The following is a 55,024-nucleotide window of genomic DNA, read 5'->3' as shown; positions in this document are numbered from 1 at the left end:
AGATCGCGGAGGAATATTCTCCTGCAGTGTTTCAATACATGAATTTGTATATTGTTTCGCCCACTCACTCCCAGTGTCGGGGCTAGTATCAAGGGGCACATCCTTAGTCCCAAGGTGGAAAATTCTTGAAATAACATCCCATCCCCATTCTTGTCTCTTAAAGGGCTGGTCGGAAACAATGTTCGCCTTACAGAAATCAGCATCGACAACATTTAATTCAGTATTAAACTCGTGATTTTCAGCGATCCAAAGAAGGCGGCTGACATATTCGGGCTTTAATTGATATTGGCTGTGCGACTCAAAATCCCACAAAACCACCTGATCAGAGAGAAAAAACAAGAAAATGTTTGGATTAAGGAAAGCATTCATAAGCAGCCCAATAAATAAAAAAGCATCCCGTAGGATGCTTTTTCTTACTTATTTAATAGGAGCACCGATTTGTGTCCAGTTGGCGATTTTTGTCGACTCGAGTTGAATTTTTTGCATGATCGTTCCTTAGAAGTTAAGTGAAATCAAACACCCATCTGAATGGTGACAGGCAACTGCACGATAACAACCAACGGCTTTTTGGCACATAGAATAATTCCTATTTTTCAATCCTCAATTACCATCCTACGAAGAAGCAGCTAATTTGCATCTAACCCATTGCTGATAGATTTTCTCTACGCATATATACATATGAGTCACTTCCACAACTCCCTCGTCTGGTTCCGTCGCGATCTGCGCATCAGCGATCACGCTGCGCTGTATTACGCGCTCAAACAAAGCAAACAGGTCCATTGCGTCTTCGTCTATGACCGCGACATCCTCGACGCGCTGATTGCCGATGGCCTGCAAGCAGATCGCCGCATTGACTTCATCATGGCCTGCATTGCCGAACTCGATGCCGCCTTGCGTGAAGCCGGTGGCGCACTGATCGTGCGCCATGCCTCTGCGCTGCAAGACATCCCGGCGCTGGCGTCAGAGCTTGGCGTCGACGCCGTCTTCACCAATCATGATTACGAACCACAGGCGATCAAGCGCGATGCTGCGGTCAAGAAACAATTGGAAAAAGACGGCCGTCAGTTGCTGACCTACAAAGATCAGGTCATCTTTGAAAAGGACGAAGTACTGTCGCTGGCGGGTCGTCCCTTCTCCGTCTTCACGCCCTACAAGAATGCGTGGATGAACAAGCTCTCCGGTCCTGGCGGCGACTTCTATCTCAAGCCTTATCCGGTGGATGCCTATTTCGCGCAACTCGCACCACCTTCAAAGAAATACCACAAGGCCTTGCCGACGCTGGAAGACCTCGGCTTCCTGCCGACCAATCTGAAAGACTTGCGTATCCCGACCGGCATGTCTGGTGCAGCACAATTGCTGGAGGACTTCCTGCCGCGTTTAGGCAAGTACGGCGACACGCGCGACTTCCCTGCGATCAAAGGGCCATCGTATCTGTCAGTGCATCTGCGTTTCGGCACGATCTCCATCCGCACGCTGGCACGTACTGCCGTCGACGCCATGCGCATCGGCGAAGGCCGCCGAGGTGCGCCGGTGTGGTTGTCCGAGTTGGTGTGGCGCGATTTCTATTTCATGATCCTGTTCCACCATCCACGCGTTGTTGAGCGCTCTTTCAAGGTGGATTACGACGCGATTCAATGGGAAGGCGGCAAGCACGCGCGTGAGAGTTTTGCGGCCTGGTGTGAGGGGCGCACAGGTTATCCGCTGGTGGATGCAGCGATGCTGCAACTGAACCAGACCGGCTATATGCATAACCGTCTGCGCATGGTGGTAGCGAGCTTTCTGACCAAGGACCTGGGGATCGACTGGCGTTGGGGTGAGAAGTATTTTGCGGATCTGCTGAATGACTTTGATCTGTCGGCCAATAACGGCGGGTGGCAGTGGGCATCTTCGTCCGGATGCGATGCGCAACCGTATTTCCGTATTTTCAATCCGATTACACAGTCGGAAAGGTTTGATGCGGAAGGAAAATTTATCCGGCGCTATTTGCCGCAGCTGGCTGGTTTGCCGGACAAATATATTCATGCGCCGTGGCTGTGTCCAGCGGACTTGCTGAAATCTGCCGGGGTGAAGTTGGGGAAGGATTATCCGGAGCCGATGGTGGATCATGCCGAGGCGCGGAAGAGGACGTTGTTGCGGTATGCGGTGGTGAAGAAGGATTTGGGGGATGAGGATTGATTTTGTTCCGACCTTCTTCCCTGGTAGCTGATTCTTTTCACTCTTCGATCAGCCCTGCCGGGGGTAGCCCGGCGGCTACTCACTTTTCTTGTCTCGCCAAGAAAAGTGAGCGGCTGCCGGGCCGCCCCCGGCAAACCACGGTTGACCGGAGAAAGAAAAGATTCAGCTACCGAAGAACAAACAAAAAAGAGCAGCCAAAGCTGCTCTTCCCTCACACACAACAACAAAACCAATCAAACAAACTTACCGATACGACCAACCACAGCCTCCCGCACCGATCCACTGGTGATAAAGGAATGCGCCACCTGAATGTCGTTGTGGAACCAGCGATCGCCGTCCAGACACGCCGGGATTTGCTTGCGGATCTCTTCATACGCCGCCTGCGTGCCCTCGCCCAGCACGAAGTCCTTGAGCAGTTCCTCCGTCATGGTCAGACCTTGCGCTGCCAATAGCATTTCCACGCCGACGATGTATTGCGTGTTGGCGACAACGGTGGCAGCCTTGCGCGCGCACCAGGTCGAGTTGGAGACGTGATCCTCGCTGTTGCCCTTGGCAGGGATACTGTCGACGCTGCCCGGCATGGACAACGTGCGGTTTTCCATCACGAGGGAACTCATCGAGCACTGCACCACCGGATAACCGGTGTTGACGCCACGTACACCGCTCATCAGATTGCGCGGCAAGCCCCATGACAGGGTCGGGTCGATCAGCCGTGCGATACGGCGTTCGCAGATGCTGCCCAGATCAGTGATGGTCATGGCGAGTAAGTCCATCGCCTGCGCCAGATACTGGCCGTGGAAGTTACCGCCTGAAATGATTTCAAAACCGCCGCCTTCTTTGTCAAAGATGAGCGGGTTGTCGGTGGCGGAATTGATTTCCTTGTCGACGATGGTGTCGATGTAGTCCAGCGCATCGAACACGGGGCCGTAGACTTGCGGTGCGCAGCGCAGCGAGTAGACGTCCTGAATACGCGACGAATACGGAATATCGGTACGACGCAGTTCGTCCGGCAGTTGCACGGAACGCGCTTCGTGCGTGGTACGGGTCGATCCTTTGAGCAAGGTGCGGACAACCGCGGCAGTCTTGATCTGGCCCGCATGCGGACGTGCTTGCTGAATGCGCGGATCGAAGGCGGACATCTCTGCACGCATGGCTTCCAGTGTCAGGCCCAGCGATACGCAGGCGTCGGTCAACAGGTTGCGTGAATCGTGTGCGGCCAGCACCGCCACGGCCAGCGAAGCGGTACAACCATTGATCAGCGCGGAAGCATCCTTGGCTTTGAGGTCAAACTTGACCGGGCCGATGTCTGCCTTGGTGATCGCTTCCGGCGCGCTCATGCGCTTGCCTTGGTACATCACTTCCGCTTCGTCGAAACCGACGATGGCAGCCGCCAGATAGGCCAAAGGTGCCAGATCGCCGGAAGCGCCGACGGAACCCTTCTGCGGCATGATCGGGTGAATACCAGCATTGATGAAGGCCAGCAGGCGATCGACCACTTCCACGCGCGGCGCGGAGTAATTGCTAGCGAAGGCATTGGCGCGCAACAGCATGGTGGCGCGGCTCACTTCTTCCGAGAACGGCTCGCCGATGCCGGCGCTGTGGGCCTTGATCAGTTGGGTCTGAAACAGCTCGATGTGTTCGACCTTGATACGGGTGTCTTTGAGCAAGCCGACGCCGGTGTTGAAGCTGTACATCATGGGCGCTTCATCGTGCATCCAGGTGGATTCGATGAAGTCGCGGCTTTGCTTCAGCGCGGCGCGGGAGGAATCCGCCAAGGCGACTTTGGCGTAGGTGCCGTTCTTTGCGCGCGAGACGCTGACAACTTGCTCCGCGTTGAGGTTGAAACCGTCGATGGTGATGGTGGTCATGGGATTTCCTTGTCTTTCTTTGTCAGTCAGGAACGCCTGCACAGAGGCAGGCGCGTCTCCTGTCGATACATGAACGCCGGATTACTTCGCGCCGGCTTCAAACCAGGCGCCGATCAGGGCGCGTTCTTCATCAGTCATGTGCGTCATGTTGGCCAGCGGCATGTCCTTGGTCTGGACCGCGCGCTGGTACACCTTGGCGGCGTGCTGGCGGATCAGCTCAGGCGTCTGCAACATCATGCCTGCCGGCGCGGTGGCGAAACCGGCTTGCGTCGGTTGCGCCGAGTGGCAGCTGGCGCAACGTTGTGTGATCACTTCCTGCACGCGGGCAAAGTCTACGCCGCTTGCCGCAGCGGCGACAGGTACAGTTGCGGAGGTAGTTGCCGTTACGCTTGCAGGGTCAGCAGAGGCGGCAGGAGCGACCTTAGGCAACGGCTTCGGCGCAATCGCAATCGCCACGGCCAAGAGCAATGCACAACCGGCGATCGGGAAGCCGATGGAGACCTTGCCGGCATGACGCAGGTTGAAGAAGTGACGGATCAGCACGCCGGCGGCCATGATCGCAGCCAGCACCAGCCAGCTGTACGCGTGGGTATAAGTCATCGCGTAGTGGTTGCTGATCATGATGAACAGAATCGGCAGCGTGAAGTAGTTGTTGTGCACGCTGCGTTGCTTGCCCTTCTTGCCGTAGATAGGATCAGGCGATTTGCCTTCCTTCATGGCTTCCACCAGCTTGCGCTGACCGGGAATGATGACCATCAGCACGTTGCCGACCATGATGGTGCCGATCATGGCGCCGACGTGGATGTAGGCAGCGCGGCCGCTCAGCAGATGCGTCAGCATGTAGGCTACGGCAACGATGAAGACGAACATCACCAGGCCGAGCAGGCCTTCACGTTTGCCCAGCGGAGATTTGCACAGCAGGTCGTAGACAATCCAGCCGACCAGCAAGGTGCCGAGGCCAACACCGACCGATTGCAGACCGGAGAGATCGGCGACCGACTTGTCGACCATCATGGCCGAGGCGTTGAAGTAGTAGACGATGAACAGCATCGCGAAACCGGTGATCCAGGTGGCATAAGCTTCCCACTTGAACCAGTGCAGTTCTTCCGGCAATTCGGAAGGCGCGACCAGGTACTTCTGCGGGTTATAGAACCCGCCGCCGTGCACGGCCCACAACTCGCCGGACACGCCCTTCTTGGCCAGGTCGCTGCCCGGCTTCGGAGGACGGATGGAATTGTCCAGCCAGACGAAATAAAACGATGCGCCGATCCACGCAATCCCGGTGATCAAGTGCAGCCAGCGCACCAGCAGATTGAGCCACTCCACGCCATACGATACGAACAATGCTTCCATGTCTTCCCCACGTTTGTTCCTCACCTGCCACTGCGGGCACTTCAGATGAGCGAGGCCGGGCCTCAAATCACAAAACGGTCGATCCGGGATGGATGTGCAAACATCTTCCCGGATAAATAAGAGGACTTGCGCAGAACGTCTCCTGCTCCTGCGTAAATCTTCGTTACCTGCTGCCGCGACGACCTCGGTGGCAATTGCCACCTGTTATTTTTTCTCAGTCGCGGCCTGCGCACACGGAAGGGGGCGACTGGGATGATGGAACGATAAACGTGTTGGGCTTTTAAAACATTGTCATCAGCTTATATTTGACATACGCATATTCATATACAACAATGGTCGTGTTATGTGGGAATCTCACTATTCTAAAAATATAACCAGAGACAACCAAAAACTAACAACATCAACAAGTGTGGCCACCCTCCACGGGTAAGAAGGCTGTTCAGCGCGCCCTGCGCAAACGCCCGCCTCGCATTACCAGTTACCCGGAGACAATGATGTCCAGGCTGCCAGACCATCTCGATATTCACCTGATTCGTATCCTCTATCTGTTGCTGTGCGAAAAGAACGTTTCACGCGTGGCGCTGAAACTTAACCAGCCGCAACCGTCGATCTCGGCGTCGCTGCGCAAACTGCGGGAGCTGACCGGCGATCCGCTATTAGTACGTGGCGCGCGCGGCATGGTGCCGACCCAGCACGGCGAAAGCCTGCTGAAACCGGCCAAGCGCATCCTTGAAGAAACCGAGCGCCTGTTCGTGCCCAAGACCGCCTTCGTCCCGCAGGAAGAAGCGCGCACCTTCCACATCGCCGCGCCGGACTACATGAACACGCCCTTCTTCACCGAAGTCATCGCCCGCCTGCGCCGCGAGTCGCCCAAGAGCCACATCGTCATCCATGCGCTTGGCCCGGAGACCGACTATGTGCGCCTGCTGTCGGACGGCGAACTCGACCTCGTCATTGCCAACTGGGATGAACCGCCGCCGCATCTGCATCTGTCCAAACTGTTCGACGATCCCATCGTGTGCCTGATGCGTTCCGATTGCGCCTACGCCAAGCGCACTGCCAAGGATGCGATGACGATAGAGGATTACCTGAGCCTGCCGCATGCAGCGCCGTCGCAGATTTTGCCCGGCTATCACGGCACCATTGACACTTTTCTGGAAAAGCAGAACCTGCATCGCAACGTCGTAGTCGAGTCGGCGCATTTCCGCATGTTGCCCTACATGGTGGCGCAGACCGACCTGGTGCTGACCGCCGGCCAGCAGTTCGCCAGCTTCTATGAAAAGACCTTGTCGCTGAAAAGTTATAGCGTGCCGATCAAGTTCCCGCCGCTGCGCTTTTATCAGCTGTGGCACGAGCGCGTGCACCAGGCGACCGAGCATAAATGGCTGCGCGCGCAGGTGAGCGCAGCGGCCAAGATGCTTGCCAATTAAGGCTTTTCGGCAATATTTGCATCACGATGCTTATATCCACATATAGAAAACGAGTATTGGCAGGCTTATATATTGGGCTGAACAATTTACTTTAGTATCGGCCCACAAGCCTGTACGAAGGATCTTGCTCAGAATCCGCACCCTTCTGCAAGGACTTGACGAGAGGCCGCAGCAAGCCGCATCCAACTTGCGACGGCCTCCATATAAAAACTTGGAGACAGCCATGACAACCCAAAGCCCTCAGGGTCACCCGGTGGACGAAAGACTACCGATACTCAAACTCGCCGCGCTGGGCATGCAACACGTACTCGTGATGTATGCCGGCGCTATCGCAGTACCGCTCATCGTCGGCGGTGCCCTAAACCTGCCAAAATCTGAAATTGCCTACCTGATCAGCGCCGACCTGTTCTGCTGCGGCCTGGTCACCATCATTCAAAGCCTCGGTATCTGGAAGTTCGGCATCCGCATGCCGGTCATGATGGGCGTCACCTTCGCCGCCGTCGGGCCGATGGTCGCCATGGCCAACAATCCATCACTGAGCATCCTTCACATCTATGGGGCCGTCATCGCGGCGGGGATATTCTGTATCCTGGCGTCGCCCTATATGAGCAAGCTCATGCGCTATTTCCCGCCGGTGGTCACCGGTACCGTGATCACGGTCATCGGTGTATCACTGATGGGCGTGGGCATCAACTGGGCCGCAGGCGGACAACCCATCATCGGCAAACTGGTCGACGGCGTCTTCGTCAAGATTCCCAACCCCGACTACGGCTCCCCGCTCAGCCTCTCCATCGCTGCCATCGTCCTCGTCTCCATCCTTCTCATCACCAAATACGTCAAAGGCTTCATCGCCAATATCTCGGTGCTGATGGGCATGATTGTCGGCTTCGTCATTGCATTGGCGCTGGGAAAGATCAGCTTCGACGGCCTCGGCGCGGCAGAATGGTTTGCAGTGATCAAGCCGTTCCACTACGGCTGGCCGCAGTTTGACGTCGGCTCCATCATCAGCATGTGCCTGGTCATGATCGTTACCATGATTGAATCGACCGGGATGTTCATGGCGCTGGGCGATATCGTCGAGAAAAAAGTCGACGACAAGACGCTGGCCCGCGGTCTGCGCGTGGACGGTCTGGGCACGGTAATTGGCGGGGTTTTCAACACCTTCCCCTATACCTCGTTCTCGCAAAACGTCGGTCTGGTGGGCGTTACCGGCATTCGCAGCCGCTATGTCTGCGTGGCCGCCGGCGTGATTCTGGCGGCGTTCGGCCTGTTCCCCAAAATGGCGCACGTGGCCGCTTCCATCCCGCAATTCGTGCTGGGCGGCGCAGGTATCGTGATGTTCGGCATGGTGGCCGCGACCGGGATCAAGATCCTGGCCAAGGTAGACTTCAACACCAACCGCAACAACCTCTTCATCGTCGCCATCAGCATCGGCGTCGGCATGATCCCGATTGTCGCGCCGACCTTCTTTGACAAGATGCCCGGCTTCTTGTCCACTATCTTCCATAGTGGCATATTGCTTGCATCAACCATGGCAGTGATCCTGAACGTGTTCTTCAACGGCCGTGGCAGCGACGAAGAAGTCGCCAACTATGCGCTGGCAGCCGCACAGAGTTCGGATCATTAGGATTTAAGCAGACAATGGCGAGTCCCGCTCGCCCGGCAGTATTCTTGCAGCATGACAGAACGGTGGGACCGTTCTGTCAACATAGTCAGAACAGAAGCGATCGTAAGCAAACTACGCAACAGGTATCAGGATGACCACACTAGAACAATTGAACAGCAGCGCCGCGCAAGACGTACCGGCTTTCGTCAAGACCTTGCACGGAATTTACGAACACTCGCCGTGGATTCCGGAACGGGCAGCCAAGCTCGGCCCTTTCGCCAACATCACGGCCCTGAAGCAAGCGCTGCAAGGCGTGGTCACCAGTGCTGAGCGTGCAGAACAGCTCGGCCTCATCCGCGCCCACCCGGAACTCGCAGGCAAAGCCGCCATCGCCGGCGAACTCACCGCCGAGTCCACCGGCGAACAAGCCAAGGCCGGCCTGAACCTGTGCACACCGGAAGAATTCGCCACGCTGCAGAAGCTCAACAGCGACTACAACGCCAAGTTCGGCTTCCCCTTCATCCTCGCGGTCAAGGGCGCCACGGGCAAAGGCCTGACGCGCCAGCAGATCATCGCCACCTTCACCCGTCGCCTGCGCAACCAGCCTGAAGACGAACTGCGCGAAGCGCTGCGTCAGATCGGCCGCATTGCAGAAATGCGCATCAACGACCTGCTAGCCTACACCCCGGCCATCGGCGCCACCATCATGGAATGGGCCGAAGAAATCGGCGCCTGGAGCGAAGATGAAGGCGCGCTGACCTGCACCTACATGACCGACGCCCATCGCCGCACCGCCGACCAGATCGCGCACTGGATGCGCGAAGCCGGCATGCACGCCCACATCGACGCAGTCGGCAACGTAGTCGGCCGCTACCTCTCGACAGACCCGCAAGCCAAGACATTGATGACCGGTTCGCACTACGACACGGTGCGCAACGGCGGCAAATACGACGGCCGCGAGGGCATCCTGCTGCCGATCGCCATCGTCAAACATATGCATGAAAAAGGCGAAACCCTGCCCTTCCATTTTGAAATTGTCGCGTTCTCGGAAGAAGAAGGCGTGCGCTTCAAAAGCACCTTCCTTGGCAGCAAAGCCATCATCGGCCAGTTCGACCTCAACCTGCTCGACCTCACCGACCGCGACGGCATCAGCATGCGAGAAGTACTCACCCAGGCCGGCCACGACGTCACCGCGATCCCGAAGATTGCACGCGACCCATCCGACCTGCTCGGCTACGTCGAAGTCCACATCGAGCAAGGCCCGGTCTTGCTCAACCGCGACCTGCCGGTCGGCATCGTCACCTCGATTGCCGGCAGCTCGCGCCACCTGGTGCATCTCAAAGGCGTCGCCAGCCACGCCGGCACCACACCGATGAACATGCGCAAAGATGCGGCAGCGACCGCCGCAGAAATCATCCTCTACGTCGAACAACGCTGCAGCCAGGACCAGCACGCCTCGCTGGTCGGCACCGTCGGCCAGTTGCAAGTGCCCAACGGCTCCACCAACGTCATCCCCGGTGCCTGCACCCTGTCGCTGGACATCCGTGCTGCGCGAGACGACGTACGCGATGCAGCCGTCGCCGACGTGATCAAGAAGATCGAAGAAATCTGCCAACGCCGCAGCGTCGACGTTACGTTGGAAAAAACCGTGGCAGCCCCCGCGGCACCGTGCGCCAACTGGCTCATGCACCAACTCGCCGCCGCCACCGAACGCGCCGGCGTCAAACCGTTTGAACTGGCATCCGGCGCAGGCCACGACGCCATGACCATTGCCAAGATGACCGACGTCGCCATGTTGTTCACACGTTGCGGCAACGGCGGCATCAGCCACAATCCGCTCGAAACAATGACGGCGGATGACGCCGAAGTGTCGGCGCAAATCCTGCTGGATTTCTTGCGGAATTTTAAGGCGAAGGTTTAAGCCAATAGAAGCAGAAAACGTCGTAACGACACTGGGTCCCAGCGTTCGCTGGGACGACGAAATAAGTGACGGCGGAAGATAGCAATCACGATGCCGAAGGCGAGCCGGTCTTGAAGTCCGCTTGAGAGTAGCCGGTGCCGGCAGGTGCAAATCGGAAAAAGAAGGGAAAAATGTCTGAGCGCAGCGAGTTGTTTTCCCTTCCCGATTTGCGCCTGACGGCACCGGGAACCCTCGAAGAGGGCTACGACCCAGCGGCCGCCTTCTTTTGCTTACTTTTCTTGGCGGAGCAAGAAAAGTGAGCGGCTGCCGGGCCGCCCCCGGCAAACCAAGGTTGATCGAAGAAAGAACAGACTTAGCAACAACTACATGCAACAAAGCACCAATCAACAAAACCAGGCAAAGCGTTAATAGGGTTTAAAAGGGACTCCACTATCACCGGCGCCGCATCAACACCCAACACCAAACACAATCCAGCGAGTCCCCAATGAGCAAAACCCTCTTAATCAAAAACGCCACCGTCGTCGTCACGATGAACGACACAAGAGAAGAAATCAAAACCGGCGCCATCTTCATCCGCGACAACGTCATCGAACAAGTCGGCAAGACAGAAGACCTGCCCCAGACCGCCGACGAAATCATCGATGCAAGCAACCACGTCGTGCTACCCGGCCTGATCAACACCCACCACCACATGTACCAAAGCCTCACGCGCGTGATCCCCGCCGCGCAAGACGGCGAACTGTTCAACTGGCTCACCAACCTCTACCCGATCTGGGCCGGCCTCACACCGGAAATGATCAAGGTATCCACGCTCACCGCGATGGCCGAACTGATCCTCTCCGGCTGCACCACCAGCAGCGACCACCTCTATATTTATCCGAACAAGACCCGCCTCGACGACAGCATCGAAGCCGCACAGCAAATCGGCATGCGTTTCCATGGCGCACGCGGTGCAATGAGCGTCGGCCAGTCCAAAGGCGGCCTGCCCCCGGACCGCGTGGTCGAAGACGAAAAAGACATCCTGCGCGATACGCAACGTCTGATCGAGACCTACCACGACCACAGCCGCCACGCCATGCAACGCATCGTGGTCGCGCCCTGCTCACCCTTCTCGGTCTCGCGCGACCTCATGCGCGAGGCGGCAAATATGGCGCGCAGCTACAAAGTCTCGCTGCATACGCACCTCGCTGAAAACCTTAACGACATCGCCTACAGCCGCGAAAAATTTAACATGACGCCGGCCGAATACGCCGAAGACTGCGGCTGGGTCGGCCACGACGTCTGGCACGCCCACTGCGTCCAGCTCGACGACCACGGCATTGATCTGTTCGCACGCACCGGCACCGGCGTGGCGCACTGCCCCTGTTCCAACATGCGCCTGGCGTCCGGCATCGCACCGATCCGCAAGATGATCGACGCTGGCGTGCCGGTCGGCCTGGGCGTCGACGGCAGCGCCTCCAACGACGGCGCCCACATGATGGGCGAAGTGCGCCAGGCCATGCTGCTGCAACGCGTCGGCTTCGGCCCGGACGCGATGACCGCACGGCAAGCACTGGAAATCGCCACCCTGGGCGGCGCCAAAGTGTTGAATCGTGACGACATCGGTGCACTGAAGCCGGGCATGTCGGCCGATGTGGTGATGTTCAAACTGGACCAGATTGGTTTTGCCGGCGCACTGCACGACCCCGTTGCTGCACTGGTGTTCTGCACGCCGCCCAACGTGTCCTACAGCATCATCAATGGCCGCGTGATCGTACGCGATGGTCAGTGCACAACAATCGATCTTGGAATGACAATTGAGCGCCACAATGCGCTAGCATTTGAACTGGCCGACGCAGCAAACTAACACTCTCCTACAACAAGAAAAAATGGCATTCCGGCCCGTCCGACAAGGACAGCCCGGAATGCTTTGCCGCGCCCCGGCGACACAATTGCACGGTGGAAACGCAACATAAACGAATCGAGCTCTTGGCACAAGAATTGCCTTTTGAGTAACAGCATCAGCAACGACGCTACGTTTTGCAGCCTACTGAACAGCAAAGGTATCTCCATGAAAATCGCCAACATGAAAATCGGCCAACGCCTGGCCATCGGCTTCGGCATTGTGATCATTCTGCTGGTCGCCATCACGGCGCTCAGCAACGTCCAATTGGGCAATCTCAACAGCAGCATCAACCTGATCACCAAAGACCGTTATCCCAAAACCGTGCTGGCCAACACCATCCAGATTCAGGTCAACAAGATCGCCATCGATATCCGCGACATCATGCTGACCAGCGACGCCGACAAGATTAAATATCTTGTCAATGACGCCACGGCTGCAGACAAAAAGATGAACGAAAGTCTCGTGCAAATGCAATCGATTGCAAAGACCGACGACGACAAGCGTTTCGTCAAAGACGCCATGACCGCGCGCGACGCCTACATCCCCGTCCGCGACGGCCTCATGAAGCTGGCGCTGGCCGGCCAGATTGATGAAGCCAAAGCCTACCTGCCGCAACAGTTCATGCCGCTGCAGATCAAATACTTCATCGCACTCGACGCCATGTTTGATTATCAGGGTGGCCTGATGGATGCCGCCGGCGATAAAGCCAGCAGCGAATCCGGCAGCGCCCGCATGATCATCAACACGCTTGCCGGCATCACATTATTGTTGTCCGCCGCCGTCGCCTGGCTGGTCTCTCGCAGTATCACGCGTCCGCTGACCGAAGCCGTCGACGTCGCCCGCCGCGTCGCCGACGGCGACCTCACCACCAAGGTTGAAGTCAAATCCACCGATGAAACCGGCCAGCTCATGTCCGCGCTGCAGACCATGAACGGCAACCTCTACAACATCGTCAGCCAGGTACGCCAGGGCACCGACACCATCGCCACGGCATCGAGTGAAATCGCCACCGGCAACATGGATCTCTCGGCGCGCACCGAACAGCAAGCCGGCTCGCTCGAAGAAACCGCATCGGCCATGGAAGAACTCACCTCCACCGTCAGGCAGAACGCCGACAACGCGCGCCAGGCCAACCAGCTCGCCGTATCAGCCTCCAGCGTCGCGGTGGACGGAGGTACTGTGGTCGGCAAGGTGGTCGACACCATGAGCTCGATCAACGACTCGTCCAAAAAGATCGTCGACATCATCGGCGTGATCGATGGGATTGCTTTCCAGACCAACATCCTCGCGCTGAACGCCGCCGTCGAAGCAGCCCGCGCCGGCGAACAGGGCCGCGGCTTCGCTGTCGTCGCCAGCGAAGTGCGCAGCCTCGCCCAGCGTAGCGCCGCCGCCGCCAAAGAAATCAAGATCCTCATCGACGACTCCGTCGCCAAGGTCGACACCGGTAGCAAGCTGGTCGAACAAGCCGGCACCACCATGACCGAAGTCGTCGCCAGCGTAAAACGGGTAACGGATATCGTCGGCGAAATCAGCGCCGCCAGCCAGGAACAAAGCCAGGGCATCGAAGAAGTCGGCCGTGCCATCACCAACATCGACGAAACCACGCAGCAAAATGCGGCGCTGGTCGAAGAGTCGGCAGCAGCGGCACAATCCCTGCAGGATCAGGCCGCGAAGCTGATGCAACTGGTCAGCGTGTTCAAGCTGGACCAGCAGATGACGAAGACTGCAGCAACAGCGAGAGCATCGACAGCCATCGCGAAGAAAGCCACCGTCAACATCACGCCGAAACCGGCACAGCTGAAACGAGCGCCGAAGCCTGTATCGACACCGGCGCTGGCATCGTCCTCAAAACCCGTCGCAGTTGCGACCGGCAAGGATGACGATTGGGAGCAGTTCTGAAGTACTGACCGCTCCCTGCGAGCGGCGAGGAAAAAAAGCGGCGCGCCAATCAGATTGACGCGCCGCTTTTTCATTCCATGACTACAATACGCCGGTCCCCCACCACACCATGGATCTGGCCGCGATGAATGTCACACAACTCAAAAAATTCTGCGAAGCGCTGCCCGCAGCAACATCACGCCTCGCCCTGCCGCCCTCCAACATCCTGGTCTACTCCGTGGGCGAAAAAAACTTCGCCTGGTTCAAAACCAGCGATCCGGAAAAATGGCGCTTCAGCTTCCGCGTCAGCCCCGACCGTTTCCTCGAACTGACCGGCATGCCCGGCATCAAGCCGGCGCGGTATATGTCGCGCTTTCATTGGATCACGATTGTGGATGTACGGATGATGCCGGAGGAGTATCTGAGGGAGCTGGTGCAGTGGGCTTATGAGAAGGCGTTGGCGAGCTTGAGTGTGAAGCGGCGCAAAGCCTTGTTTGACGGGACATGAATTCTTACCGAAACAGCATTGCTTGATGGGAGGCTATTCTTTTTCTCAACTTTGACTTAATATCTTCTCACTAAAAAATGAGCAGATTGGTTACGTAACCAACACTCGCTCGCAAGCTGCCAATAAAACATACATGCTTACTCCGGGGAAATTAAAGGGAAATGACATCGTCTTGATGTTGCCCTCCACCCTTTCAGCATCCTTCCCGGTATTTTCCAATTGCATTCACTTTCTCCCTCTGCGCGTCGGCGTCTTCGCCCTTGCTCGCTGCCTGCTGTCCCTTCGGATTTTTTCCTCTCCCGTACCGCAGCTAAATTGCCCGGACTCGCAATTAAAAGTCTTCCCACCACAAGAAAGCTTCACATGAAATTAGCGTCACTGTCCTTGATCGTCGCCGCCACCCTGCTCACAGGATGCGCATACAATGCCTCCCCCTACGGCGCTTCGGTGCAAAACGTGGATGCAATCAAATCAGCAGGCATCAAGCCTGTTGCCGTCGAAAAATTCCAATCGTCCAAACCCGGACTTGCATCGATCACCTGCCGTGCCGCTGGCCCTGTGACAGTGGTCCCGAGCTTCGAGACATACATCGAGAAAGCACTCATCGACGAGCTGAAGCTTGCCGGCGCATATGATGCGGCCTCCGCCCTCAAACTGTCCGGAAAACTGGAAGAAGTCGACTTCAGTTCCGGCATGTCTGACGGAAAGTGGCTGTTTACGCTGACGCTGTCGAACAACAAGAATGACAGTTTCACCACCAAGTCGACGATGAATTTCTCGGGCAGCTTCGTTGCCGATAAGGCTTGCCAGGAAGTCGCCCAGGCATTCGGCCCTGCCGTCCAACAACTGATCCGCGACGTGATCAAGAATCCGCAATTCAAGAAACTGGCAAACTGATCCGGCTAAAGCCGATGGTCGGCACTCCGGCCATCGGTGACGGCACGCCTGCTGCCAGGTCAGTGAACATTGGAGATAGATTGAAATGAAGAAACTGCTTTCCCGACTTGCACTGCTGAGCAGCGTCGTCGTATTGACGGCCTGCGCTCCGTTCAAGACCGCGATACCGGATGGTTATACCGGCCCGACGGCGGTATTGAAGGATTCAGCGAATGTCATGAGCACCAGCAAGGCCGACATGTATTACGCGCTCACCGTCGACGGCAACAACATCGACAACATGCGCTTCAAGACCCGGAGCCAGAATGAAGGCCGCGGCATGATGATGAACGTCGTGGGAGCAGAGCGAAAAATTCCGGCCAGACAAACGAAGGTGTCTGTCGTTGCCCGCACCATCTACGCCGCGCCGATTCTCGCCATGGCCGGCACGGTGTATCAGGTGACCGGAGACATCGTCTTCACGCCCGAACCGAACAAGGTCTATGTCGTGCGCGGCAATCTGGATGAATCCTATTCCACAGTCTGGATTGAGGAAGAATCAACAAAGACGGTCGTTGGGGAAAAAGTTGAAATCAAGGGTTCAGCCAAGCTGGGGTTCTTTGAGAAATAGAAAACTGTCGCTCTGATGTGGATGGGACCGGTGCACGCCATCCACGCGCCATTGATCTCCTATACATTTTACAATCAGAGGTGCCATTGTCCTCTAGAAGCAGCATATTTCAAAGCCACTAAAAATAGGGATCAATCATGCGTCTCGCAAGTCTCGTAGTGAAAAATTATCGACGAATTGGAGCAATGGAATGCCGTGTTCGGATTGATGAAATAGTCGTTTTAGTGGGCCCCAACAATGCAGGAAAATCAACCATTCTCGATGCCTATGAAGCCTTTGCCTCTGGCGGGAAAGAGTTAGATGAAAGCCATTTTCATAATGAAGACTCTACGACGCCAATTGAAATTACAGGAATTTTTGATTCTATCTCTGCTGAAGACGAAGACGTTGTCGGTAAAAAGTGGACTCACAATGACTCGGAATATGGCGACTGCTTAAAAGTCAGATGGAGATGGCAAAAACCTGGACAAAAAGGGCAAAAGCAATCTTTCAATCCAACTACAGGCGAATATGAGGATGGAGGATTAGGAGGATGGGACTCGTTGATACAGAGCAGAATTCCTCAGCCGGTTCGCATTCGCCCAACAGATCCGATAGAGACGACACAAACAAAAATTGTAGGAATGCTCAAAGAGCATGTGAAAAATAGTTTGAAAGCTGACTCCACGAGTACAAAAGCTGCTTTCGATGAGATTGATCGCCTTACGCACAAAATATTTGAAGAATCCAAAAGTGCATTCGAGGACGTAGCAAAGAAGATTACAGCTAACGTAGCTCACATTTTTCCGGGCGCGTCAATTGAGCTAGTCCCCAAATCCAAAGATGCTCTTGACGAAAAAATTATTGGCGCGGAGTCATATATTCGAGTGGGCACTACAAATGGGAATCAAACGCCGTTGGCACTGCAAGGGACTGGAATTCAAAGAACTCTTCTTTGGTCTGCATTATCAGTAATGTCTGACAGCAGTTCCTCGAAGAAGAAAAAAGACAGTGCAGAAGTTAGTCGGATCTTATTAATCGATGAGCCAGAGGCCTTTCTTCATCCCCCTACCATCCGTAGTGCTCGAGACTCCCTCTATGATTTCGCATTAAACAATCCATACTGGCAGGTAATTGCTACGACCCATTCGCCAATCTTCATCGATCTTTCAAAAGACCATACGACAATTGTGCGGGTCGATGCAAACTCATCCGAACAGCATTTTGTGTCAACCGACAAGATTTCATTTTCGACAGATGACCGCACGAGACTACAGATGATTCGTGCCTGCCACCCCGTCGTAAATGAATTTTTCTTTTACGACAACATTGTTCTCGTCGAAGGCCCAACCGAACATATCGTTGTAAAGCATATTGCGCAAAAAGAAAAAATGAATGTTCACGTTATTGATTGCCTAGGAAAGGCGAACATTCAACTTTTTGCACGAATACTAAATCAATTCAAAGCGTCGTATATAGCGATCCACGATGCGGACACGCCTAAGGTTAAGCGAAAGGAGAAAATGATTACAGGTGCAATGTGGACCGTCAATTCCTCAATACGCGCAGCCATCGCAGAGTCAAAGGCTGCTGTTATCTTTACTCAATTTCCTCACTTTGAAGGAGAGTTTCTTGACGATGAACTTTCAAACGGAAAAGTCGATCGAATATTAGCTGTTCTTGATGACGACGCTAGCTTAGAGTACAAAAAAATATATGAGACGTACCTTAAAGTTCTTACGAGAACTCCGTCAGTGCTGACAACCTCTGAAGTCGATTTCGATAAAAAAATGGCGGAATATATTTCTAGTAACAACTTATCAAACGATCCAAAATGGAAAAATTAATCGTACCGGTATATCTGAATCAGCGCCTAGTTTTCGACTTGCTCGCTATGCTGCAAAGTGGGATAAGTACTGTTACTGCAATAACCAAAGTGGAGTCAGAAAACTCGTCTGACAAACAAAAAATTGGAGCGTCTTTTGGGCTAAGCCAAGCGCTTTCCACCCTACTAAAGATAGATCTGTCTGGAGAAAAGAACAAATCACAAGAATCAAATAGTGAACGTAAATTATCTGAAGAACGAGTGCATACTCCAGCCTCATTGTTTTATCAGCTCCGGAATATTCTGATTAAAGAAAATATTCTTCAGATACTTTCTCCGGATGCAATGCCAAAGTCTGGAGATATTGTGGAAATGACCGCTACTTTAAAAAGAAATCCTATTGTGGAAACTATGGATTCATTGTCTGAAATGATGAATATGGCATCGTTATTTGCAGATAAACCTGAACATCAAAGAGGTCAGAAGAAACAAGAAAAAAACAGCGAAAATGTGATCTTTAAGCAGATTGCTGCTTTTTCTGAGAGTTTGAAAACTGGAAATACTATCGATTTAACCGCTAGTAGTTCCAGCATCAATCATGCGACGGTTGTGACATTGGAAACTGCTTTTTTAAACGACCCATTGATGTCGGATTTGGTGGACGGTGAATTTAGAGTCTTAGGAAAAGTCATTCGCAGCATAGCCACCTCCGATGACTCTATCAATCTAATGAGAAAAACTGCTCTTAGTAAAATGCCCTCTCATGTTCTGGAACCGCTCTTTGCCCATCTTTCGTCGTTGGGGAGCGAACAAGGCTTTGATATCCCAGAATTGTCTTGGCAGATTCTGGGGCCAGCGGTGCAGATTCTGCCGATCGCAATCTTTGCATAGCTAGAAAACTAGATACTTCCCCACACCTCCGCCAACCTCAACAAATTAGTACTCCCCGGCTGCCCGAACGGCATGCCGGCGGTGATGGCGATCTGATCGCCCTTCTTCGCAAATCCCTCCTTCAATGCCGTCTGGCATGCCGCGCTGACCATTTCGCTTTCGTTGTGGACTTGGTCGCTGATCGTTGAATGTACGCCCCAGACCAAGGCCAGTTTACGAGCGGTCGCGATCTTGGGCGTGATGCTCAGGATCGGCGCCATCGGGCGTTCGCGGGCGGCGCGCAGGCTGGTGTGGCCGGAGCTGGTGTAGGTCACGGTGGCGGTGGCGCCGACGATTTGCGTGACGTCGCGCAGGGCCGAGCAGATTGCATCCGCGCTGTTGGCTTGTGGCGTCTCTTGCTGGGCGTCGAGCATGTTGCGGTAGAGCGGGTCACGCTCTACTTCGCTGATGACGCGGTCCATCATGGCGACGGCTTGCAGCGGGTAGGCGCCGTTGGCGGATTCGGCCGATAGCATGACAGCGTCGGAACCGTCGTAGATGGCGCTGGCGACGTCGGAGACTTCGGCGCGGGTCGGCACGGGGCTGGTGATCATCGACTCCAGCATCTGCGTGGCGATGACGATGGGGCGACCGTGCTGGCGGCAGACGCGCAGGATGCGCTTTTGCGTGCCGGGTACGCGCTCCGGCGGCAGCTCGACGCCAAGGTCGCCGCGCGCGACCATGATGGCGTCGGAGGCCTGGACGATTTCATCGAGACGGTCGAGAGCGGCTGGCTTTTCCAACTTGGACAGGACGGCGGCGCGGCCGTTGATCAGGGCGCGTGCTTCGTGCACGTCTTCGGGACGCTGGACGAACGACAGCGCGATCCAGTCGACGCCGAGTTCCAGGGCGAAGGCCAGATCGCGTTTATCCTTCTCAGTCAGTGCGGGAATCGGCAGCACGGCGTCGGGCACGTTGACGCCCTTGCGGTCGGACAAGGCGCCGCCATTTATCACCTTGGTGCGAATGCGCTGACCGTCGCTGCTCTCCACTTGCAGGCGCAGCTTGCCGTCGTCGAGCAACAGCGACTGACCGGCGGCGATGACTTCAAACAATTCGGCATGCGGCAGGCAGACGCGCGTGTTGTCGCCGGGTGTAGTGTCGCGGTCGAGTACGAACTCCTGCCCTGCTTCCAATTGAACCTTGCCCTCGGCAAACTGGCCGACGCGCAGCTTGGGGCCTTGCAGGTCGGCGAGGATGGCGATCGGGCGGCCGACTTCGCGTTCGACAGCGCGCACGATTTCAAAACGGGCGTGATGGTCAGCATGCGTACCGTGGCTGAAGTTGAAGCGGAACACGTCGGCTCCGGCTTCGAACAGCGCCTTGATCATTTCTTTGGTGGCGCTGGCGGGGCCGAGTGTGGCTACGATTTTTGCCTGGCGTTGACGTCGCATGGACGGTCTCCTTGGTGGTGTTGGTTTGCTGCGCCATGCGTTTTATTTGATGAAACGCACGCCGCTGGGTCCCAGCGTTCGCTGGGACGACGGGGATATATTTTTTAGAGAATAAGAATGGCGCGGAAGTCGTTGACGTTGGTTCTGGTCGGGCCGCTGACGACGAGGTCGCCGAGCGCGCTGAAGAAGCCGTAGCCGTCGTTGTTCTCCAGCAGTGCTTTGGGATTGAGGCCGAGTTCTTCGGCGCGCTTCATGGAGTCCGGCTGATAGATCGCGCCGGCGTTGTCTTCCGAACCGTCGATGCCGTCGGTGTCGCAGGCGATGGCGTGCATGCCGGGCGCGCCGTTGAGGGCATTGGCGAGGCTGAGCAGGAATTCTGCATTGCGTCCGCCGCGACCGGTGCCGCGTACGGTGACGGTGGTTTCGCCGCCGGAAATCAGCACGCAAGGCTTCTTGAACGGCTGGTCGTATTGGGCGATTTGTCTGGCGATCGCTGCGTGTGCTAGGCCAATGTCGCGCGCCTCGCCTTCCATGTCGTCGGACAGGATGTAGGGCGTGATGCCGGCGGCGATGGCAGCGGCTGCAGCCGCTTGCAGGGCTTGCTGGGCGGTGGCGATAACGTGGTGTTCGTTGGCGACCAGGCGTGCATCGCCGGGCTTGGGTGTTTCGCCGATGCCGGAGTCGAGATGGGCTTGCACCGATGACGGGATCTCTATCTTGTATTTGCGCAGTACCGCCAGCGCGTCGGCACAGGTGGTGGCGTCGGGCAAGGTCGGGCCGCTGGCGATGATGCCGGGGTCGTCGCCGGGAATGTCGGAAATCATCAGCGTCACCACGCGTGCCGGTGCACAGGCTAGTGCAAGGCGGCCGCCTTTGATGGCGGAGAGGTGTTTGCGGACGCAGTTCATTTCAAAGATGTTGGCGCCGCTCTTCAGGAGCGCTTTGTTGATCGCCTGCTTTTGTTCGAGGGTGATGCCTTCGGCGGGGAGCGCCAGTAGTGCTGAGCCGCCGCCGGAGATCAGGCAGAGTACGAGGTCGTCTTTGGTGAGGCCTTTGACCATGGCCAGCATGCGTGCGGCGGCTTGGCGACCGGCTTCGTCGGGGACGGGGTGGGAGGCTTCGACGACTTCGATTTTTTTGCAGTCGGCGCCGTGGCCGTATCTTGTGACCACTAATCCGGAGAGGTCGCCGGGCCAGTGTTGCTCCACTGTTTTAGCCATGGCTGCTGCGCCTTTGCCTGCGCCTATTACCAGGGTTCTTCCCTGCTTTGGGGGTTGGGGCAGGAAGGATGGGAGGGATTTTTCTGCGCTTACTGCGGAGACGGCTGCGGTGTAGAGGTCGAGGAGAAATTGGCGGGGATTCGGCAGCATGGTTTTATTTCCTTTTGTTCCGACGACGGGCCGGATGACACTTGATATTTTTCTTGCTTCGGACAACCCTGCCGGGGGTAGCCCGGCGGCTACTCACTTTTCTTGTCTCGCCAAGAAAAGTAAGCAAAAGAAGCGACCGCTGGGTCGTAGCCCCCTTCGGGGGTTCCCGGCGTCGGCAGGCACAAATCGGGAAGGGAAAACAACTCGCTTCGCTCAGACATTTTTCCCTTCTTTTTCCGATTTATACCCGCCGCCACCGGCTACTCTCAAGCGGCCAAAGTGCCCCGCCTGCTCGCCTTCGGCATCGCGCTATCAACTGCCAGTTGTCGCCAATTAGTTCGTCGCCCCAGCGAACGCTGGGATCCACTAGCGTCAGCGCATCACTCAATCGTCTTCACGACGCTGGGTTCCAACTTTCGTTGGAACGACAAAGCAAAAGAGACCAACTATTTCCCACCACGCTCCCTCCCCTGGCGATGCGCAGCGAGCCCGTCTCGAAGTCCGCTTGAGAGTAGCCGGTGTCAGCGGGTGAAAATCGGAAAAAGAAGGGAAAAATGTCTGAGCGCAGCGAGTTGTTTTCCCTTCCCGATTTTCACCCGCTGGCGCCGGGAACCCCGAAGGGGCTACGACCCAGCGGTCGCCTTTCTTTGCTTACTTTCTTTGGCGAAGCAAAGAAAGTGAGCGGCTGCCGGGCCGCCCCCGGCTTGTTCGTCCGAAGAGCAAAAAGAATCAGCTACAGACGACCGCAGACTAAACCTTAGCCCTTGGCAATCTCATGATTCGACATCAACTCAATCGCCCGGCACAACGCCGAGTGATCCAACCCACTCATCCCATTGGCCGCACAAGCATTCATCAACTCCTGCGCCATCGCCGTGTTAGGCAAGCTGACCCCCAAAGCCTTAGCCCCCTGCAAAGCCAGATTCAAATCCTTCTGATGCAGCTCAATGCGGAAACCAGGATTGAAGGTACGCTTGACCATGCGCTCGCCATGCACTTCCAGAATGCGCGACGAAGCAAACCCGCCCATCAGCGCCTGACGCACGCGCGCAGGATCCGCACCTGCCTTGGAAGCAAACAACAAAGCTTCAGCAACCGCCTGAATATTCAGCGCGACGATGATCTGGTTCGCCACCTTGGTGGTCTGGCCGTCGCCATTGCCGCCAACCAGCGTGATGTTTTTGCCCATCAGTTCAAACAGCGGCTTGACGTCGTTGAACGCAGACTCGTTACCACCCACCATGATGGTCAGTGACGCAGCCTTGGCGCCGACTTCGCCGCCGGACACCGGTGCGTCCAGGTATTCGCAACCCAGTGCGTTGATCTTTTGCGCGAAGCCCTTGGTGGCGATTGGGGAGATCGAGCTCATGTCGACCACGATCTTGCCGGCAGTCAGGCCTTCGGCGACGCCGCCTTTGCTGAACAACACCGCTTCAACGTGCGGGGTGTCCGGCACCATCACGATGATGATGTCGGCGCGCTTGGCGACTTCTGCACCCGATGTACAGACGGTGGCACCGCCTTCGAGCAATGCTGCCGGTGGATTTTTTTGATCATGCAGGTAGAGCTTGTGGCCGCCCTTTTGCAGGTTGTCCGCCATGGGCGAACCCATGATGCCTAATCCGATGAATCCGACTTTTGCCATGATGTGTCTCCTCTAAGATAAATAAATGAATTCGCTTCCAGCCCGAGTTACAGGCCGACTTACAGGCCGTGTGCTGCACGCCAGCCGAGTCCTTCAACCGTGCCGGCCTTCGGCTTGTACTCACAGCCGATCCAGCCTGGATAGCCGATCTCGTCGAGGTACTTGAACAGGAAGCGGTAATTGATCTCGCCCGTACCCGGTTCGAAACGGCCTGGGTTGTCGGCCAGCTGCACATGGCGGATCAGCGAAAGATTGGCCTTGATGGTGTTGGCCAGTTCGCCTTCCATGCGTTGCATGTGATAGATGTCGTACTGGATGAACAGGTTGTTGGAACCGGTCGCGGCGATCAGTTCCGCCGCCTGCTTGGTGGTGTTGAGGAAGAAGCCGGGGATGTCGAAATAGTTGATCGGTTCGATCAGCAAGACGATGCCTTCGGCTTGCAGCTTGTCGGCGGCGAACTTGAGATTGGCGACCAGGGTTTCGCGTGCAGCAGCGGCGCTGACGCCTTGCGGCTGGATGCCGACCAGGCAGTTCAGTTGCTTGACGCCGAGTACCTTGGCATAGCGGATCGCGTCGTCGACACCCTGGCGGAATTCATTGACGCGGTCAGGATGACAGGCGATGCCGCGCTCACCGGCTTCCCAGTTGCCTGCCGGCAGATTGTGCAAGACCAGTTCGAGTTCGTTCTTGCGCAGTTGCTCAGCGATCTGCGCCGGTTCGAAGGCGTACGGGAACAGGAATTCCACGGCCTTGAAATTGGCTTGCGCAGCAGCGCGGAAACGCTCCAGAAACGGCAGCTCGGTGAAGAGCATGGTCAGGTTGGCGGCGAGTTTGGTCATGTGTGTGTCCTTGGTGGTCGTGGTGCTTGTTAATGCATCGTCAAACACACCACCGTCGTCCCAGCGAACGCTGGGACCCAGTGGCTTACTGCAATGTCGACGGCGGTTGTTGGCTCGGCACAGTGCAACATGTGTCGGCAAACGGGTTTAGTTTTCCGCTGTCGTTTCCGCTCATTCCTAACGCTGTCGATGCACTGACGACGCTGGATCCCGGCGTTCGCCGGGACGACGGAGAAGTGATGAAATTCCTCCGTCGTTGTCTCCTCTGGCGATCTTCCTTACTGCTGCTTTGCTGCTTGTTTCTTACGCTGATAAAACTTAATCCAGCAGGCTGATTGCCGTCGGCGCATGTTCGCGCTTGGTGGCCAGCTCTTCGAATTCGTTGACGGCGTTGATCTCGGTGCCCATGGCGATATTGGTGACGCGCTCCAGGATGATTTCCACCACCACCGGCACGCGGTACTCGGCCATCCAGCGCTGCGCCACGGCAAAGGCGTCCTGGATTTCGTTCGGGTTGGTGACGCGAATCGCCTTGCAGCCCAGGCCTTCCACCACGGCGACGTGGTCGACGCCGTAGCCGTTGAGTTCAGGCGCGTTGATGTTCTCGAACGCCAGCTGTACGCAGTAGTCCATCTCGAAGCCGCGTTGCGCCTGGCGGATCAGGCCGAGGTAGGAGTTGTTCACCACCACATGCAAATACGGCAGGTTGAATTGCGCGCCGACGGCGAGTTCTTCGATCATGAACTGGAAGTCGTAGTCGCCCGAGATCGCTACGACCTTGCGTTGCGGATCGGCGGCACACACGCCCAGTGCAGCGGAAATCGTCCAGCCCAGCGGACCGGCCTGGCCGCAGTTGATCCAGTGGCGATCTTTGTAGACGTGCAGAAATTGCGCGGCAGCGATCTGCGACAGACCGATAGTGCTGACGTAGCAGGTGTCACGGCCGAAGGCGCGGTTCATTTCTTCATAGACGCGTTGCGGCTTGATCGGCACTTCTTCGAAATGCGTGCGGCGATGCATGGTGCGCTTGCGCTCCTGGCATTCGGCAAGCCACGCGGAACGGTTCGGCAACTTGCCGGCCGCCTTCAGTTCTTTGGCGACTTCGATGAACAGCTTCAATGCTGCCTTGGCGTCGGAGACGATGCCGTAGTCCGGACCGAACACGCGGCCGATCTGGGTCGGTTCGATGTCGACGTGGACGAACTTGCGATCCTTGGTGAACACTTCGATGGAACCGGTGTGGCGATTGGCCCAGCGGTTGCCGATACCGAGCACGAGATCGGACGCCAACATGGTGGCGTTGCCGTAGCGGTGACTGGTCTGCAGACCGACCATACCGGCCATTTGCGGGTGATCATCCGGAATTGCGCCCCACGCCATCAGGGTCGGGATGACCGGCACGCCGGTGAGTTCGGCGAACTCGACCGCCAGCTCAGCCGCGTCGGCATTGACCACACCGCCGCCAATGGTCAGCAACGGACGCTCGGCTTCGTTGAGCATGGACAGCGCTTTTTCGATCTGGGCGCGCGTCGCCGACGGGCGATAGACCGGCAGCGGCTCGTAGGTGTCGGGGTCGAATTCGATCTCGGCCATTTGCACGTCGAACGGCAAGTCGATCAGCACCGGACCTGGACGGCCCGAGCGCATCAGGTGGAAAGCCTGCTGGAACACGCGTGGCACCAGCGCCGGTTCGCGCACGGTGACGGCCCACTTGGTGACCGGCTTGGCGATCGATTCGATGTCGACGGCCTGGAAGTCTTCTTTATATAAACGAGCACGCGGCGCCTGGCCGGTGATGCACAAGATAGGAATCGAGTCGGCTTGTGCGGAGTACAGGCCGGTGATCATGTCGGTGCCGGCAGGACCGGAGGTGCCGATGCAGATACCGATGTTGCCGGCCTTGGCGCGGGTGTAGCCTTCGGCCATGTGCGATGCGCCTTCGACGTGGCGCGCCAGGATGTGCTGAATTTTTCCACCTTCACCGCCACGGCGCTTCAGCGCCGAATAGAATGGATTGATCGCCGCGCCGGGCACGCCGAAGGCTTGCAGGCAGCCCTCTTTTTCCAGCACATATACTGCTGCGTCTACTGCCTTCATCTTTGCCATGTTGCCTCCTTGGTGTGCAATGTCTAATACGCCGGGAAGCAAACAGCGATGCCCCTCGACCAGTGAGATGCATCCTATAACCAACAATATTGTTTGATAAGAAGACTAAATATCTGTTTATTCCGTACTAAAAATATGGAAATATATAAAAAGTATCGAATAAGGAGGTTTTGTGGACAAACTCAAACAGATCGAAGCTTTTGTCTCGGTCGTCGAAAAAGGCAGCCTCGCCGCAGCGGCGCTGGAAGAAAACATCACCCCCGTGATGCTGGGCCGACGCATCGACGCCCTGGAAAAACGCCTCGGCACCAAGCTCATGCATCGCACCACGCGGCACTTGACGCTGACGGAACAAGGCAGCGTCTTCCTCGATCATTGCCGCAAGCTGCTGGGCGATATCGAGGTGGCGGAAAAGAGCATTGCCGAAGGCCGTCACAAGGCCACCGGCCATCTGGTGGTCTCGACGCCGGCGGCCTATGGAAGGCTGCATGTGGCGCCGCATGCGCCGGCTTTTCTTGCACATCATCCGGAGGTGCAGATCTCGTTCAACCTGACTGACCGCGTGGTGGATCTGGTGCGCGAAGGTTATGACCTGGGCATCCGCATCGGCGGCGCGATCGAGCCGAGTTTCGTGGCAGTGAAACTGGCCAGCAACCGCCGCGTGGTGTGCGCCGCGCCGGAGTATCTGCACCGCAACGGCATCCCCAAGACGCTGGACGACCTGGCCGATCACAATTGCCTGGCCTTCAACCTGCAGGGCGGGCAGCAGCGCGGCTGGTATTTTCAGCAAGGCGGCAAGCCGGTGATCATCCGCGCGCAAGGCAATCTGGATTGCAACGACGGCGAGCTGCTGCATCGCTGGGCTAGCGAAGGACTTGGGCTGGCATGGCGCTCCACCTGGGAGATCCAGGCGCAGCTGGCCTCGGGTGAGCTGATCACGGTGCTGGACGAGTACGCCCTGCCCCATTACGACATCATGGCTGTGTATCCGCAACAACGGCATCTGCCGGCGAAGACGCGCTTTTTCATCGATTACCTGAAGGAGGTCTATTCGCAGCCGGATTACTGGACCAAGGGTTAAACACCGCGTTGGCACAGCTTAATTTCGCGATTTATAGTGATTCGATACATTCCGATCAGGAATTCAACGATTGGAATGATGGCAAATCGTCATTATTCTATTAACGTATGAACATATACCCGTAACCTTATAGTTGATATTCCCTATGCCTTACTTTTTCACCAAATATTTCAACGACATTACATACGCTGCAATCAATCTGCTCACAGCCGGTTTCCGTGCCTGTCATCAGGACTGGGAAGCGGCACAAAACAAGATGCAAATCAGAACGCCCATTTTTTGCGGACCTGAGAAATCTGCAAGTTTTCTGGCGTATAAAAAAGAATCGCGCACTGTACACACTGCGTAAACGGAGACAATTCTCATGACTTTTCTAGATAACTATTTCAAATTGAGCGACAACGGCACGACCGTCCGTACCGAGTTGCTGGCCGGTCTCACGACCTTCCTGACGATGGCATACATCATCTTCGTCAACCCATCCATTCTCGGGGATGCGGGTATGCCAAAAGATTCCGTCTTCGTCGCCACCTGTGTGGCGGCGGCAATCGGCACACTGATCATGGGCCTGTACGCCAACTACCCGATCGGCCTCGCGCCGGGCATGGGGTTGAATGCCTACTTTGCCTATGCCGTCGTCAAGGGCATGGGCTTTCCGTGGCAAGCTGCGCTGGGTGCGGTGTTTATCTCGGGCTGCCTGTTCCTGCTGGTGAGCCTGTTCCGTATCCGTGAGCTGATCATCAACGCCATTCCGCATTCATTGCGTACGGCGATACCGGCGGGGATAGGACTTTTCCTCGCGCTGATCTCGCTCAAGAACGCCGGCATCGTGGCCGCCAGCCCTGCCACTTTCGTCACCATGGGTAATCTGCATGAGGCTGCGCCGGTACTGGCCATCATCGGCTTTCTGGTCATCGTTGCACTGGATCAGCTGAAGGTGCGTGGCGCGCTGCTGATCGGCATCCTGAGCGTGACGGTGCTGAGCTTCATCTTCGGCGGCAATCACTTTAACGGTGTGTTCTCCATCCCGCCATCGGTCTCGCCGACGCTGTTCCAGCTGGATCTGAAGGGTGCGATCTCGATGGGTCTGCTGAACGTGGTGCTGGTGTTCTTCCTGGTGGAATTGTTTGACGCCACCGGCACGCTGATGGGTGTGGCGCAACGCGCCGGTCTGGTGAAGAACGGCAAGATCGAACGCATCAACAAGGCTTTGCTGGCTGACAGCGGCGCGATTGTTGCCGGTTCGCTGCTTGGCACATCGAGCACCACTGCCTATATTGAAAGTGCAGCCGGCGTGCAAGCAGGCGGACGTACCGGCCTGACTGCGGTGGCTGTCGCCGTACTGTTCCTGCTGGCACTGTTCATTGCGCCATTGGCGGGCGTGGTACCGGCTTATGCGACGGCGCCGGCATTGTTCTTCGTAGCTTGCCTGATGCTGCGCGAACTGGCTGACATCGATTGGAACGACACGACGGAATGCGTGCCTGCCGTCATCACTGCACTGGTGATGCCGTTCACGTATTCGATCGCCAACGGTCTGGCGCTGGGCTTCATCAGCTATGCCGCACTGAAATTGCTGACCGGCCGCGTCAAGGACGTATCGGCGGTGATCTGGGTGATCGCAGCAATCTTCCTGTTCAAAATGGTGTATCTCGGCGGCTGATGGAAGGTAAAGATAAGTAGTAAGACAGCAGCATCCGTCCTCGGGCAGATGCTGCTGGCAAGAAAGGCAACAAGGATTTTTCAAAGAGAAAGCTTCAACAATCTGTCGCAACAATCGGCGGCAGCAAATAAGTCTTCTCTCTAAAAGGTCCCGGCACAGATCTTGAATCACGGTAAACAGTCAGTAATCGATAGCCAATTTTTTATAGCAAAGCACACCATGTCAGAACCGATTCGCTTCTATTTCCGCGGTGAGACCCATCAAGTCGATGGACTGCCCAATACCCGCACCGTTTTGCAGCATTTGCGCGAAGACCTGCATTGCACCGGCACCAAAGAGGGTTGCGCGGAAGGCGACTGCGGCGCCTGTACGGTAGTCGTGGGTGAACTGCGCGGCAACGAACTGGAACTGAAAACGGTCAACTCCTGCATTCAGTTCGTGCCGACGCTCGACGGCAAGGCGTTGTTCACTGTGGAAGACCTGAAGCAAAGCGACGGTTGCCTGCACCCTGCCCAGCAGGCGATGGTCGAGTGCCACGGCTCGCAATGCGGCTTCTGCACGCCCGGCTTCGTGATGTCGCTGTGGGGCCTGTACCTCAAGCATGAACAAGACAACGTCACGCCGACTTCGCGCGAAATCGACGATGCGCTGTCCGGCAACCTGTGTCGCTGCACCGGCTATCGTCCCATCATCGATGCGGCACGCCGCATGGGCGAATTGCCAAAAGTGAGCTTCGACCGTGCGCCGGTGATGGACGCCTTGCGCGCCATCCAGCGTGAGGAACCGCTGTCCGTCACGCACGCCGGCCAGACTTTCCACGCACCGCGTACGCTGGCGCAACTGGCGACGCTGCGCAGCGAACTGCCGAAGGCGCGCATCCTCGCCGGCTCGACCGACGTTGGTCTGTGGGTGACCAAGCACATGCGCGATCTGGGCGACATCATCTACATCGGCCAGGTGGAAGAACTGCGTCACATCGTCAACAAGGACGGCTGGCTGGAAATCGGTGCCGGCGTCACGCTGGAAAAAGCCTACGGCGCGCTGACCGAACACTATCCGCAAGAACTGACCGAACTGTGGCAACGTTTTGCCTCGCTGCCGGTGCGCAATTCCGGCACGCTGGGCGGCAACGTCGCCAACGGTTCGCCGATCGGCGACTCGATGCCGTGGCTGATCGCTCTCGGCACCGAGATCATGCTGTACGGCGTCGACGGCCAGCGCATCATGCCACTCGAAGATTTCTATATCGCATATCAGAAGTCGGCGATTCTGCCGAACGAGTTCGTGCAAGGCGTGCGCGTGCCGCTGCCACGCAAGGATGTGGCTTTCCGCGTGTACAAGCTGTCGAAGCGTTTCGACCAGGATATTTCGGCGGTCTGCGCGTCGTTTGCTTTCCGTCTTAATGGTGGCAAGGTGGAGGATGCCCGCATCGCCTTTGGCGGCATGGCGGCAACACCGAAGCGTGCTGCACTGGCCGAGGCCGAACTAAACGGCAAAGAATGGAGTGAGGCCAATGTCAAAGCGGCAATGCTTGCGCTGGCGCAAGATTACGCACCGCTTTCTGACATGCGCGCCTCTTCGGCGTATCGTATGAAGACGGCACAGAACCTGCTGTATCGCTATTGGCTGGAAACGCGCGCCGATGCGCCGTTGCAGGCGGCTTCCGTGAGCGCGTTTGTGCACGGCAAGAATGCGGCTGCAGCTTCTGCCGCTGCTGCCGCTACCTCTGCCACTGCCCCACAGATTGCTTAGGAAGGAAACGTAATGAACAAGCAAACTGAAGAATTCATGTCCATCAAGAATCCGCAAACCTTGTCCGCCTGGACCGAAGTCGGCAAACCGCATCCGCACGAATCCGCCATCCTGCACGTGACCGGCGAAGCCACCTACACCGACGACATCGTCGAGTTGCAAGGCACGCTGCACGCTGCACTCGGTCTGTCGACCAAGGCGCACGCAAAAATGCGTGCTATCGATCTGAGCAAGGTCAAGGCATCCGCCGGCGTCGTTGCGGTGTATACCGCTGACGATATCCCCGGTGAAAACCAATGCGGCGCCATCATCAAGGACGATCCGGTACTGGCCGATGGCCTGGTGCAATACGTCGGCCAGCCGATCTTTGTGGTTGTCGCCGACAGCCACGACAATGCCCGCCGCGCTGCGCGCCAGGCTGTGATCGATTACGAAGAACTGCCGTCCATCCTGACGCCGCGTGCTGCGCACGAAGCCGAATCCTATGTTCTGCCGCCAATGCACCTGTCGCGCGGTAATCCGGCTGAGGCCTTCGACAAGGCACCGCACAAGCTAAAGGGTCAGTTCGACGTTGGCGGGCAGGAACAGTTTTATCTGGAAGGCCAGATCTCTTACGCGATCCCCAAGGAAGGCCGTGGCATGCATGTGTATTGCTCGACGCAACATCCGAGCGAAATGCAGCATCACATCGCCCACGTGCTGCACGTCGCCTCGCATGACGTGCTGGTCGAATGCCGCCGCATGGGCGGTGGTTTCGGCGGCAAGGAATCGCAATCGGCCTTGTGGGCTTGCGCTGCGGCAGTCGCTGCGGTGCGCCTGCGCCGTCCGGTCAAGCTGCGCGCCGACCGCGACGACGACATGATCGTCACCGGCAAGCGCCACTGCTTTGCCTACGATTACGAAATCGGCTACGACGACAATGGCCGCATCGTTGCCGCGAAGATCGACATGATCTCGCGCGCCGGTTTCTCGGCAGACTTGTCGGGCCCGGTCGCAACACGCGCCGTGTGCCACTTCGACAATGCCTACTATCTCTCTGACGTGGAAATCCACGCCATGTGCGGCAAGACCAACACGCAATCGAACACTGCCTTCCGCGGCTTCGGCGGCCCGCAAGGCGCGATCGCCATCGAATACATCATCGACGAAATCGCCCGCAATCTCGGCAAGGATGCGCTGGAAGTGCGCCGCGCCAATTTCTACGGCAGCAGCGATGCGACAGGTCCGGATGCGCGCAATGTTACGCATTACGGCCAACACGTTGAGGACAACGTGATCCAGGCGCTGGTCAGCGAGCTTGAACGCACCAGCGAGTATCAGGAACGCCGCAAGGCCATCAACACCTTCAACGCCGAGAACACCATCCTCAAGCGCGGTCTGGCGCTGACGCCGGTGAAGTTCGGCATCTCGTTCAACGTGCCGCATCTGAACCAGGCCGGTTCGTTGGTGCACGTCTATACCGACGGCTCGGTGCTGGTCAATCACGGCGGTACGGAAATGGGCCAGGGCCTGAACACCAAGGTGGCGCAAGTCGTCGCCAACGCCCTCGGCCTGCCGCTGGATCAGGTGCGCTGCACTGCCACCGATACCAGCAAGATCGCCAATACTTCAGCCACCGCCGCCTCGACCGGCAGCGATCTGAACGGCAAGGCGGCGCAGGATGCGGCCTTGCAAATCCGCGCACGCCTGGCGCAGGTCGCGGCCGAACGCTTCAACACCGATGTCAGCGAAGTACGCTTTGCCGACGGCATGGTGACGACCGGTGCCCAGTCCGTGACCTTTGAAGAACTGGTGATGCAGGCGTATCTGAAGCGCGTGCAATTGTGGTCGGACGGCTTCTACTCGACACCAAAGGTGCATTGGAATTCCAAGACCATGAACGGCCATCCGTTCTTCTACTTCGCTTACGGCGCGGCAGTCGCTGAGGTCGTGATCGACACGCTGACCGGCGAGTGGCGCCTGATCCGTGCAGACTCACTGTATGACGCAGGCGAGAGCCTCAACCCGGCCATCGACGTCGGTCAGGTCGAAGGCGGCTTCATTCAGGGAATGGGTTGGCTGACCACGGAAGAATTGTGGTGGAACAAGGACGGCAAGTTGATGACGCATGCGCCATCGACGTACAAGATTCCGGCGGTGTCGGATTGCCCGACGGATTTCCGTACGCACTTGTTCAAGAACAGCAACGTCTCGGACACCATCCACCGCTCCAAGGCGACCGGCGAACCACCGCTGCTGCTGCCGTTCTCGGTGTTCCTGGCGATCCGGGATGCGGTGTCGGCGGTGGGCGAACATCACATTAATCCGCCGCTGCGCGCACCAGCGACCAGCGAGGCGATTCTGGATGCGATTGATGCGGTGAAGGCCGCCGTCGCGGTGCAATAAGGTTTCCGATTTACCTGGAGAATTCATGACTACTTGGCTTGCCGCACTCAAGGACTTGCACAGCACCGCCACCCCGGCAGTGCTGGTAACGGTAGCGACCATTCAAGGGTCGACGCCGCGCGAGGCGGGTGCGCGCATGGTGTTTACGGCCGACGGCCAGTACGACACCATCGGCGGCGGTCATCTGGAATGGCGTGCGGCGCAGATTGCACGTGACATGTTGAACGCTGATCCGGCGGCATTCTCCGGCACGCGTAAATTCGAACGCATCGCGCTTGGACCGAGTCTGGGCCAATGCTGCGGCGGTGTGGTTTTTCTCGCTTTTGAACGTATCGATCAACACAGCGATGCACGCACCGGCGCGATGCTGGGCGAACTCGAACACCACTGGCGCAATGGCGTCGACGTCTGGCGTGCAGTTGCGCTGGAAGCTGACGAGCCGACGCTGCTGTACGAACTGGAGGGCGAAGTCTGCGACCTGAGCGCGCCCGACAATGGCCTCGACGCAACGATGTTCCGCAACGCCGGCAATACTCACGTCGCGGAAGACCGTTACGGCCGCCGCTGGCTGCTGGACCGCTGCCGCGCACATCAGCCGCAGGTGGTCCTGTTTGGCGCCGGCCATGTCGGCGCGGCCATCGTGCGCGTGCTGGCGACGCTGCCCTGCCGCGTGCTGTGGGTGGATGAGCGCGAAGACATGTTCCCAGTCGATCTGCCGATGCAGGTAACGGTTGAGGCCACTGACGTGCCCAATGCTGTCGTTGATCTGGCTGAGCCGGGGGCGTACTTCCTCGTCATGACGCACAGCCACGCGCTGGACCAGCAATTGAGCGAACGCATCCTGAAACGTGCCGACATCGGCTGGTACGGCCTGATCGGCTCGCAGACCAAGCGCAAGCAATTCGAACATCGCCTGCTCGATCGCGGCATCACAGAAGAGCAGTTGAACAAGATGACCTGCCCGATCGGCATTCCGGGCATCTATGGCAAGGAACCCGCCAGCATCGCAATCGCGGTGGTGGCGCAACTGATGCAGTTATGGGAAATCCGCTTTCAACAGCCGGATCGCAAGTTCAAGGCGAAGCTGGCCACACAGATGCTGGACGGCCGGAGCTAAAAGGACAACCGGACCGTCGCCTCAGCAGTATCTGTTCCAGCACCCATAACGTTATCATTCAGTTGTCGCAGTTGCCGCTCGCGCCTATGCGGGGCAGCACGCAACTGAATAGCCTAAAAGGATCATCATGACTTCCCACGTGCAAGCCTATCGCGCCAGCCTGCTCCATTTCAGCAACGACCCCGCCTTCGATGAACATGCTACGCAATGGCATGGCGACGGCCTCCTGATCGTCGCCGACGGCAAGATCGTCGCGGCCGGCGATTACAGCAAGCTGTCCGCTTCCCTGCCCGCTGACTGTGAGCTGCATGACTACCGCGGCAAGATCATCACGCCCGGTTTTATCGATACCCACGTCCACTATCCGCAAACCGACATCATCGGCTCGCCCGCACCGGGCTTGCTGCCGTGGCTGAACACTTACACCTTCCCGGCCGAACGTCGCTTTGAGAGCGGCGAACACGCCAGCGAAGTGGCTGACTTCTTCCTTGCTGAGCTGCTGCGCAACGGCACCACTACGGCCGCGGTGTATTGCACCGTGCATCCGCAATCGGTCGATGCCTTCTTCACCCGCAGCAGCGAACTGAACCTGCGCATGGTGGCCGGCAAATGCCTGATGGATCGCAACGCGCCGGATTTCCTGCGCGATACCGCCGAAAGCGGCGCGCGCGAAACCGAAGAGCTGATCCATCGCTGGCACAACAAGGGCCGCCAGCATTACGCCATCACCGTGCGTTTTGCACCGACCTCGACACCGGCGCAATTGAAGCTGGCCGGCGAACTGGCGACGCAATACCGCGACACCTACATCCAGACACACGTTGCCGAAAACACCGATGAAGTGAAATGGGTCAAGGAGCTCTTCCCCGACAGCCGCAGCTATCTCGACGTCTACGACCAGTACGGCCTGATGCGCGAACGTGCGCTGTATGCCCACTGCATCTGGCTGGACGACGCCGACCGCGCGCGTATGGCGGCGACGCAATCAGTGGCGACGGTGTGCCCGACATCCAACCTGTTCCTCGGCAGCGGCCTGTTCGATTTTGCCAATGCCGACAAGCTGCGCATGCCGGTGTCGCTTGCAACCGATGTGGGCGGCGGCACCAGCTTCTCGATGCTGCAGACGATGAATGAGCTGTACAAGGTCGGCCGCATGGCCGGTACGCATCTGGCGGCGCAACGGATGTTCTACATGGCGACGCTGGGCGGTGCGCGCGCACTGCAACTGGAAGGAACGATCGGCAATTTTGCAGCCGGTTGCGACGCTGACTTCATCGTACTCGATCCGAAGGCGACGCCGCTGCTGGCACGCCGCAGCGCCACCACGGACAGCCTGGAAGAGCAACTGTTTGCACTGGCAATCCTGGCCGACGACCGCGCGATTGCGGCGACTTATTCAGCAGGCGCTTGCGTGCATACACGTTGAAGCGTTAATACGCTGACTTAGCAAAAGGTTTCTTTGAGGAGTTGGGGCGAATAGCGCAAGTTGTTCGCCCTTTTTTGTTCCCTGGACCAACATTGAATTGCATTTAAAACAACCCCACCTCAATTGCCTCGGCAAACCCAATCCAAGATGCGCCTCGTCTCGCGCTGCTGCTCGCGGTAAAATGGCAGATCGCCAAAACCTAATCGCAGGACGACGCCGGCACCGCTTCAACGATGCAGCGTCAGCAATTGACTGAATGACCAAACACCAAAAATCCAACGTTGAATCCGACCCGGGCAGCACCGGCGCCGAGAAGCACACTCCCATGATGGTTCAGTATCTGCGCATCAAGGCAGATCATCCGAACACACTGGTGTTCTACCGCATGGGCGACTTCTACGAACTGTTCTTCGATGACGCAGAAAAAGCTTCGCGCCTGATGGGTATCACGCTGACCCAACGTGGTTCGTCCAACGGTTCGCCGATCAAGATGGCAGGCATCCCGTTTCATTCGGCCGACCAATATCTGGTCAAGCTGATCAAGTTGGGCGAATCGGTGGCGATCTGCGAACAGATCGGCGACCCCGCAACCAGCAAAGGCCCGGTCGAACGCAAGGTGGTGCGCGTGATCACGCCGGGCACGCTGACCGATTCTGATCTGTTGCCAGAAAAATCCGAACGGCCGCTGCTGGCGATGAACGTCGCCTCCGGCAAGCAACGCAAAACCGTCACGGTCGGTCTGGCCTGGTTGTCAATGGCCAGCGGCGCGCTCAAGCTGATGGAGTTCAGCGTCGAACCGGCATTGCTGGAAGCGCGTCTGAAGCAGGAACTGGAACGCATCTCACCGGCTGAAACGCTGGTCGCGGATACGGAAGCGGCCTCTTATACCCACATTCTGAGCAGCAAGCCGACGACCGTGCCGGACTGGCATTTCGATTTGCCGAGCGGCGAAAAGGCGTTGCTGGATCAACTCTCGGTAGCCACATTGAATGGCTTCGGCGCAGAAGGCATGACGGCCGCCATCGGCGCCGGTGGCGCACTGCTGCGCTACGCCCAATCAACGCAAGGCAAGGGCCTGCAACACGTACGCGCCCTGACCGTGGAATCGGAAAACGAATTCATCGGCCTCGACGCCTCCACCCGCCGCAACCTGGAACTGACCGAAACCATCCGTGCGCAAGACGCCAACGCGCTGGCACCTACGCTGTTTTCGCTGCTCGACCATTGCCGTACGGCGATGGGTTCGCGCCTGCTGCGCCACTGGCTGCACCATGCGCGGCGCGATCAGAATATCGCTCGAGCACGCCATGCCGCCATCAATGCCTTGATGCGCACCGATGCCTGCTCGGGCTTGTCGGCAACGCTGGCCGCCGTGCCGGATATCGAACGCATCACCACCCGCATCGCTTTGCTGTCGGCGCGTCCGCGCGACCTGGCCGGCTTGCGCGCCGGTTTGCAGCAGCTCGGTTCGCTGCGCAATTACGTCGCCATGTGTAGCCGCGATGCGGATGCCCCTCTTCTGCTGGAATTGCACGAAGCGCTGGCAACACCGACCGAATGCGTCGACTTGCTAGAACGCGCCATCATGCTGGAACCAGCCGCCATGGTGCGCGACGGCGGTGTGATCGCACGGGGCTTCGATGCAGATCTCGATGAGCTGCGCGGCCTGTCGGAAAACGCCGGGCAGTTCCTGATCGATCTGGAAACCCGTGAACGTGCCCGTACCGGCATCGCCAATCTGCGCGTCGAATACAACAAGGTGCACGGCTTCTACATCGAAGTTACGCACGGACAGACCGACAAGGTGCCGGACGACTATCGCCGCCGTCAGACACTCAAGAACGCTGAACGCTACATCACGCCGGAACTGAAAGCCTTCGAAGACAAGGCCCTGTCGGCGCAGGAGCGCGCCCTGTCGCGCGAGAAATTCCTCTACGAACAACTGCTGCAGGATCTGGCGCCGCACATCGTTACGCTGCAAGCTATCGCGCATGCGCTGGCGCAGCTCGATACGCTGGTGGCGCTGGCCGATCATGCCGCGCGCAACAACTGGTGCGCGCCGCAACTGGTAACCGAGCCGACCATCCTGATCGAGCAAGGCCGCCATCCGGTGGTGGAAAACCAGATCGAGCGCTTCATCGCCAACGATTGCGCCTTCAGTGCCGACCGCAAGCTGTTGCTGATTACCGGCCCCAACATGGGCGGTAAATCGACCTTCATGCGCCAGGTGGCGCTGATCACGCTGCTGGCTTATATCGGCAGCTTCGTGCCGGCGACCAGCGCGACGATCGGCCCGATCGACCGTATCTTCACCCGTATCGGTGCCGCCGACGATCTGGCTGGCGGCCGTTCTACCTTCATGGTGGAAATGACGGAGTCGGCTTCCATCCTCAACAACGCGACCGAAAATTCGCTGGTGCTGATGGACGAAGTCGGCCGCGGGACATCAACCTTCGACGGCCTCGCGCTGGCATGGGCGATCGCCAAGCATCTTATCGATGTGACGCGCAGCTTCACGCTGTTCGCGACGCACTACTTCGAGCTGACGCAATTACCGGAAATACATCCGAGCGCTTCCAACGTGCATCTGTCGGCGGTGGAACACAAGGACAGCATCGTCTTCCTGCATGCGGTGCAAGCCGGCCCGGCTTCGCAAAGCTACGGCTTGCAGGTGGCGCAACTGGCCGGTGTACCGACGCCCGTGATCCGCGCTGCGCGCAAGCATCTGACTGCATTGGAAACGCAATCGGTGCAGACAACGCCGCAGTTCGATTTGTTCAGCACACAGTCCCATAATGCTGCAGATGACGACGCGGATGATGAGGTCTCGTCCGCAGCCGTCGATCCTGCTGCACTGGCAGTGGCTGAGGCATTGGCGGATATCGATCCGGATGCCATGACGCCGCGTCAGGCACTGGAAGCGCTGTACCGCCTCAAGCAACTGGGTAGTGCATGAAACTGAGGCTGAAGCCCTTGCGCGCATTCGCCTTTGCCACCGCTGTGCTCATCAGCACGGCGATGCAAGCGGCGACGGCGCAAGACAGCTTTCAGTTCGGCGTAGTCGGCCATTCTTTTTCCGGCAATCCGGATGGCGCAGTGCTCAGCAAGGCACTGAGCGAAAGCGATGCCGACAACCTCGCCTTCGTCGTCGTCAACGGCATCAAATCGGCGGCAGAGCCGTGCAGCGATACACTCTACAGCGAACGCCGCGATTTACTCAAGGAAGCAGAGAACGGCGTCATCGTTTCGCTCGCTGCCAGCGACTGGGTCGGTTGCCGCAACAAGAACGGTTCGATCGCCATCGAACGCCTTAACCGCGTACGCGACCTGTTCTTCCCCGATGAATTTTCATTCGGCGCGAGCAAGGTACCGCTATTCCGCCAGTCGGTGACACCGAAATTTCGCGGCTATACCGAGAACGCGCGCTGGGAGTTCGGCAACGTCCTGTTTGCGACGGTCAATCTGCCTTCCGCAAACAATCACTTCTTGCCCGATGGCGGCCGCAACAGCGAATTTGAAGACCGCCTGATCGCCAACAAAGACTGGCTGCAACGCCTGTTCACCTTCGCCACGCAAAGGAAGATGGCTGGCATCGTACTGTTCACCGACGGCAATCCACTGGCGCAACCAAGCCAGCGCCCCTTTCTGCTGCGCGGGCAACGCGATGGCTTCTCCGAAACACGCCAGCGCATCACGACGCTGGCTGGCGAATTCCGCGGCAAAGTCTTGCTGGTGCATGGAGAGAATCTGAAGAACGAATCCAACGCCGGCATACTCTGGCGCCGCAATCTGGGCAGCATCGGCGTAGCATCTGGATGGTCGAAATTTGCAGTCGACAATAGCAAGCCAAATCTCTTCACGCTGGCTAACGAGACGAAATCGGCGCCGGCTTCACAGTAGTCCGTGCGGACTCATGAGCATGCTCGTCAGATCGCTTTTTTCTTGCTTTCCCCGAACGCCGATACATCACTAGGCCCTGACTTTCGTCAGGACGACGGATGACGTGTTTGAGATTGAAACGCCTATAAAAAAACGCAGCCTGAGCTGCGTTTTTTATCCGATTTTTAGTGAATCGGCTGGCTGCGGAAGTGATCACCTTCGTCACCATCGTCACCACCGTGATCGTGACCGTGGTCATGATGGTGATGGCCGTGTGGGCCGTGCACGTGCTGGTGCTGGATTTCTTCTTCGGTCGCTTCGCGCACTTCGATGACGTTCAGATCGAAGCGCAGTGCGATACCGGCCAGCGGATGATTGCCGTCAAGGACAACCTTGTCGTCAGCGATTTCAGTCACGGTAAAGATCACCGCTGCCTGGTTCTCGTCGTCCGGCGAACCTTCAAACTGCATGCCGACTTCGATCGGCGACGGCAGACGATTCTTTGGCTCGATCTTGACCAGCTCTGCGTCGTATTCGCCGAAGGCATCTGCCGGCTCGACTTGAATAGTCACGTTATAGCCGTTTTCCTGGCCGTCCAGCGCTTCTTCGATCTTCGGCAGCGTGTTTTCGTAACCGCCGTGCAGATAGACCATCGGCTCCTGGCTTTCTTCGATCAGTTGGCCTTGCGCGTCGGACAGTTTGTACTTGACGGAAACGACGGTATTTTTGGCAATCTTCATGTATGCCCCTTCTCTTGGTTCTGGTTCATCGGTCATTGCAGGTCTGGTGAAGCGCCGGTTAAACCGGCGACAACCTGCTACGTTTTTGCTTATGCTGCGAGGGCCGTATTCTGGTGCAAGCCCGAGAAGGCATGACATGGGAATGTACTGCAATCTGCAAGCCGAATTATACCCTTTCGCCGCTATTGTCATTACCTGCGCCGGGCATGTGCGTCTGCTTTCGTTGACATGCAGGCAAGCTCGCCGAAACGGCGCCGGCTTCTACGTCCAAGGCTGCGTACGCTCAGGCATTGCGCTCTATAATGTCGCCATGAAAAATACCCTGACTCTGCTCGGCGACATCAGTCCCGCCACCTTCCTGCGCGATTACTGGCACAAGAAACCTTTACTGATCCGCCAGGCTATTCCCGGCTTCAAGCCGCTGCTGTCGCGCCAGGCGCTGTTCGACATGGCATCGCGTGATGATGTCGAGTCGCGCCTGATCCAGCAAAACGGCGACGATTGGAAAATGGAACACGGTCCGCTGACCAAACTGCCGGCGCTGAAACAAAAAGAATGGACCATGCTGGTACAAGGTGTGAATCTGCATGACGATGCGGCTGACGACTTGCTGCGCCAGTTCCGCTTCATCCCCGATGCGCGTCTCGATGACCTGATGATCAGCTACGCCAGCGATGGCGGCGGTGTTGGTCCGCATTTCGACTCCTACGACGTGTTTCTGCTGCAAGCGCATGGCCAGCGCCGCTGGCGCATCAGCGCGCAAAAAGACTTGTCGCTGGTGGATGGTAAGCCCTTGAAGATTCTGAAGAACTTCAAGTCGGAGCAGGAATTCGTGCTGGAACCGGGCGATATGTTGTATCTGCCACCGCAATATGCGCACGATGGCGTTGCCGTGGGCGAGTGCATGACCTATTCGATCGGTTTCCGCGCACCTGCCTTCCAGGAACTGGGCGAAGCCTTCCTGCAATTCATGGCTGACTCGATCGATTTGCCGGGACGCTATGCCGATCCTGCGCTGACACCGGCCAAGCATCCGGCGCAACTGCCTGAGGAATTGCTGTCGCAGGTGACCGATGAGATCAACAAAATGCGCTTCACCGACGACGACATCACGATCTTCCTCGGCGAGTATTTATCGGAGCCTAAGGCCACGGTTTTCTTTGAACCGGCCGAAAAATCGCTGACTCCGGCGCGCTTCGCACAAGCCGCAAACAAGCGCGGGCTCAAGCTCTCGCGCAAAACACAGATGCTGTATCGCGGCAAGCATGTGTTCATCAATGGCGAATCGTTTGGGGTCGGCCGCGCCGACAAAGCGGTGCTGAGCGTACTGGCCGATGAACGTCGCCTGGATAAAAGCACCTTGCAACATGCTTCTGCGGATGTGATGGAGGCCTTTCACAACTGGTATGAAGACGGCTGGCTTGAGCTGTCTTAACAAGCTTAAAAATTGATCGTTTTCTGTTTTTCGGGATAGACCAGAATCCCGGAAACCTGCATGAATAAAGGGCTGACGACAAGCTGACTGGATTTCCGACAATCTTACAAATTCTTACAGAAAAGAATAATTCGCATGTGATTTCTGGAAAAAGTGGCTATAATATCGGGCTGGAAAGCTTTCGTTGTTAAGCGAACGTGTGAGACGGCGAAAACATCCTATAGAGCGATAATTACCGGTAATTATTCATCGCAAAATTTTGATTATTATTGAAGGAATATTCATGACAAAGACTCTGTTGATCGCATCGTTGTTGGCTGTTGCCCTGGCTGCTTGCGGTAAAAAAGAAGAAGCTCCTGCACCTGCACCAGCTCCAGCAGCTGAAGCTCCAGCAGCAGCACCAGCAGCTCCTGCTGCTGATGCAAAGCCAGCTGACGCAGCTCCTGCAGCTCCAGCAGCTGATGCTAAGCCAGCTGACGCTGCTCCTGCAGCACCAGCAGCTGACGCTAAGCCAGCTGACGCAGCACCAGCAAAATAATCAACTGATTATTGAAAAAGCCGACCTAAGGGTCGGCTTTTTTTATGAGCATCGTCTTTGTGCCGACTTGTCGGATTTGCATGTCCTGACTTGCGTACCTGTATTACACGTTCTACGTTACGCGCTTATACAAGCAGCGGGATCGGCGCCGAAACATAGAATGTTTTCATTTCGACAGCATCGAATACCACCTTTATCCCCCCTCAGCACCTACTTCGCAGCTTGAGCGGACTTTAGCTGATGGCAATCCAGTCAAAACCCTCTTCCTGGCAGGCGATCATAATCTCGCCCGGATGCGCATCCAATGCACCGCACAGCGCTGCGCGCGCCAGCTCCGGCGTATTGTTTTTCAGGCTCAAATGAGCGCCAATCACGGTTTTCAATTTTTTCTTGTCGAGTGCGGCAAGAATTTCAGCGCTGGTGTCGTTGGCCAGATGGCCATACGCACCGCCGATACGACGCTTCAGCGACGGCGGATAGGCTGAGTCGGCCAGCATCTGGCGATCGTGATTACATTCCAGCACCAGCGCATCGCAACCGCCAAGCGCTTGCACCAGATGGGCAGTCGACTGCCCCGCATCGGTCAACACACCCAGCTTGTAGCGACCGTCATTCGCGACGTATTGGACCGGTTCGCGCGCATCGTGCGGCACCGTGTATGGTAAAAATGACAAGTCGCCGATGACGAGTTCTTCACTGTCGCGGCAAAAGTGCAGCTCGACACCTTTGCAGGCATCTTCACCAACTGCCTGGTAAGTGCCATACGTCAGCCAGACCGGAATGCCATGACGACGGGCGAACTTGAAGGCACCGCCGACATGATCCTGATGCTCATGCGTGACGATGATGCCGGAAATATCTTGAGGGAGTTTGCCGATGCGCGTCAGGCGACGCTCGGTTTCTTTGATACCGAAACCGCAATCCAGCATGACCGTGGTATTGGTCATGCCGGAATTGCTGCCGGCGATAATGAGGGCATTGCCTTCGCTGCCACTGCCGAGACTTGCAAATTTCAACAGTGGCCTCGCGAAGACATGTACTGCTTGCTACGAATTTACCTGAGACTTATTTCAGCTGATCGTTCAGCAGACCAAGGATCTTGTCCGCGGTTTGCGAAAGTTCAGGCTTGCCGTCGTTGTTCTGAACGGTGATGTTGCTGATGTCGCCGGTACCCTTGACCACAATGCGGTAACGCGCTGCCTTCTTGTCCTTGTCCTTGGAACTGAACAGGTTCGAGAAGAAGCCGCCGGATTCCTTGTCCTTGGCATCCTGATTCTGATCAACGTAACGCACGAAATAAACACCTTGCGAGCGATCACGGTCTTCTACAGTGAAGCCGACGCGATCCAGCGCCAGACCGACACGACGCCATGCGCGATCGAAGCTCTCATCGACTTGCACGCTAGAGCCGGTCGCAGCCTTCAACAGCTTGGAACGTGCTTGCAGGGTCGGTGCATTGGCGACAGCAGCCTTGGCCTTGGTTTCTTCTGCACCCAGACGCACCATCAGACGCGCCAGGAATTCAGCTTCCAGACCTGGATCGGAAGGACGTGCTGTCCATACCGAAGTTTCCTTGGCCGAGCCGGTCAGCACTTCTTCTGCGCCGCGATGGCTGATGAAGATTTCAGTGGTGCCGTTCGGGCCACGTTCCAGACGTGTACGGAACTTGTCGCGCTCACCTGTGGAGTACAACGAATCAAACACTTTACCCAGTGTGTTGCGGATGAAGTCTTGTGGAATCTTGGCGCGGTTTTCAGCCCAGTCGGTTTCCATCACGCCGGTGTCCGGCGATTCGACGTTGATCAGGAAGCCCGAGTCTTGCCAGAAGTCCTTGATCGGTGTCCACAGCTGTTCCGGTGTTTGCGAGACGACCAGCCAACGCTGGCTGCCATCGCGCTCGATGCGCAGATCGCCCTTGGCGGCCGGCGCCACGGCTGCCGCGTCGGCTGCAGGACGAGTCTTCTGTTCCAGACTGTAGCCGGAAGCGGTCGCTACACCCTTGTTTGCTTCAGGAATCGCATAGCGATTGTCGCGTTGCAGTTGTGTCAGATCCGGCGGTACTTCGAGTCGTGGACCCTTGGCTTTTTCTGCGCTCTTGTAGTCGATACGGTCCCCTTCCAGCATGTTGCTGACGGCGCTGCATCCTGCGAGGCTGGTGAAAGCCAGAGCAATCATAAGACCCGTGAGACCACGTTGTGGGAGAAGACGTGAAGCAGAGTGAACGTTCTTGCGAATTGTCATATCGTTGCAATGAAAAGCGGGTTCGGGTTCAAGGGAAAACGACACTGCCGTTTATGTTAATTAATTATTTTAATACACCGGACTCACGCAGCGCGCCACGCACGGTATCGTGATAGGCATCGCCCAGCGGAGCCAGCGGCAAACGCATGCCGGATTCGATAAGGCCCATCTCCATCATTGCCCACTTCAGCGGTACAGGATTTGGTTCGACAAACAGCTTGTTGTGCAAAGGCAGCAGCTTGTTGTTCAGTTCGATTGCGCGAGCGATATTGCCGCTCATGGCCGCAACGCACAACTCGTGCATATCGCGCGGCGCGACGTTGGCCGTCACCGAGATATTGCCATGGCCGCCGTACAGCATCAGCGCGATCGCCGTAGCGTCGTCGCCGGAATAAATGGAGAACGACTTCGGCGCCAGACGGATCAGATCCGTGCAGCGGCCGATGTTGCCGGTTGCATCCTTGACGCCGACGATACCTTTCACTTGCGCCAGGCGCAGGATGGTTTCGTTGCTCATATCGGCGACGGTGCGGCCCGGCACGTTATACAGAATCACCGGCAAGTCGACCGACTCGGCGATCTTCTTGAAGTGCAAATACATGCCTTCTTGCGTCGGGCGGTTGTAGTAAGGAACAACCTGCAGCGATGCATCGGCGCCAACCTTCTTGGCGAACTCGGTCAACTCGATTGCTTCCGAGGTCGAATTGCCGCCGGTGCCGGCGATGATGGGGATACGTTTGGCGGTGTGTTCTACCGCCACTTTGATCAGCTCGGAATGTTCTTCGACCGATACGGTCGGGGATTCGCCAGTAGTGCCGACGATAACGATGCCGTCGGTGCCTTCTGCGATATGCCAATCAATCAATTTGCGCAATCCCGGGAAATCGAGACTGCCATCCGGATGCATCGGCGTGACGATGGCGACTATGCTGCCCTTGATCATGATGTTCGTGCGTAGTGAGTAGAAAATAAAAGACCGATTGTAGCGGATAGCCACTGCTATCGGTCAATTTGTTCAGATTTGCTTACATAGTACCTATACCCTGCGGGATTTTGATGCAGGCGATCAATAACCCAATCCCATGGCTTCGCGGACGTCGCGCATGGTGTCCTGCGCCAGCTTGCGGGCGGTATCGCAGCCATCGGCAATGATGGCGCGCACCAGCGACGGATCGTCAATGTATTGCTGCGCGCGTTCGAGCATCGGTTGCTGCTCTTTCAGGATGGCGTCGATGACCGGTTGCTTGCACTCCAGACAACCAATCCCGGCCGAACGGCAACCCTTGTCGACCCATTGCCGCGCAGCATCATCGGAATAGACCAGATGGAATTGCCAAACCGGACATTTGGTCGGATCGCCGGCATCGGTGCGGCGCACGCGTTGCGGATCGGTCGGCATGGTGCGGATCTTCTTGGTCACGGAATCCTTGTCTTCCCGCAGCGCGATCGCGTTGCCGTAGCTCTTGGACATTTTCGCGCCATCCAGGCCGGGCAAGCGTGAAGCTTCCGTCAGCAAGGCTTGCGGCTCCGTCAGGATCAGCTTGCGGCTGCCTTCCAGATAGCCGAAAAGGCGCTCGCGGTCGATCATGGACAAATTCTGCGCGTCGTCGAGCATGGCTTTGGCCTGCTCCAACGCTTCTTCGTTGCCCTGCTCCTGAAATTGCGTACGCAGTTCCTGATACAGCTTGGAGCGCTTGCTGCCGAGCTTTTTGACGGCTTCGCGCGCTTTTTCCTCGAAGCCTTTTTCCTTGCCGTAGAGATGGTTAAAACGGCGCGAAATCTCTCGCATCATCTCGATATGGGGAATCTGGTCTTCGCCTACCGGCACCTGGCTGGCGCGGTAGATCAACACGTCGGCCGCCTGCAGCAGCGGATAACCGAGGAAACCGTAAGTCGCAAGGTCGCGATCAGCCAGTTTCTCCTGCTGATCCTTGTAGGTCGGCACGCGCTCCAGCCAACCCAGCGGTGTCGCCATCGACAGCAACAAATGCAGCTCGGCGTGCTCAGGCACGCGCGACTGGATGAACAAGGTGGATTGGGATGGATCGACGCCGGCAGCGAGCCAGTCGATCACCATTTCCCAGGTGCTGGTTTCAATGACGCTTGGGTCATCGTAGTGTGTCGTCAATGCATGCCAGTCAGCAACAAAAAACAGGCAAGGCAGTTCAGATTGCAGCTTGACCCAGTTCTTCAGGGCGCCGTGATAGTGGCCCAGATGCAGCGCACCCGTCGGGCGCATACCGGAGACAACGCGATCAGGATACATGGTGTGTTTTAGTTAAAAAGTAAAGACAACGGCGAAGTAATCAATTGCAGCAAGCTTCCTGCCAGGTACATGACCGGCGCCATCCACCAGGTGTAGATCACCTTGAGCAAGACCAGTGCCATGACGATAAAGAAACCGTAAGGCTCGATCTGGGCAAATTTATACGCATATTTGTTCGGTAGCAAACTGGTCAGAATGCGCCCGCCATCCAGCGGCGGGATCGGAAACAGGTTGAAGGCGAACATCACCAGATTGGTCAGCACGCCGGCTTTGGCCATCAGCATGAAGAATTCTTCTTCGACGCCACCGATTGCCAACGCGTAAATCATCAGCGTCCAGATCAATGCCATCAGGAAGTTGGCGGCTGGACCGGCAAGCGCTACCCACGCCATATCGCGCTTGGGCTTGCGCAGCTTGCCGAAATCCAGCGGCACCGGCTTGGCATAGCCGAACAGGAAAGCACCGCTGGTGGCGAAGTACAGCAGCACCGGGATCACGATGGTGCCGAAAGGATCGATGTGTTTGAGTGGATTGAGGCTCATGCGCCCCATCATGTAGGCGGTCGTATCGCCAAAGTACTTTGCAGCAAAGGCGTGAGCCGCCTCGTGCAGTGTAATCGCGAACAGTACCGGGAGCGCATACACTGCGACAGTCTGGATAAGATCATTCATGGGTGCGAATTTTAGCAGAGGGATCAGGCGGGGCTGCCGGAAAATCGGCAGATAGAGCAAGAAATACGGGAAGGCGCTCTTGAACGCCTCCCCAGACTGCAGATATTAACGACATGACAACGATTACATACGCGAATGCCCTGGCATCCGATGAATCATTCCCGCAGGCAATTTACAAACCGAACGGCGCAGCGTTGCCTCGCCCCTGCCGCACCAGCACAGGCTCGGAGTCATCGCTGAGATCGATGACCGTGGTCGGCTCCAGACTGCAGGCGCCGCTGTCGATGACAAGCTCAATCTGTTTTTCCAGACGATCGCGAATATCCTCGGCATCGGTCAGCGCGTCGTCCTGATCAGGCAGGATCAGGGTCGTGCCGATCAGCGGCTGGCCGAGTTCTGCCAGCAAGGCGTGGGCGATCTGGTTTTCCGGTACGCGCAGGCCGATGGTCTTGCGCGACGGATGACTCAGGCGGCGCGGCACTTCCTTGGTGGCTTCCAGGATGAAGGTGTACGGCCCCGGCGTTGCGGCCTTGAGCAAACGGTATTGGCGGTTGTCGACCTTGGCGTATTGCGCAATTTCGCTCAGATCGCGACAGAGCAAGGTGAGATGATGCTTTTCGTCGACGCCGCGGATACGGCGCAGGCGTTCCACCGCATTCTTGTCATCGAGCTGGCACACCAGCGCATAACAGGAATCGGTCGGCAAGGCGACGATGCCGCCGCCCTGGATAATCTGCGCGGCCTGCTTGATCAGGCGCAGTTGCGGATTGTCGGGATGGATCTGGAAAAACTGACTCATGAATCCTTCGTTTCAAAATCGAATACGGTTTTCAAAAAGGCAAAACGGCGGTCGCTACACTGCACCGCCGTTTGTTTGCCATTGACGACTTATCGCTGACCGCGCAATGCCGCGATGCGCTGTTCCATCGGCGGGTGGCTGGAAAACAATTCCATGAAACCCGGCTTGTCGTTGATACCCATTGCCGCCATTGATTCCGGCAAACCGCTGACCGGGATGCCGCCCAGACGCGCCAGCGCATTGATCATCGGCTGCGGACCACCAAGCAGCTTGGCAGAACCGGCGTCGGCGCGGAATTCGCGATGACGCGAAAACCAGGCCACGATCATCGACGCGCCGATACCGAACACAATCTGGCAAACCATGACTGTCACCATGTAGCCGATGCCAGGGCCCGAGTTATCATTGTTACGGCGTAGCGCCGAGTCAACGAAGTAACCAACCACGCGCGACAGAAACACCACGAAGGTATTCACAACGCCCTGAATCAACGTCATGGTCACCATGTCGCCGTTGGCGATATGCGCCACTTCATGGCCGAGCACGGCTTCGACTTCTTCTTTGGTCATGCCTTGCAGCAGACCAGTGGATACAGCAACCAGCGCAGAATCCTTGAACGCGCCGGTAGCAAAAGCATTCGGCTCGCCTTCATAGACAGCAACTTCGGGCATGCCGATGCCGGCGCGCTGCGCCAGTTTGCTGACGGTGTTGACCAGCCAGACTTCCGTGGAATTGACCGGCGTATCGATCACGCGCGCACCGGTGCTCCACTTCGCCATGGTCTTGCTCATCAGCAGCGAAATGATGGAACCGGTAAAACCGACGACGATGGAAAACACCAGCAGCATCGGCAGATTGAGCCCTGCGCGCGTCAGGAATCTGTCCACGCCGAGCAGGGACAAGATCACGCTCATCACCACCAGCACGGCAATATTGGTCGCGAGGAAGAGGAATATGCGTTTCATCCGGAAAACTCCTATCAGGAAAGTGGTTATTAGATAGGAACAATCAGGGAGAAATCAAGAGATGTGCCGTAAAGCATTGATCGTAGTCCTCTCGATCTACATGTCGAGTCGTTAACAGAGCGTCGCTGGCAAGGCGCGCCGACGCAGACAGTACGAATGTACGGCAAGGAGAAGCAACGCTGCCAGCGGCGCTCTGTTAGCGATTCGCCAACTTCCAGTCGTGCCAAACTGGTGTCAGATCCTTCGGCAATGGCGGCAATGTGCCCAGATCCACGCGCGATTCTCCCGGGCCATGAAAATCCGAGCCGATCGATGCGAGAAAGCCGTAGCGCTTGGCGACGCGGGCATATTCCTCGTATTGATCCGGCGTGTGGCTGCCGGTGGTAACTTCGATCGCTGCCCCGCCATGCTGCTTGAATTCATCGAACAAGGCGCCAAATTCGAGATCGCTGTACTGATAGCGTCCGGGATGGGCAATCACCGCCACGCCGCCGGCGCCGCGAATCCAGTCGACCGACTCCTTGAGCGTCGCCCAGCGATGCGGCACATAGCCGGGTTTTCCCTCGCACAGATAGTTGCGGAACACTTCCTTGGTGTCGGCGCAGCGGCCGATCTCAACGAGGTAGCGGGCGAAATGCGTGCGCGACATCAGATCGGGATTGCCGACATGTTTAAGCGCGCCTTCAAAGGCGTTGGGGATGCCGACCTTCTCCAGCCCTGCTGCAATGTCGCGACCACGCCGTTCGCGGCCGTTACGCGTGGACTCCAGGCCCTTGACCAGCGTCTCGTTTTTTTCATCGATGCGCAAGCCGACGATATGCACAGTCTGCCCTGCCCATGTGATCGAGATTTCGACGCCTGGGATGTAATGCATGCCGAGATCCTGTGCGGCCTCGCGCGCGGTGGCGATGCCGCTGATTTCGTCGTGATCGGTCAGTGCCCAGACATCGACGCCATTGGCCTTGGCGCGCGCAGCCACCTCCGCTGGCGGCAGCAAGCCGTCAGAGACGTTGGAATGGCAGTGCAGATCGACGTTGAGCATTGTTGGAGAAGCCTTGAAAACACGAAAATGATACTTCCATTGTACGCCGCCGACGCCTTCTCTGCTGCGCTTGCACACAGACCTGAAAGGGGCTTGCGACGGCGACTGGAGTCTGAAGCTTATTCGTTCAGAAACGCTTCTATCGCCGTCGCCAGCAACGCCGGCTGATCGTGATGGAGCATGTGTCCGGCGTCCGGAATGATTTCCGTACGGACGTTGTGGAGGAAGCCGATACGGCGTTCGATTTCCGGGCGCATCAGCGCGTTTTGACCGAACCAGCGCCAGATGTCGGTTTCTGCTGCTTCAACCCACAATACCGGTGCGGTGATCTGCGCCCAGCAGGCGGTCACTTCCTCAACGCGATACAGCAATGGATTGGTGTTCTTGTGGGCCGGATCGCCAAGGATTGCCCAACTTCCGTCGTCATTCTGGCCGGCCCAGTGTTGTGCGAGGAAGGCAGCGCGCTCGCGGCTCAGGCGGGGATTGGTCTTTTGCAGACGGCCCATGACGTCTTCCAGCGTGGCGTAGCTGCGCATCTCCGGCTTTTCTTGCAGCTCGTCGAGCCATTTGGCGAAGCGTCCCGGCGCTTGTTCGGGCTTGGTGCTGGGCAGGCCGAAACCTTCCAGATTGACCAGCTTGGCAATCCGTTGAGGGCGCACGCCGGCGTACAGGCCGACAACGTTGCCGCCGAGGCTGTGACCGAGCAAATTGACTGCCTCGTCCGGTGCATAGTGCAGCAACAAGGCATCCAGGTCGGCCAGATAGTCGGGATACCAGTAGGTGTCGGCCTGAGGCCGCTCGGTCAGGCCGAAGCCACGCCAGTCGGGTGCAATGACATGCCATTCCTTTTGCAGGCAATCGACCATGAACTGGAATGAGGCCGAGATATCCATCCAGCCGTGCACCATGAAAATCTTGGGCGCCTGCGGATCGCCCCAGTGGCGTACGTGATATCGCAAACCACGGATATCAAGGAATTCGGAACGGGATGGCTTCATGGCTAAGTGGCTTCTCTGCAATCGGGGAAACCTCACAGTATAAGGCTAGCCCGCCCTGCCCGCTGCAGGGCCGCCTGTATCCGATAACAGCCGACTGGGGCCGAATGCCTTACTGCAGATATCGCCCGAGATCGAAGGACGATTTCAGCCCCACCGTATGGAAGTGCGTTTCCATCCAGCGTTCAGCGGCCAGCCTGCCTTCATCGTAAAGACCGTGGATGAAGGAACGCTTGGTGTTGAGCTTGCTCATGACGTCAAGCTGGCTCATCAGGTCGTTGGCCTCGATCAGGTGCATGTTGAGCCGCTTCAGACGCCGTTCCAGGGTGCCGAAGGCAAACATGCCGCTCTCCGCTTCCCGCTTGGCCAGAGCCAGTCCACCCACTTCGGTGAAAAACGCCGAACTGAAACTGATCTCCGAGAGACGCTGACCAATATCGTGTGTCGACGTCGGCGTGCCGGGACGACTGCAAGGATGCAGCAGCACCACCAGCAAATCGCGCGATGAGCACAGATGCAGCAAAGGGAAAATCGGCGGATTGGCCGTCAAGCCACCATCCCAATACGCCTCACCATCGATCTCGACCGGGCGATGCATCGAAGGCAGACAAGCTGATGCCAGCAAGGCATCCAGCGTCAGTTCACGGTCACGGAAAATCTTCAGCGTACCGGTGCTGACCTTGGTGGCGGCAATAAATAATTTGATGGTGCTGCGCGTACGCAAGCGGTCGAAGTCGACTTGCTCTTCGAGGATGTCGCGTAATGGATTGATATCAAGAGGATTCAGCTGCGTCGGCGAAAAGAAGCGCGTCATCGCCAGAAAGGCATGCATCGCCGCCGGCGTGGTCTGGGTCAGCAAGCTGGTACCGCCCGGCATCATCTCCGGCGGCAAGAAACTGAACGGTTCCTTGATCGCGATACGCCCCCAGAAAGCCGCCAACGCCTCGCGCGCGCCTTCGCGGCCGCCGACGTTGAAACCGTGCGACAGCACCGCTGCATTCATGGCGCCGGCGCTGGCGCCGCTGATGCCCTCAAACGCCATGCGCCCGTCTTCCAGCAGACGATCCAATACACCCCAGGTAAAGGCGCCGTGCGATCCCCCGCCCTGCAACGCCAATGTCACGATCTTGTTTTGCATGCTATTCCTTGAGTAGTCGTTCATGTCTCCTGTCATTGCCAGGTCACCTGAATTCGCTACGCTGGCGAGGATGTTTTTGTCACGGTAAGCATGTTATAACATGGCAATGTCGATTAATCCGAGCTAAAGAAAATGAAATCCATCTGTGTTTATTGCGGTTCTTCCGCCGGCGCTTCCGAAGTCTACGCGGAAGGCGCACGCGCGCTGGCGCGGGAAATGGTCAAAGACAATATTGCTCTGGTGTACGGCGGCGGCAACGTCGGCCTCATGGGCATTATTGCAACAGAAGTCATCCGCTTAGGCGGTGAAGCCACGGGCGTGATCCCGAAGGCGCTGCTGGACAAGGAGCTGGGCCACAACGGCCTGACCCGTCTGCACATCGTCAAGGACATGCACGAACGCAAGGCCATGATGGCGGAGTTGTCGGACGGTTTTATCGCCATGCCGGGCGGCATGGGTACGCTGGAAGAACTGTTTGAAGTGCTGACTTGGGCGCAGCTTGGTTTTCACTACAAACCGATCGGCCTGCTCAATGTGGACGGTTTCTACAATAACCTCATCGCCTTCATCGAACATCTGGTATCGCAACGCTTCCTGACGGCTGAACAGTCGCTGCTGATGATGCATGAGCAAAACCCGGCGGATCTGCTGCAGCGCTTCAAGACGTACAAGCCGAGCTATACCAACAAGTGGGCCGACAACACTGCGCCTGCGAAGCTGCTACCGTAATTCAGCAAGGCACAGAAAAAACGGTCATCCCGGCACAATGTCGGCATGACCGTTTTTCATGATGATCAGATCAACGTGATCAAATAATCATGCCATCAGGAATCCAGCGCCTGCCTGAAATCTTCCACCAGATCATCCGTATCCTCAAGGCCGATCGAGACGCGAATCAACGATTCGGCGATGCCCATTGCGGCGCGGCGCTCTTGCCCCATTTCATAGAAAATCGTGTGCGCCACGGGAATCACCAGCGTGCGTGTGTCGCCAAGATTGCTGGACGCCACCGCCAATTGCAGACGGTTCAGGTAATCAAAGCAATCGATGCCGTCCTTCAATTCAAAGCTCAGCAAGCTGCCGTAAGAACGGAACAGCTCCGTCGCCAGTGCATGTTGCGGATGCGACGGCAAACCCGGGTAATACACGGCCTCCACACGTGGATCGGCGTCCAGCATCTGTGCCACGGCCAGCGCATTGGCGCATTCGCGCTCCTGGCGCAGCGCCATGGTTTCTGCACCGACGGCGATGTGATGCGCCGCTTCCGGCCCCAGCGAAGCGCCGAAATCGCGCAAGGCCTTGGCGCGAATCTGCGCCATACCCCATTGTTTCTGTGGATTCTTTTTGTAGTTGTCGGCGATATGCGGATAGCGCGACCAGTCGTACAAACCGGTATCGGTCAGCGCGCCGCCCAGTGCGTTGCCGTGACCGCCGATGGATTTGGTCAGTGAATTGACCACCAGACCTGCACCAACTGCTTTCGGCTGGAACAGATAAGGCGACGTCATCGTGTTGTCAACGATGTACAGGATACCGCGCTCACGGCACAGGTCGCCGATACGTTTCAGGTCGGCGATCTGGGTGCGCGGATTAGCGATGGTTTCCACGAAGACGATGCGCGTCTCTGGCGTCAGTGCGGCTTCCACCAGTTTGACGTCGGTCGCATCGACCATGGAGACGCGCGCGCCTTGCGCATTGACGGTCATCCACATGCTATTGGTATTGCCGAACAGGAAAGCCGACGACACCACGTGATCGCCTTCGCGCAACAGCCCCTGAATCACGGCGCCGATCGCCGCCATACCGGTAGCGAAGCAGATGGTTGACAGTCCGCCTTCCATCTTGGTGATCTTCTCTTCCAGTGCCGACACGGTCGGATTGCCCTGGCGGCCGTAACGATAGCCGGACTGCTTGCCCTGGAATACTTCAGCCAGCTGGCGTGCATCCTTGTAGCCGAACGCCACGGAGGTATGGATAGGTTTGTGCAGCGAGCCGTGTTCGATCTCTTTTTGGCGATCGCTGTGCAAAATAGTCGTGGTGAAACCGTAGCTCTTCTTGTCGTTCATAGGTGTGGATGCGTAAGACAGTAAAACTTGGGAACAGTGATGATAAGCCAGTTCTGCCGCTGCCGCAGCAGCAATGCTTGCCTCAATGAAAAACGCCGGACGCTGTGACAGCGATCCGGCGTTTTTTCTGCTGCGTACGCGATGGAATTTAGTCCACGCGTGCCAGGTTCAGATTGAGTTGCGAGCGCACGGCATCTTCCAGCGCCGGTTTCGGATTCTTGCGTGCAAACTCGAGGCGATCGAGGTAGTCACGCGAGATGTCGCCGGTGATGTAGTTACCGTCGAAGCACGATGCTTCGAAGTTGCGCAACGCCGGATTGACGTCGGAGATTGAGCGCTTCAAGTCTTCCACATCCTGATACACCAGCGCGTCGGCGGTGATTTCGCGGCAGACTTCCTGATCGGTACGGCCGTAAGCAATCAGTTCGTCGCGTGTCGGCATGTCGATGCCGTAGACATTCGGGAACTTGACCGGTGGCGCTGCCGAAGCAAAGATCACGCGCTTGGCGCCGGCTTCACGGGCCATTTGCACGATTTCTCGGCTGGTGGTACCACGCACGATCGAATCATCGACCAGCAGCACGCTCTTGCCCTTGAACTCGGAAC

The 55,024-nt window shown here is 57.3% G+C and carries 44 protein-coding genes (1 of these 44 running past the window's edge); 23 read left to right on the top strand and 21 right to left on the bottom strand.

Features of this window, described 5'->3' with window-relative positions:
• The coding region (locus tag PQR63_RS06940) for a hypothetical protein (RefSeq protein WP_408166767.1) at window positions 1-369 on the bottom strand (369 nt) is incomplete at its 3' end.
• 309 nt (window positions 370-678) lie between these two features.
• Between PQR63_RS06940 and PQR63_RS06935 the strand changes: the two genes are divergently transcribed.
• A complete protein-coding gene (locus PQR63_RS06935; RefSeq protein ID WP_408166766.1) occupies window positions 679-2,175 on the top strand; it encodes a cryptochrome/photolyase family protein in 1,497 nt (498 codons plus the stop codon).
• Window positions 2,176-2,408: 233 nt separating this feature from the next.
• On the opposite strand, the gene PQR63_RS06930 is transcribed toward PQR63_RS06935, so the two are convergent.
• Window positions 2,409-4,043, bottom strand: coding sequence for an HAL/PAL/TAL family ammonia-lyase (locus PQR63_RS06930; protein ID WP_408166764.1), 1,635 nt, complete (start codon window positions 4,041-4,043; stop codon window positions 2,409-2,411).
• An 81-nt stretch (window positions 4,044-4,124) separates the two neighbouring features.
• Window positions 4,125-5,396 (bottom strand): urate hydroxylase PuuD, encoded by a 1,272-nt coding sequence (locus PQR63_RS06925; protein WP_408166762.1) that lies wholly within the window; start codon window positions 5,394-5,396, stop codon window positions 4,125-4,127.
• 494 nt (window positions 5,397-5,890) lie between these two features.
• Between PQR63_RS06925 and PQR63_RS06920 the strand changes: the two genes are divergently transcribed.
• From PQR63_RS06920 to PQR63_RS06870, 11 genes are all read left to right on the top strand, one after another.
• Window positions 5,891-6,826, top strand: coding sequence for a LysR family transcriptional regulator (locus PQR63_RS06920; RefSeq protein WP_408166760.1), 936 nt, complete (start codon window positions 5,891-5,893; stop codon window positions 6,824-6,826).
• A 223-nt stretch (window positions 6,827-7,049) separates the two neighbouring features.
• On the top strand, window positions 7,050-8,453 hold the full coding sequence (locus PQR63_RS06915; protein WP_408166758.1) for a nucleobase:cation symporter-2 family protein: 1,404 nt from the start codon (window positions 7,050-7,052) through the stop codon (window positions 8,451-8,453).
• 130 nt (window positions 8,454-8,583) lie between these two features.
• The gene (locus PQR63_RS06910; protein WP_408166756.1) at window positions 8,584-10,353 is read left to right on the top strand and encodes an allantoate amidohydrolase; all 1,770 of its coding nucleotides are present in this window, start codon (window positions 8,584-8,586) and stop codon (window positions 10,351-10,353) included.
• A 170-nt stretch (window positions 10,354-10,523) separates the two neighbouring features.
• The gene (locus tag PQR63_RS06905; protein WP_408166755.1) at window positions 10,524-10,652 is read left to right on the top strand and encodes a hypothetical protein; all 129 of its coding nucleotides are present in this window, start codon (window positions 10,524-10,526) and stop codon (window positions 10,650-10,652) included.
• 185 nt (window positions 10,653-10,837) lie between these two features.
• Complete coding sequence (locus PQR63_RS06900) at window positions 10,838-12,199, top strand: 8-oxoguanine deaminase (RefSeq protein ID WP_408166753.1); 1,362 nt, start codon at window positions 10,838-10,840, stop codon at window positions 12,197-12,199.
• A 204-nt stretch (window positions 12,200-12,403) separates the two neighbouring features.
• Window positions 12,404-14,137 carry a methyl-accepting chemotaxis protein gene (locus PQR63_RS06895; RefSeq protein ID WP_408166751.1) on the top strand — a complete coding sequence of 578 codons (1,734 nt, stop codon included), beginning with the start codon at window positions 12,404-12,406 and terminating at the stop codon, window positions 14,135-14,137.
• 109 nt (window positions 14,138-14,246) lie between these two features.
• Window positions 14,247-14,624 (top strand): MmcQ/YjbR family DNA-binding protein, encoded by a 378-nt coding sequence (locus PQR63_RS06890; protein ID WP_408166749.1) that lies wholly within the window; start codon window positions 14,247-14,249, stop codon window positions 14,622-14,624.
• 363 nt (window positions 14,625-14,987) lie between these two features.
• Window positions 14,988-15,521, top strand: coding sequence for a hypothetical protein (locus PQR63_RS06885; protein ID WP_408166747.1), 534 nt, complete (start codon window positions 14,988-14,990; stop codon window positions 15,519-15,521).
• Between the two features lie 85 nt (window positions 15,522-15,606).
• Complete coding sequence (locus tag PQR63_RS06880) at window positions 15,607-16,131, top strand: hypothetical protein (RefSeq protein ID WP_408166745.1); 525 nt, start codon at window positions 15,607-15,609, stop codon at window positions 16,129-16,131.
• A gap of 137 nt (window positions 16,132-16,268) precedes the next feature.
• Window positions 16,269-17,957, top strand: a complete 1,689-nt coding sequence (locus tag PQR63_RS06875) for an ATP-dependent nuclease (protein ID WP_408166743.1) — start codon at window positions 16,269-16,271, stop codon at window positions 17,955-17,957.
• Window positions 17,945-18,826, top strand: coding sequence for a DUF6414 family protein (locus PQR63_RS06870; protein WP_408166742.1), 882 nt, complete (start codon window positions 17,945-17,947; stop codon window positions 18,824-18,826). Before PQR63_RS06875 ends, PQR63_RS06870 begins: the two co-directional genes overlap by 13 nt.
• Before the next feature lie 8 nt (window positions 18,827-18,834).
• On the opposite strand, the gene pyk is transcribed toward PQR63_RS06870, so the two are convergent.
• The 5 genes from pyk to gcl all read right to left on the bottom strand — a co-directional run bounded on the left by pyk (window position 18,835) and on the right by gcl (window position 26,219).
• Window positions 18,835-20,259 carry a pyruvate kinase gene (gene pyk, locus PQR63_RS06865; RefSeq protein ID WP_408166740.1) on the bottom strand — a complete coding sequence of 475 codons (1,425 nt, stop codon included), beginning with the start codon at window positions 20,257-20,259 and terminating at the stop codon, window positions 18,835-18,837.
• A 104-nt stretch (window positions 20,260-20,363) separates the two neighbouring features.
• Entirely contained in the window at window positions 20,364-21,629 is a 1,266-nt protein-coding gene (locus tag PQR63_RS06860; RefSeq protein ID WP_408166738.1) for a glycerate kinase type-2 family protein, read from the bottom strand.
• A 757-nt stretch (window positions 21,630-22,386) separates the two neighbouring features.
• A complete protein-coding gene (gene glxR, locus PQR63_RS06855; RefSeq protein ID WP_094564777.1) occupies window positions 22,387-23,274 on the bottom strand; it encodes a 2-hydroxy-3-oxopropionate reductase in 888 nt (295 codons plus the stop codon).
• A gap of 59 nt (window positions 23,275-23,333) precedes the next feature.
• The gene (gene hyi, locus PQR63_RS06850; RefSeq protein ID WP_408166736.1) at window positions 23,334-24,113 is read right to left on the bottom strand and encodes a hydroxypyruvate isomerase; all 780 of its coding nucleotides are present in this window, start codon (window positions 24,111-24,113) and stop codon (window positions 23,334-23,336) included.
• A gap of 318 nt (window positions 24,114-24,431) precedes the next feature.
• On the bottom strand, window positions 24,432-26,219 hold the full coding sequence (gene gcl, locus PQR63_RS06845; protein WP_408166734.1) for a glyoxylate carboligase: 1,788 nt from the start codon (window positions 26,217-26,219) through the stop codon (window positions 24,432-24,434).
• 172 nt (window positions 26,220-26,391) lie between these two features.
• Here gcl and PQR63_RS06840 point away from each other — a divergent pair, with 172 nt between their 5' ends.
• The 8 genes from PQR63_RS06840 to PQR63_RS06805 all read left to right on the top strand — a co-directional run bounded on the left by PQR63_RS06840 (window position 26,392) and on the right by PQR63_RS06805 (window position 39,543).
• Window positions 26,392-27,300: a LysR family transcriptional regulator gene (locus PQR63_RS06840; RefSeq protein WP_094564780.1), complete on the top strand. Its 909-nt coding sequence runs from the start codon at window positions 26,392-26,394 to the stop codon at window positions 27,298-27,300.
• A 364-nt stretch (window positions 27,301-27,664) separates the two neighbouring features.
• Window positions 27,665-28,963 carry an NCS2 family permease gene (locus PQR63_RS06835; RefSeq protein WP_408166733.1) on the top strand — a complete coding sequence of 433 codons (1,299 nt, stop codon included), beginning with the start codon at window positions 27,665-27,667 and terminating at the stop codon, window positions 28,961-28,963.
• Window positions 28,964-29,182: 219 nt separating this feature from the next.
• The gene (xdhA, locus tag PQR63_RS06830; RefSeq protein ID WP_408166731.1) at window positions 29,183-30,715 is read left to right on the top strand and encodes a xanthine dehydrogenase small subunit; all 1,533 of its coding nucleotides are present in this window, start codon (window positions 29,183-29,185) and stop codon (window positions 30,713-30,715) included.
• 12 nt (window positions 30,716-30,727) lie between these two features.
• Window positions 30,728-33,100 (top strand): xanthine dehydrogenase molybdopterin binding subunit, encoded by a 2,373-nt coding sequence (xdhB, locus tag PQR63_RS06825; protein ID WP_408166729.1) that lies wholly within the window; start codon window positions 30,728-30,730, stop codon window positions 33,098-33,100.
• A gap of 25 nt (window positions 33,101-33,125) precedes the next feature.
• A complete protein-coding gene (xdhC, locus tag PQR63_RS06820; protein WP_408166727.1) occupies window positions 33,126-34,217 on the top strand; it encodes a xanthine dehydrogenase accessory protein XdhC in 1,092 nt (363 codons plus the stop codon).
• A gap of 127 nt (window positions 34,218-34,344) precedes the next feature.
• A complete protein-coding gene (guaD, locus tag PQR63_RS06815; RefSeq protein ID WP_408166725.1) occupies window positions 34,345-35,643 on the top strand; it encodes a guanine deaminase in 1,299 nt (432 codons plus the stop codon).
• 256 nt (window positions 35,644-35,899) lie between these two features.
• Complete coding sequence (gene mutS, locus PQR63_RS06810) at window positions 35,900-38,599, top strand: DNA mismatch repair protein MutS (RefSeq protein WP_408166723.1); 2,700 nt, start codon at window positions 35,900-35,902, stop codon at window positions 38,597-38,599.
• Window positions 38,596-39,543: a hypothetical protein gene (locus PQR63_RS06805; protein WP_408166721.1), complete on the top strand. Its 948-nt coding sequence runs from the start codon at window positions 38,596-38,598 to the stop codon at window positions 39,541-39,543. The genes mutS and PQR63_RS06805 overlap by 4 nt, the downstream gene beginning before the upstream one ends.
• Window positions 39,544-39,707: 164 nt before the next feature.
• Here the strand turns inward: PQR63_RS06805 and PQR63_RS06800 are convergent, their stop codons facing one another.
• Entirely contained in the window at window positions 39,708-40,262 is a 555-nt protein-coding gene (locus tag PQR63_RS06800) for an FKBP-type peptidyl-prolyl cis-trans isomerase (protein WP_408166719.1), read from the bottom strand.
• Window positions 40,263-40,572: 310 nt separating this feature from the next.
• Between PQR63_RS06800 and PQR63_RS06795 the strand changes: the two genes are divergently transcribed.
• Entirely contained in the window at window positions 40,573-41,697 is a 1,125-nt protein-coding gene (locus tag PQR63_RS06795; protein WP_408166717.1) for a JmjC domain-containing protein, read from the top strand.
• Between the two features lie 283 nt (window positions 41,698-41,980).
• On the top strand, window positions 41,981-42,235 hold the full coding sequence (locus tag PQR63_RS06790) for a hypothetical protein (RefSeq protein ID WP_083444733.1): 255 nt from the start codon (window positions 41,981-41,983) through the stop codon (window positions 42,233-42,235).
• A 233-nt stretch (window positions 42,236-42,468) separates the two neighbouring features.
• Here PQR63_RS06790 and PQR63_RS06785 read toward each other — a convergent pair whose 3' ends face one another.
• The 10 genes from PQR63_RS06785 to PQR63_RS06740 form a co-directional block, all read right to left on the bottom strand.
• The gene (locus PQR63_RS06785; RefSeq protein ID WP_408166715.1) at window positions 42,469-43,251 is read right to left on the bottom strand and encodes an MBL fold metallo-hydrolase; all 783 of its coding nucleotides are present in this window, start codon (window positions 43,249-43,251) and stop codon (window positions 42,469-42,471) included.
• 49 nt (window positions 43,252-43,300) lie between these two features.
• Window positions 43,301-44,476: an NlpB/DapX family lipoprotein gene (bamC, locus tag PQR63_RS06780; RefSeq protein ID WP_408166713.1), complete on the bottom strand. Its 1,176-nt coding sequence runs from the start codon at window positions 44,474-44,476 to the stop codon at window positions 43,301-43,303.
• Between the two features lie 64 nt (window positions 44,477-44,540).
• On the bottom strand, window positions 44,541-45,419 hold the full coding sequence (gene dapA, locus PQR63_RS06775) for a 4-hydroxy-tetrahydrodipicolinate synthase (RefSeq protein ID WP_408166712.1): 879 nt from the start codon (window positions 45,417-45,419) through the stop codon (window positions 44,541-44,543).
• A gap of 123 nt (window positions 45,420-45,542) precedes the next feature.
• Window positions 45,543-46,742 (bottom strand): tryptophan--tRNA ligase, encoded by a 1,200-nt coding sequence (locus PQR63_RS06770; protein ID WP_408166710.1) that lies wholly within the window; start codon window positions 46,740-46,742, stop codon window positions 45,543-45,545.
• An 8-nt stretch (window positions 46,743-46,750) separates the two neighbouring features.
• Window positions 46,751-47,413: a site-2 protease family protein gene (locus PQR63_RS06765; protein WP_408166709.1), complete on the bottom strand. Its 663-nt coding sequence runs from the start codon at window positions 47,411-47,413 to the stop codon at window positions 46,751-46,753.
• Window positions 47,414-47,585: 172 nt separating this feature from the next.
• Window positions 47,586-48,212, bottom strand: coding sequence for an L-threonylcarbamoyladenylate synthase (locus PQR63_RS06760; protein ID WP_408166707.1), 627 nt, complete (start codon window positions 48,210-48,212; stop codon window positions 47,586-47,588).
• A gap of 89 nt (window positions 48,213-48,301) precedes the next feature.
• A complete protein-coding gene (gene htpX / locus PQR63_RS06755) occupies window positions 48,302-49,177 on the bottom strand; it encodes a protease HtpX (protein ID WP_408166705.1) in 876 nt (291 codons plus the stop codon).
• A gap of 196 nt (window positions 49,178-49,373) precedes the next feature.
• Window positions 49,374-50,219: a 3',5'-nucleoside bisphosphate phosphatase gene (locus PQR63_RS06750; RefSeq protein ID WP_408166703.1), complete on the bottom strand. Its 846-nt coding sequence runs from the start codon at window positions 50,217-50,219 to the stop codon at window positions 49,374-49,376.
• Between the two features lie 119 nt (window positions 50,220-50,338).
• The gene (locus PQR63_RS06745) at window positions 50,339-51,217 is read right to left on the bottom strand and encodes an alpha/beta fold hydrolase (RefSeq protein ID WP_408166701.1); all 879 of its coding nucleotides are present in this window, start codon (window positions 51,215-51,217) and stop codon (window positions 50,339-50,341) included.
• A gap of 109 nt (window positions 51,218-51,326) precedes the next feature.
• Window positions 51,327-52,352, bottom strand: coding sequence for a patatin-like phospholipase family protein (locus PQR63_RS06740; protein WP_408166699.1), 1,026 nt, complete (start codon window positions 52,350-52,352; stop codon window positions 51,327-51,329).
• 132 nt (window positions 52,353-52,484) lie between these two features.
• Here PQR63_RS06740 and PQR63_RS06735 point away from each other — a divergent pair, with 132 nt between their 5' ends.
• On the top strand, window positions 52,485-53,081 hold the full coding sequence (locus tag PQR63_RS06735; protein ID WP_094564800.1) for an LOG family protein: 597 nt from the start codon (window positions 52,485-52,487) through the stop codon (window positions 53,079-53,081).
• Window positions 53,082-53,176: 95 nt separating this feature from the next.
• On the opposite strand, the gene PQR63_RS06730 is transcribed toward PQR63_RS06735, so the two are convergent.
• Window positions 53,177-54,418: a cystathionine gamma-synthase family protein gene (locus PQR63_RS06730; RefSeq protein WP_408166697.1), complete on the bottom strand. Its 1,242-nt coding sequence runs from the start codon at window positions 54,416-54,418 to the stop codon at window positions 53,177-53,179.
• A gap of 148 nt (window positions 54,419-54,566) precedes the next feature.
• Window positions 54,567-55,024, bottom strand: the end of a protein-coding gene (purF, locus tag PQR63_RS06725) for an amidophosphoribosyltransferase (protein WP_408166696.1). Its footprint extends 1,063 nt past the window's final position; only the last 458 of its 1,521 coding nucleotides appear in the window; its start codon lies off the right edge, out of view; it ends in the stop codon at window positions 54,567-54,569.

Origin of the sequence: Herbaspirillum rhizosphaerae, assembly GCF_046025915.1 — a bacterium.
Classification (GTDB): Bacteria; Pseudomonadota; Gammaproteobacteria; order Burkholderiales; family Burkholderiaceae_D; genus Herbaspirillum; species Herbaspirillum rhizosphaerae_A.
This window is presented reverse-complemented; position numbering and strand designations above follow the sequence as displayed.

Coding starts and splice junctions, on each gene's coding strand:
- PQR63_RS06935 (WP_408166766.1), top strand. CDS start 679: ATGAGTCACTTCCACAACTCCCTCGTCTGGTTCCGTCGCGATCTGCGC.
- PQR63_RS06930 (WP_408166764.1), bottom strand. CDS start 4,043: ATGACCACCATCACCATCGACGGTTTCAACCTCAACGCGGAGCAAGTT.
- PQR63_RS06925 (WP_408166762.1), bottom strand. CDS start 5,396: ATGGAAGCATTGTTCGTATCGTATGGCGTGGAGTGGCTCAATCTGCTG.
- PQR63_RS06920 (WP_408166760.1), top strand. CDS start 5,891: ATGTCCAGGCTGCCAGACCATCTCGATATTCACCTGATTCGTATCCTC.
- PQR63_RS06915 (WP_408166758.1), top strand. CDS start 7,050: ATGACAACCCAAAGCCCTCAGGGTCACCCGGTGGACGAAAGACTACCG.
- PQR63_RS06910 (WP_408166756.1), top strand. CDS start 8,584: ATGACCACACTAGAACAATTGAACAGCAGCGCCGCGCAAGACGTACCG.
- PQR63_RS06905 (WP_408166755.1), top strand. CDS start 10,524: ATGTCTGAGCGCAGCGAGTTGTTTTCCCTTCCCGATTTGCGCCTGACG.
- PQR63_RS06900 (WP_408166753.1), top strand. CDS start 10,838: ATGAGCAAAACCCTCTTAATCAAAAACGCCACCGTCGTCGTCACGATG.
- PQR63_RS06895 (WP_408166751.1), top strand. CDS start 12,404: ATGAAAATCGCCAACATGAAAATCGGCCAACGCCTGGCCATCGGCTTC.
- PQR63_RS06890 (WP_408166749.1), top strand. CDS start 14,247: ATGGATCTGGCCGCGATGAATGTCACACAACTCAAAAAATTCTGCGAA.
- PQR63_RS06885 (WP_408166747.1), top strand. CDS start 14,988: ATGAAATTAGCGTCACTGTCCTTGATCGTCGCCGCCACCCTGCTCACA.
- PQR63_RS06880 (WP_408166745.1), top strand. CDS start 15,607: ATGAAGAAACTGCTTTCCCGACTTGCACTGCTGAGCAGCGTCGTCGTA.
- PQR63_RS06875 (WP_408166743.1), top strand. CDS start 16,269: ATGCGTCTCGCAAGTCTCGTAGTGAAAAATTATCGACGAATTGGAGCA.
- PQR63_RS06870 (WP_408166742.1), top strand. CDS start 17,945: ATGGAAAAATTAATCGTACCGGTATATCTGAATCAGCGCCTAGTTTTC.
- pyk (WP_408166740.1), bottom strand. CDS start 20,259: ATGCGACGTCAACGCCAGGCAAAAATCGTAGCCACACTCGGCCCCGCC.
- PQR63_RS06860 (WP_408166738.1), bottom strand. CDS start 21,629: ATGCTGCCGAATCCCCGCCAATTTCTCCTCGACCTCTACACCGCAGCC.
- glxR (WP_094564777.1), bottom strand. CDS start 23,274: ATGGCAAAAGTCGGATTCATCGGATTAGGCATCATGGGTTCGCCCATG.
- hyi (WP_408166736.1), bottom strand. CDS start 24,113: ATGACCAAACTCGCCGCCAACCTGACCATGCTCTTCACCGAGCTGCCG.
- gcl (WP_408166734.1), bottom strand. CDS start 26,219: ATGGCAAAGATGAAGGCAGTAGACGCAGCAGTATATGTGCTGGAAAAA.
- PQR63_RS06835 (WP_408166733.1), top strand. CDS start 27,665: ATGACTTTTCTAGATAACTATTTCAAATTGAGCGACAACGGCACGACC.
- xdhA (WP_408166731.1), top strand. CDS start 29,183: ATGTCAGAACCGATTCGCTTCTATTTCCGCGGTGAGACCCATCAAGTC.
- xdhB (WP_408166729.1), top strand. CDS start 30,728: ATGAACAAGCAAACTGAAGAATTCATGTCCATCAAGAATCCGCAAACC.
- xdhC (WP_408166727.1), top strand. CDS start 33,126: ATGACTACTTGGCTTGCCGCACTCAAGGACTTGCACAGCACCGCCACC.
- guaD (WP_408166725.1), top strand. CDS start 34,345: ATGACTTCCCACGTGCAAGCCTATCGCGCCAGCCTGCTCCATTTCAGC.
- mutS (WP_408166723.1), top strand. CDS start 35,900: ATGACCAAACACCAAAAATCCAACGTTGAATCCGACCCGGGCAGCACC.
- PQR63_RS06805 (WP_408166721.1), top strand. CDS start 38,596: ATGAAACTGAGGCTGAAGCCCTTGCGCGCATTCGCCTTTGCCACCGCT.
- PQR63_RS06800 (WP_408166719.1), bottom strand. CDS start 40,262: ATGAAGATTGCCAAAAATACCGTCGTTTCCGTCAAGTACAAACTGTCC.
- PQR63_RS06795 (WP_408166717.1), top strand. CDS start 40,573: ATGAAAAATACCCTGACTCTGCTCGGCGACATCAGTCCCGCCACCTTC.
- PQR63_RS06790 (WP_083444733.1), top strand. CDS start 41,981: ATGACAAAGACTCTGTTGATCGCATCGTTGTTGGCTGTTGCCCTGGCT.
- bamC (WP_408166713.1), bottom strand. CDS start 44,476: ATGACAATTCGCAAGAACGTTCACTCTGCTTCACGTCTTCTCCCACAA.
- dapA (WP_408166712.1), bottom strand. CDS start 45,419: ATGATCAAGGGCAGCATAGTCGCCATCGTCACGCCGATGCATCCGGAT.
- PQR63_RS06770 (WP_408166710.1), bottom strand. CDS start 46,742: ATGTATCCTGATCGCGTTGTCTCCGGTATGCGCCCGACGGGTGCGCTG.
- PQR63_RS06765 (WP_408166709.1), bottom strand. CDS start 47,413: ATGAATGATCTTATCCAGACTGTCGCAGTGTATGCGCTCCCGGTACTG.
- PQR63_RS06760 (WP_408166707.1), bottom strand. CDS start 48,212: ATGAGTCAGTTTTTCCAGATCCATCCCGACAATCCGCAACTGCGCCTG.
- htpX (WP_408166705.1), bottom strand. CDS start 49,177: ATGAAACGCATATTCCTCTTCCTCGCGACCAATATTGCCGTGCTGGTG.
- PQR63_RS06750 (WP_408166703.1), bottom strand. CDS start 50,219: ATGCTCAACGTCGATCTGCACTGCCATTCCAACGTCTCTGACGGCTTG.
- PQR63_RS06745 (WP_408166701.1), bottom strand. CDS start 51,217: ATGAAGCCATCCCGTTCCGAATTCCTTGATATCCGTGGTTTGCGATAT.
- PQR63_RS06740 (WP_408166699.1), bottom strand. CDS start 52,352: ATGCAAAACAAGATCGTGACATTGGCGTTGCAGGGCGGGGGATCGCAC.
- PQR63_RS06735 (WP_094564800.1), top strand. CDS start 52,485: ATGAAATCCATCTGTGTTTATTGCGGTTCTTCCGCCGGCGCTTCCGAA.
- PQR63_RS06730 (WP_408166697.1), bottom strand. CDS start 54,418: ATGAACGACAAGAAGAGCTACGGTTTCACCACGACTATTTTGCACAGC.